The following is a 57,671-nucleotide window of genomic DNA, read 5'->3' on the forward strand; positions in this document are numbered from 1 at the left end:
GGGGGGGGGGGGGGGGGGGGGGGGGGGGGGGAAGGCCCGCCGCAGGCGCCCCGAACCGCACCCGCTTACCCAGCCGTCGACCCACCCGCACCCACCCCCACCGCCCCCCGCCCACCCCCCTCGTGCAACGCCGCACTCCCCACCGTCACCACAGCCCCGCCCAAAGCCCACGCCGAGAGCACAAGCAGCGCCCCCACCACCCCGTTCCCCCGGAAATAGGAGATCGACCGGGCGGCCCACGTGCCCGCTCCCGGCGGCAGCGCGGGCCCGATCGCCCGCCAGAACGGCGGCAGCAGCGGGTACGGGTAGGCGCCGCCCGCGCTGGGGTTGCCCAGTACCACCACGAGCGCGATGGCCAGTCCGATGCCGACGATGCCCGCGAGCCCCTGCAGGGCCAGCGTCGTCGCCCCGACCGCGAAGACCACGAGCGCGCCCAGCCCCCACAGCGGCAGCACTCCGCCGGGCAGTGCCCCGAGGACCGGGCCCGCGATGACGGTGCCGAGCAGTCCCGCGCCGATCGCGTACAGGGCGAGCGTGCCGAGCCGGATGACGGCCCGGCGCGGGTTGGCGGGCCGGGCCCCGGCGCTGATCGCGAGGATCGCCGCGCACAGATAGCCGCCCACGCACCAGCCGACGACCAGGTAGAACGAGGTCAGTCCGCGGGCGTCGCCGGCGGCGGCCGGGGCAAGGTCGGTGACGCGTACGGCGCGCTGCTCGGCGGCCTCGGCGCGGGTGACGACCGCTTCGGTGGCCTGCGCGAGCGAGGCCCCGGCGGCACCGGCCACGAGGAGGGTGTCGGTGGTGCCGCGCGGGTCGACGACGAGGGCCGCGTCCAGCTCGCGCTCCCGGATCCGGCGCACCGCGTCCGCCTGGTCGGTGACGGTCCGGGCGTCCAGCGGTCGGCCCGGCAGTGCGTTCAGCCGTGTGGCCAGTGAGCCGCTCATGCGGGCCGGGGCGACGACGCCGAGTGCGATGTCCTTCGGTTTGGGGGAGTGGAAGGCCCCCACGTAGGAGGCGATGAACGCGAGTTGCAGCAGCAGCGCGCCGATCACCAGCAGCGCGGCGCGGGCCGTCACCGCGTCCCGCAGTTCCCGGGCGAAGGAGGGGCGGTGGCGGGGTGCGTCGGTCATGCCCCGAGCCTGCGGTGCGGCGGCGGGCGGCGCAGGCGGGAGGGGCCGTTCGGGCGATGTTCGGTGATCGTTCGAGCGGACGGCCCCGCTATTCGTACGAGCGTTCGAAAGATGGTTTATGGTGGAGCACGAGATGGGCGTGCAAACCGACCATGGGGGTTCATAGCGGAGGAAAGCCGCTGATAGCGGCAGAAAACGCCGAGAAGGCGGACAGTGGAAGCAGGAGCAGGAGGTGCGATGGCCGGCTTCACGCACCTGCACACCGCGTCGGGTTTCTCGGTCCGCTACGGCGCCTCGCACCCGGAGCGCCTCGCCGAGCGCGCCGCCGAACGCGGCATGGACGCGCTCGCCCTCACCGACCGCGACAGCCTCGCCGGCGCCGTCCGCTTCGCGAAGGCGTGCGCGGCGGCCGGGGTGCGCCCGCTGTTCGGCGTGGACCTGGCCGTACGCCCGCAGGAACAGCCCGCACCGGGCCCGGCCCGCCGCCGCACCCCGGTACGGGGCGGCGCCTTCGTCGACGAGTCCACGCCCCGCGCGACCTTCCTGGCGAGGGAGGGCACGGCGGGCTGGGCGGCCCTGTGCGGGCTGGTGTCGGGGGCGCATGCCGGCTTCACGGACGGTGCGGGTGCCGGCTTCGCCGGGGGTGCGGGGCGTTCCGGGCGTACGGGCGTCGACTTCGGTGACACCGACGGGCGGCGCACCGGCCACCCGGGTTCCGGTTCTGCCGGTGATGCCGAGTACGGCCAGAGCGCAGGCACCGGCTTCGCCGGGGGCTCCGGGCGGTCCGGCCGCACGGGCATGGGGCCCGCCGACGGCTCCGGGCACCTCGCCGGCACGAGGGACGGCCTTGACGGCTCGGCGTACCCGGGCGGCCCCGGCCGCTACGGCGCCCCCGGGCACCCCGGTGCCGCCCCGGGCACCCCGTACCGTCCGTACACCCAGGGCCACACCGGCCACCCGGGCCACCCGGCGCACCCCCAACTCCCCTGGCACACCCTTGTCGCCGCCGACGAGGCGATCCGCACCCCCCTCACCGTCCTCCTCGGCCCCGACAGCGACATCGGCCGCGCGCTGGCCGCCGGCCGCCCCGACAAGGCCGCCCGCCTGCTCGCCCCGTGGCGCGAACTCTTCGGCGACGCCCTGCGGTTGGAACTCTGCTGGCACGGCCGCCCCGGCACCGGCCCCGGTTCGCTGCGCCTCGCCGCCCGTACCCTCGGCTTCGCCGCCGAGCAGGGCGTACGGGCCGTACTGAGCAACGCCGTCCGCTACGCCGACCCCGGCCTGGGCCCCGTCGCCGACGTCCTCGACTCCGCCCGCCGCCTCGTCCCCATCGACCCCCGCAGACCCGAACACCTCGACAGCGGCGAACGCTGGCTGAAGGACCCCGCCGCCATGGCCGCCGTCGCCGAACGCGTCACCGAGGCCGCCGGCGGCCGCCGTACGGAGACCCACCGGCTGCTCGCCGAGACCGAGGACACCGCCGCCGCGTGCGTCGTCGACCCCGAGGACCACATCGGCCTCGGCAGCGTCCACTTCCCCGAACCCCGCCTGGTGGGCGCCGGCCGCCGCACCGCCCAGCGCGTCCTGCGTTCACGCTGCACCGCCGCCATGGTGGCCCGCCACCACGACCGCGACCGCCGCTACCGCGACCGCCTGGAGGAGGAGCTGCGCACCATCGGCGAACGCGGCCTCGCCTCGTACTTCCTCACCGTCGCCCAGGTCGTCGACGACACCCGCGCCCTCGGTATCCGCGTCGCCGCGCGCGGCTCCGGCGCCGGCTCGCTCGTCAACCACCTGCTCGGCATCGCCCACGCCGACCCCGTCGCCAACGGCCTGCTGATGGAACGCTTCCTCTCCCGGCACCGGGCCGCCCTGCCCGACATCGACATCGACGTCGAGTCCGCGCGCCGCCTGGACGTCTACCGCGCGATCTTCGACCGCTTCGGCGCCGACCGCGTCGCGACCGTCGCCATGCCCGAGACCTACCGCGTCCGGCACGCCATCCGCGACGTCGGCGCCGCCCTCGCCATGGACCCCGCCGACATCGACCGCCTCGCCAAGGCGTTCCCGCACATCCGCGCCCGCGACGCGCGCGCCGCCCTCGCCGAACTCCCCGAACTGCGCGGCGTCGCCGCCGAGAACCACGGCCGGCTGTGGGAACTGGTCGAGGCCCTCGACGCCCTGCCCCGCGGCATGGCCATGCACCCGTGCGGAGTGCTCCTCTCCGACGCGACGCTGCGCGCCCGCACACCCGTAGTCCCCACGAGCAACGACGGTTTCCCCATGGCCCAGTTCGACAAGGACGACGTCGAGGACCTGGGCCTGCTCAAACTGGACGTGCTCGGCGTGCGCATGCAGTCCGCGATGGCGTACGCGGTCACCGAGATCGAGCGCGTCAGCGGCCGCCGCGTCGATATCGACGACCCCGCGCAGGTACGCCCCGGCGACCGCGCCACCTACGACCTCATCCGCTCCGCCGAGACCCTCGGCTGCTTCCAGATCGAGTCCCCCGGCCAGCGCGACCTCGTCGGCCGCCTCCAGCCGTCGACCTTCCACGACCTCGTCGTCGACATCTCCCTGTTCCGGCCCGGCCCGGTCGCCGCCGACATGGTCCGCCCCTTCATCGCCGCCCGCCACGGCCGCGCCCCCGCCCGCTACCCCCACCCCGACCTGGAGGACGTCCTGCGTGAGACGTACGGGGTCGTCGTCTTCCACGAGCAGATCATCGAGATCCTGCGCATCATGACCGGCTGCGACCGGCACGTCGCCGACGAGACGCGGCGCGTTCTGTCGGACCGGGAGACGCAGGGCCGCGTCAAGGAGTGGTTTACGCGGCGGGCCACCGAACGCGGCTACGCGCCCGACGTCGTCCGCCGCACCTGGGAGATCGTCGAGGCGTTCGGCAGCTACGGCTTCTGCAAGGCGCACGCCGTCGCCTTCGCCGTCCCTACCTACCAGTCCGCCTGGCTCAAGGCCCACTACCCGGCCGCCTTCTACGCGGGACTCCTCACCCACGACCCCGGCATGTACCCCAAGCGCCTGCTCCTCGCCGACGCGCGCCGGCGCGGCGTACCGATCCTGCCGCTGGACGTCAACCGCTCGGGCGTCCACTACCAGGTGGAACTCGACCCGCGCAGCCGTCACTTCGGTGTACGCCTGGCGTTGGAGGACGTCCGCGGCATCTCCGGCGCGGAGGCGGAGCGGATCGTGGACGGGCAGCCGTACGCCTCCCTGCCCGACCTGTGGCGGCGCGCCCGGCCGAGCCGCCCGGTCGCCGAACACCTCGCGGAGGTCGGCGCGTTGGACGCCTTCGGGGCGGGCCGGCGGGACCTGCTGCTGCGGATCGCCGAACTGCACGGGAAGGGTCATGGGAAGGGTCACGGGAGGGGGAGGGAGACGGCGAGCAGCCAGCCGACGCTGCTGGACGAGGTCTTCGACACGGCCCCCCTCGGCCTCCCCGACCCGACCGACGCCGAACGCCTCCGCGCCGAACTCGCCGTCCTCGGCATGGACACCTCGCGCCATCTGATGTCCGACCACCGGCAGTTCCTGGCCGAACTGGGCGCGATCCCCGCGAAGCGGCTGCGCGACGGCGGCATCCGGCACGGCGCGACCGTCCTCGTCGCGGGCGCCAAGGCCGCGATCCAGACACCGCCGATCCGCTCCGGCAAGCGCGTCATCTTCACGACGCTCGACGACGGCACGGGCCTGGTCGACTGCGCCTTCTTCGACGACTCGCACGCGGCGTGCGCGCACACGGTCTTCCACTCCTGGCTGCTGCTCGTACGGGGCACGGTTCAGCGGCGCGGCCCGCGCAGCCTGAGCGTGGTCGGCGCGGCGGCCTGGGACCTGGCGGAGCTGACGGAACTGCGGGCGCGCGGCGGGCTGGAGGCGGTGGCGAAGGTCCTGTCCCAGGAGCCGGGACCGGCTTTGGCGGGTGCGGCGGGTGCCGAGGGTGTGACGGATGCGGCGGGTCGGCGGATCCATCTGGAGACGGGTTACACCCTGCATCCCTGGTCGGACCTGCGCCCGGCGGGCGAGGGCGCGGCGACGGGGCGCAAGCTGTGGCACGCGAGCCCGGGGAGCGCGGGATGAGCGCTGTGCTGTGCGTACGAGCGGTAGGGGCCGTACGGGCCGTAGGGGCCGCCGGCTCCCCGGGCGGCCGGGAGCCGTGGCCGCTCCTGCTGGGCCTGCTGGGCGAGTTCACGCCGGTGGTGCAGGCGCTGCCGCCGGACACGGTCCTGGCGGACGTACGCGGCAGCACGCGCTACTTCCACCGCGACGCGGCAGGCATCGCCGAACTGGTCCGGGTCCGCGCACTGGCCTGGTACGGGCTGCGGTGCGCGATCGGGGTGGGGGAGAACCCCATGGTGGCGAGGATCGCGGCACGGGAGGCGGGGGAGGGCGAGGTACGGTCCGTACAGCCGTCGGAGACAACGGACTTCATGTCCGGGAAACCGGTGACGGAACTCCCCGGAATCGGCCCCAGGACAGCCCGCACGCTCGGCAGATACGGCCTGGACACGATCGGGAAACTGGCGGCCGTCCCGGAGTCCACCCTGCAACGGATCCTCGGCGCCCGGGAGGGGCGCGCCGCCCACGAACACGCCCGGGGCGTCGACCGTACGCCGGTGGCACCTGACGCGCCGACGCGCTCGGTGTGCGCGCAACACCGCTTCGTACGGTACGAACTGGACGCGGACGAACGGCGGCGGGCACTGCTGGGGCTGGCGGTGGAGGTGGGGCGCCGGTTGCGCGCGGAGCGGGAAGTGGCCCGTTCTCTGACACTGACCGTCCGCTACGCGGACCGTACGACGACGACCCGCACCCGCAGACTCCCCGAACCCACGGCCCACACCCCGGCCCTGGCGTCACTGGCGTACGAGCTGCATGACGCGCTGGGGCTGCAGCGGGCGAAGGTGGCGGCGGTGGCGCTGCGCGCGGAGGACGTGGTGGGGGAGGAGTACGCGGGCCGTCAACTCACCCTGGACGAGGGCGCGGAGCGGGCACGCCGGCTGGAACCGGTGATGGACCGGATCGCGGAGCGGTGGGGTCCGGGGACGGTGGGACCGGCGACACTCGGCAGGGCGCGCCCTGCGGACAAACCGCCGAAGGCAGCATGAGTCCGCATAAGCCCCTGTAAAATCCACCCTCTTGAAAGTGAACCGACCTCTGTCTCAAAAGAGCCGTGCGCGAGTCCTTGACCGAAGCATGTCGGCCACTCATGCTACTCGGACGTAAGTTGACGCGCTCTCAGAACACCCCCCTGTTCGGCGGTCGTCGTCCGGGACGGCGGCGACCGCTCCCATCTGCGAGGTGTGTCCATATGAAGCTGCCCTGGAGCCGCATCCGGGTGCTGCTGCCGACGGTGGTCCTGGCTCTCGTGGCCACCGTGCTCGGTGCGGCTCCGGCCACCGCGGCCCCCGCGCCGGCCGGCTACTCATCAGTTAGCAGTGGCTGGAACAACTATTCCTGCCGCCCGTCCGCCGCCCACCCCAGACCCGTCGTCCTCGTGCACGGCACGATGGGCAACGCGGTCGACAACTGGCTCGCTTTCGCCCCGTACTTGAAGAACCGCGGCTACTGCGTCTTCTCCCTCGACTACGGACAGCTGCCGGGGGTCCCGTTCTTCCACGGCCTGGGCCCGGTCGCCAAGTCCGCCGAACAGCTCTCCGCGTACGTCGACCGCGTCCTGGCCGCCACCGGCGCTCCGAAGGTCGACCTGGTCGGCCACTCCCAGGGCGGGCTGATGCCCCGCCACTACCTCAAGTACCTCGGCGGCGCGGCCAAGGTGAACGCCCTGGTCGGCATCGCCCCCGACAACCACGGCACGACACTCTCCGGTCTCACCCAGCTGATGGACGAGATTCCCGGCGCCCGCGACGTCGTCTCGAAGGCGGCCCCGGGCCTGACCGACCAGGCCGTCGGCTCCGACTTCCTGCGCCGCCTGAACGAGGGCGGGGAAACGGTCCCCGGCGTCACGTACACGGTCATCGCGACCAAGTACGACGAGGTCGTCACCCCCCACACGTCCGGCTACCTGAAGGGCCCGAACGTCCGCAACGTCCTCCTCCAGGACCTGTGCCCGCTCGACTTCTCGGAGCACCTGGCGGTGGCACTCGACCGCATCGTCTTCCACGAGGTGCTCAACGCGCTCGACCCGGGGCACGCGTCACCGACGACGTGCGTATCGGTAGTGGGCTGAAGCACTCCCGGAAGCGGACAAACCCCTTCCATACGCGGCGACTTGACGCCCCACTGGACGCCCCGCTCCGGAATGTCTCAAAGAAGATCGCGGCACTTCTTGACCGCGGAAATGATCACCCCGCATCCTACTCGCAAGTAAGTTGACGCTGCCTCAGCGCAATGGCGCAGGCGGCAGCGCAACCGTGGCCGGCGGCCGCTGCTCGGGACGGCAGCGGCCGCCCTCCTCTCTGCGAGGTATTCCTATGAGGCTGCCCTGGAGCCGTATCCGGGCCCTGTCCGCCGCTGCCGCACTGGCCCTGGCCGCCACCGTTCTGGGAGCGGCCCCCGCCACGGCGGCCCCGACGCCGACCGCTTCTTCTGCTTCGGCCGCTTCCTCCACCGTCACCAGCGGCTGGAACGACTACTCCTGCCGCCCGTCCGCCGCCCACCCCAGACCGGTGGTCCTCGTACACGGCACGATGGGCAACGCGACCGACAACTGGCTCCTCATAGCCCCCTACTTGAAGAACCGCGGCTACTGCGTCTTCTCCTTCGACTACGGCCAGGTCAAGGGCATCCCCGTGATGTACGGCCTCGCCCCGGCCGCAGAGGGAGTCGACAAGCTCAAGACCTTCGTCGACCGCGTCCTGACCGCCACCGGCACCGACAAGGTCGACCTGGTGGCCCACTCCCAGGGCAGCATGATCGCCCGCGGCTACATGAAGTTCGAGGGCGGCGCCCCCAAGGTGAACGCCCTCGTCGCCATCGCCCCCAACAACCAGGGCACAACGCTGGTCGGCCTGACGAAACTGATGGACGCGGTCCCCGGCGCCCGAGGCCTCATCACCATGACCCTCCCCGGCCTCACCGACCAGGCCATAGGCTCCGACTTCCTCAAGCGCCTGAACGAGGGCGGCGACACCCTCCCCGGCATCAAGTACACGATCATCACGACGAAGTACGACGAGATCGTCACCCCCCACAGCGGCAACTACCTCACCGGCCCCGGCGACATCCACAACGTCCAGCTCCAGGACCTGTGCCCGGTGGACGCCTCGATGCACATCACAGTGGCCTTCGACCGCCTCGCGGCCCACGAGATAGCAAACGCCCTGGACCCGGCGAACGCTTCGCGGACTACGTGCGCGTCGGTGGTCCTGGACTGACGCTGAGTTATAACGGAAGTGGCCCCGCTCCGGGGTGAGTTCCCCACGAATACCGTCACCGGCTGCGGTATGCGTGGGGACGCACCCCTGGGCGGGACCGTCCGCGCAGGGCTTCGATCTCGCCCTCTGGCCGTCACTCGGGGTCAGGGAGAATGAACCAGCAGATGTACACAAAGTCGAGAGGGTCCTCGTACGAGGCCATCTCGGCCGCTATCCGGCGCAGGATCCCTTCTCGCGGCAGATCCCACGGGATGCGCCCGCCGCTTCTGTCGCCGACGACGACCCCATGGTCGATCATGTCACCGATCAGTTCGAGAGCCGTATCCCGGGCGTCTGCCTCTGTTCGGCTCTTCTCTGCGACGATGCAGGCTTCATCCCAGACAGGTATGAAGTGCAGCATCGTCATCTCGGCGTAGTCCAGGAGATATTCCAGCTCCTCTTTGTAGGTATCGTCCTCGCGCATGCAGTTGTCCTCAGCTCTTTCGTTGCTGTACGAGGCCCGGGTCCCTGGAGTACACGCTGTAACCCGCATCATTTGTCTCCGGAGCGGCAGAGCCCCAAGTCGCGTCGGTAGATATCAAGGAGCTTGAAGAACTCCTCAACTGCCGTGGACCCGACAGGGGTTTCCCGCTCGATCTCGGTTGCCCAACCGAGCGGGCTGGAGCGGCCCAGCCGCTGCCAGAGCCACTTGCTGAACGGTCCCTCAGGCCAGAAGTCGAAACGCTCGTCGGTGGAATGCACACCGAGAGCGACCTGGTAGCCGATGAGGATGGACTCCAAGCGCTGAAGCGAGCCCTCCGGCAGCCACATGCCGGGACGGAGACGTACCTGGTTCAGGAAGTCGTACACGTCGGTGCAGTTCCCCCAAGGTTTGGGGCAGTCCTCGGGCGTCATGGTCCAGGAGCCTAGCCCAGGCGTGACCCCGGGCAGTTGGAGGACCCTCTGCAGGGTGCCGGCTGAGTGCACTGATCCGTGACGGTGCCACCTTGGCTACGGCTGTCTCATCCAATCCGGCGAGGATACTCCGTTGAAGTCGTTCCACGCCACGCAGTAGGCCCGGGACTCGGGGCCCACGTGATCCCATATGGACCGCAGATCGAAGCCCTTGTCCCACTCGTTGAGGAGAGCTTCAAAGAAGCCGGTAGCCACGGCAGTTCCGTCGTACTCGGACCCATGAGTCTGCACGCGTTCGAGGAGCCCGAGTACTTGGCGGCACTGGACCGGAGTGATTTCACCAGCCCGCTCGGCAAACACCGTCCCAAGACTTCCGAGCCGTACCGTGAGAGGGGGTACGTCGTCTTCGTCAGGGACATGGCTGCTGCCGTCCGAGTCGACACAGGGTGCCCCACGCCACCATGTGACTTCAGCACGATCTGCGGCTGCCAAAACCTCGCTGACTTGCATGAGTTCATCCCACCAGACAGGGGTGGACATCAAGAACTTCCTCGCATGTGTCGTTGAAGCACTGCCTCGGCCGATTGAGTCATCAGGAGTCCCAAGGGAGGCGTACGGCTTCGATCTGGGTATCGGTGAGCAGCGCCTCGACCAGGCTCGTGGGCCCGCAGACCTTGGTGCCCCAGAGATCCCAGTTGGTACAGGTCACCCAGGAGCGGTCTTCCGGCCAGAGGTTCGAGGCGGTCGACCCAAATTCCGGGTGGTCGTACAGCTTCCAGGCGTCGCCCAGTCGGCCTGTCAGGACGGTGTGATTGTCGAGATCCACCTCCCTGGTGAGGAGGGGGTTGTAGTAGGCGAAGCAGCGCGTATCCGGGCCGGCCGGGCTGTGCTCCACGAGCAGCTCGATCAGCCGGTTCCACGTCGGTCGGTCGAGAGCCCCTTCGGTGGGCGGCTCGATACCGACAGGCCAACTCCCGTCCAGCAGACGGCCATCAGGGGCGCTCCGGAACGAGGGAAGGTAATCCTCCTTCACAACCGGATCACCGGTGCGCTCCGCCAACTCGGCCCAACGAAGCCGTCGGTAGCCGGGCCCGGGATGCTCGGCGTGTCCTACGCTGCCGCCTGTGAGCACCCCCTGTCCCCGCAGGAAGGTCAGGTCATGACCGTCGACAATGACCGGACCTCGCTCTCCGTGCGCCTCTTCCTCGATCTGGTGCAGCTCATGATGCGAGAGCCCGCCAGGGCCGAGCTCGTGCTCGTACATGGCATTGAGCACCCAGGCGGCATCGGGGATACCAGGAGCGAGGAAACCGGTGACGCCGTAGGCGTCATCCGTCAGGTCAGCCAGCCACTTGGTTTCGTTCGGGAGGGCGGGGTCCCACAAGGCAGATATCTCAGGCACGTACTGCATCCTGCCATCGAGTAGGCGGGGCCGAGGCTCCTGCGTTCTACCAGCGACTCAATCGAGGGGTGAGTCAGGGCTCGCAGAGAATCAACATGCTGGCTTGATCTTGCTTTGGGTGGGATTGGGGGCCAGGAACGTCGCGATGTCGGCGAGTGTGCGAAATCGGGCTGTGGAGGCATTGATGTGACGGCCGTGGGCTTCCAGGAGGGGCGGGCTTCCTGGTTCGCGCGGCTTATGGTCATGGCAGTGACGCCGAGGAGTCGGCCGATGAGATCCGACTCATCAGCAGTCGACGCTGCCGCTCATCCAGGTGCGGGAACAACGCCTCGAACTTCTCCGCGAGTTGACCGCGAGTCGCTTCCGATATGCCCATGCCACACCAACGAGCCCTAGGACGGAAGGCAATACGTTGATTTTCTACGATCCCTGATAGGCAGGTAGGGCGGCTCGCGCCTGCAGCTCGGCGTGCCCCGTGAGTTGCACGACGGTGCACCGGCTCGTCACCCGTGGGCGGCAAGAGTGCGAATCTACAGCATCCTCGTGAGCGAGAGGAGGCAGCTCTCCGGTTGTAACGGCCGGAGAGCTGCCTCGATTATATAGAGACGGCCCCAGGAGTCACTGATAAATCTCGACTACGTATAGACGGTCTCACTAGAACGGCAGGATTTACCCCGAAACCCGTGGTGAATGTTACACCCCTGCCTGTGGGCGGGTTTCCAGTCGAAATTATTCACTTCGTTCTCGATTTGTCCGTCAGGTGCACGGCAACATGAGGCTGGGGACTTCTTTCACGGTAGGTTCTATCTGCCTGTGTTTGGCGCTGGCCTGATTCAGGGGCGTGGACGTGCGAAGGGGGCGAGCAGTTCCGACAGCTCACCTAGGTCGCTCACACTCTGCCGAAGAAATTTGATTGCTTCCGCCAGGTCTACGTCGCCAGAAAACTTCTCTTGAATGGTGCTGGAACCGACCGAGAATCCACCCGCTTCTTTATCCAGTCGCGCTTGAATCGAAGTGCGGGCAGAACACGTGGCTAGAGAAACTCGGATACTCGCCGTAACGTCGATTTCGTTGACTGCAGAGAAATTGGGTCCAATCGAGATTGCGAATCGATGCAGTGACTCTACTTCCATTGCTCCGTCATGGCGATTGATGAAATAATGATGACTTAGATCGACCTCGTCTCCCAGGTGTACATCCGTGAGGGCTTCGTAGGAAAAGGATCGAAGTTCCTCGTGGCAACCTTGGAAGACAGTAAGGAAGGTATAAAGATCTTGCTGTGACACGGCCTCTCCAGCATTTCGTATTGAGGGGAGGCTGGCGACTGCCAGAGGCAGTCGCCAGCCTCGGGCCTAGCTGGCCTTTATTGTGAAGACGATCCAGGTGCCCTTGTGGCCACCCGTGCCTTTGTCTACCTTTTTGATGACAAGTTCGATCGTGTAAGCGTCCTTCACATTCCCGTTTCTGTCAGCAACGCGTCCTACTGGCTCGGTAAACCTCTTTTTGACTAGCTTGGTGTCTCCGTGCACCCTGCCATTGCCATTAGCCCATTTGTTGAGCTTGTCCTTTTCTAGCATGGAATCGATGTTCTTTTGCGCGGATTCGGCATGGAGAGTGGATGCTTCTCCGCCTCGCAACGTCGGCGCCCGTCTCCGTAGATCCTCATCCGACAGTCCTACGTGATCTCGGGCATGGCCGCCGACTATGTTGTAATCCTTGTCGAGGTCACCACAATTGTGAACTAGAACTGGAGTGGCCTTACCCGCGATCGCGTAGTAGGTATGTAGGCCGCTGACTGACAGGTTGAATACCTGCTGAGTTGATACCCATGTGCGTGACGCTACAACCTTTACGGTCGAGCCGTTGGGAGTGCGCAGCGATGCACCCGGTTGAATCTCGTTGGCTTTGACCCAAGCGTGTTGATCCTGGAGCCAGAATGGGTGACCGTCAGTCGCAGTCACCGTCCCTGTCGCATCGCCATCATCGCCATCTATGTCAACGGTCAGCTGGACAAGGTGCTTCTGACCTGTGCCAGCGATCACGTCGTCAACTGGTCTGGACTCAGTTTTTCCGCTTACTGGGTCCGTCGACAATACCTGGTCTCCGATCGCGACAGCTTTGATCGGCTTCACTGTCCCATCGGCCATCTTGATCGGGGTTTCCTGGGTGAAGCTGTTCTTGCATGACGGCTTCCCACGACCGAAGAGCTTCTTAAAGAACTCGACGGTTTTTTTGCCTACCTTGGTTTCGGAGAGCTTGACAATCCACTTACCGCCGCGCACAGCGGATGCTTCATATCCGAAAAGCGGAATTGCGGCGGCACAGGACAACAGGGCATCCAGGTTTTCACCCTCCATCTTGTACCAGATGCAATTAGCGCCATTCCCCAAAACCTGGCCTATGGCAGGGAACCAGCCGATGAGATCGAGAGCAAGATGGCCTCCTTCTTCAAGGGTGCCTGCCCAGTTGAACCCTCCGTCAGGCTTCCCGGCCTCTTGGTCCCCGTCGAGTATTTCCTGGATTCGTTCGTATTCTTGCCGCCCTGCGTCGTCGTGTCGCCATATCTCACTTGATTGTTCCTGCTTTTCCAGGTAGTGCTGGAATGCTTCCTCTGCGGCCTTCTGTGCAGTTTCAGCGTCGTTGCCGGCTGCTGTAGCGGAGATATGAGCTTCAGTAGCGGCAGCGTAGGCTTCATCAGCAGATCCGCGGGCCGTCTCTGCCCACCGCTCGGCGCGTGTTGCGGAAACTTCCGCGTCGCTGGCGCTACGGAGAGCTGCCGTCTCTGCTTGGCGCGCAGTCTTGGCCGACGCTGCTGCGTCGGCAGCTGAGGCTGCTGCCTGCTTCGCTGACTGATTTGCTTGTTCTGCGTAGTCCTTGGCTTGCGCAGCTGACACACGAGCTTGTTTGGCGTATCCGTCCGCATCAGCAGCAGCTTGTTTTGCGATGGCCGCGACACGACTTGCCTCGGCAGCGTACTTCTGTGCAGTGGCCGCTGTACCAGACGCTTCAGCGATGATGCGTTTGACCTCGGCGACATGGGCGGCAGTTAGCTGGTCCTTACGAGCAGCCTTGTATTGGCCGACTTCGATAAAGTGGTGAAGTAGTGGAGGCGGCGACTCCATAGCGATCTGCGCCGCTGCCTTAGTCTCGGGTCCGCCACTGCCCATCAACTGCACGGCGCGAATGCGCTCGTCTGCTGTCCGAGCGGCGTACTGGCCTTCGTTGAGGAACTTTCTTAGTGCCGCTGCAGAACCATCGTTCAATGCTGCCCTAGCGGCGCTCCGGACTTCGTTCTGGCCACTGCTCGCGATTTGTACAGTACGTATTCGAAATTCGTTTATGGCGGCTTGGTATTGACCGGTTCGAAGGAATTCGGCGACCTTTTCGCTGTCACCCTTCAGTGCTTCATCAGCCGCGGAGCGAACGGCCTCTGATTTCGCCTCTTCTGCGAGACGTATGACCTGGGCTCGATCATCCTGCTCCGCTGCTTTTTTCCAGCCGGTCTGCAGGTAGTTGATCACCGCTTTATCGTTGCTTGAAAGAGCGATTTTGGCCGCGGTTTGGTGCCAGGGGCCTCGCGTCTTCAGAACAGAAAGAGCGAGCTTGCGTCCCTTCAGGGCAAGGTCCTTAGCGTCTACTCCTGGCTTGGCAGCTTCGACTGCAAGGCGTGCAGCCTCTTCGTCCACCTCTTTCTCTTCTTGGGCGGTGCGAGCCTCTGCAGACTTACGTTCGTCATCCGTCTGCTTGAGTTGCTTCGCCTGCTCGATACCGGAGGATGTTCTGGACTTCAACTCCTCCGCCTCAATATTGCGGTTCAGGTCCTGGACCTTATTCGCAGTGGCCACGGCATCCTGTGCTGCGCCGGCAGCCTTTCTTGCCTCCTCGGCATGGTTGAGGGACTCTTGAGCAGCTGTGGATGATTCGCCAGCATGTTTGGCGGCTTGCTCAGCAGCGTCGGCTGCTTTTTCCGCATGTACAGCAGCTGAGTTGGCCGCATTGCGTGCTTCATATGCCGCATTCGCGGCCTGCCTCGCCAGTCCCTGGGCCCTTTGGGCTGCGCGCGTCGCTTCCTTGGCATGGCTGCGGGCTGTGGTCGCCCACTGTCTAGCTCGGGCCGCTTGTGCGCCAGCCGCGTCGGCATATCCGCCAGCTTCGTCGGCAGCTGCCGCCGCTGCTTCTGCGTCCGCGCCGGCGTAGGCCGCTGCGGTTGCTGTACGTTCCGCTGCCTCTGCAGCGATAGCAGCTTTCTGAGAGGCTTCTCCTGCGTCTCTTGCCGCCTTGGCCGCAGCGCGGGCGTTTACGGCTTCTTGGCGTGCAACAGCTGCATCTCCGGCATTCGTTGCTGCGCTAGCCGCAGCGCCACGTGCCCGCGAGGCTGCTTCGGCTGCCGCGGCTGCAGCAGAAGCAGCCTGCTCGGCAGCACTGGCAGCAATCCGGGCTGCGTAGTGGGCAGCTCGGGCTGCTGCGATGGCTTCCTGGGCTGCCTCAGCGGCGCTGGCTGCCGCGTCTGCAGCACGTCCAGCAGCGTTTGCTGCACGCTTGGCATCGTTGCCCGCTGCCCTGGTTTCGTCCGCTGCGGTCTTAGCTGCATCTTTGGCGAGCTTCGACGCACTTACTGCGCGTTCAGAAGCTTCCTTAGCAGCGTCAGTTTGTCGTTGTGCCTCTTCGCTTGCTTCTCTTGCCTGTGCAGCCAGTTGCGTGATGGTGGCTCGCTCTTGGTCCCGTGCGCGTGTGATGTACTGGCCTATTTTCAGAAACTCCCGCACATCATCGATGGACCCGTTTAGCGCAACTTTGGCAGCATCTCTGGTAGCCGGACCGCCAGCGCTCATAATCTGTACGATGCGGACCCGGTCGTCGGCTTCTTGGGCCGCATACTGACCCTCGTTGAGGAAGTTGCGGATGTCGTTGACGTTCCCTTGAAGCGCAGCGTTGCCAGCTTCTCGGACTTCTGGGCCACCAGCGCTCATGACTTGGACCAGCTGGACGCGTTGGTCTTGCTCAAGGGGCTCTTCCCAGCCGTTCTTGAGGAAGTTGCGCAACTCCTCTGGAGAACCGGCAAGAGCCTTCTTTGCTGCCGAGCGTACCTCTTGTCCACCCACAGAGAGGATCTGGACCGTAGCGATCCGATCGTCGTGCAGCTCGGCTATGTCTTTCTCACTGTCGAGGAAGCGACGTACGTCCTCGTCCGAGCCCATGAGCGCGACCTCGGCCGCAGCCTTGACAGCAGGGCCACCCTCTACCCACCATTCAACAATGCGACCACGGTCGGTTTTTGGGATCGGATTGACCGTCCCATCGCCGTCACTGGGTATCTCCGCAGCGGTGCTCGGACTTGAGTCAAGAAGGCCAGCAACAAGCACGAGAGAGACGAGGCTGGTACACAAGCGGGTACCGCGCAGCCGCTGTCTTCTGACCTTCTTTGAGTAGGGCCTGTATCTAAGTCTCACTGATCAGTTCGATCTTCCTGTTCGATGGATTGCCGTGCTTCGGCGGGGTGAGCATAGCTCTATGGTGAGGGGTAGTTGGGGGGAGATGTGGCGGGAAGTGATCCCCATAACGTTCCTTACTTGCGTCTCAGGCCCGGCCTGGGCGCCGCGTTGGACATCGGAGACGTCAGGCAGGACTCTTGCTCTTGGCTGTAGTGATCCAGCCACTCCCACACAGGCATGTCTCGATGCTGCACTGGCGGACGTCGACAGCCGTATCCATCCCGGCCCCTACGTCTAGTTGGGTGCAACCCCGCATGTGTGTCAGTCCCAGAGCGGCTAGCAGGCAGGTGATACGGGTCCCGGGCACCTGGCGGTCGACATGACTGACCTGACCCACTCCCCTTGGTGGTCGCAGCCGCCCAGTGAAGGCGGGAGCATGGGTAGGCTCGTTGACTGCCCAGCTCGCTTGCCGTGCATGAACCCCATTGACACAGAGGCAGGTTGGCAAAAAAGCCTCGTTCGGCATGCCGCTGTTGGCTCCTGTGAGCACATGGCTCAGGCTTCCGGCTGACTGCTTCCTGTCGGGACCATACCCGGTGGCAGCCGCCCAACCTGCGATCTGAGGGAGTCAGTTCGAGTCGGTGATCCCACTCCCGGCTAGTCAGTAGCCAGAGTGCCGCCCTCGTTGACGTGACGGCTTCCAACTGACTGTCTCTCAAGAACCTGCGGAGACAGCATGGATGGTATGTTCTGCTTGTTCGCCTTTACCTTCCTCCGTTTGGCGAACCGCTTCTGTCATCTCTCTAGAAGGGCACACCTGTGGCACTTGGAAGGCGTAAGAAACTGTTTGCTTGCATCGTAGGAGTCGGCTGTGCAGCCGTAGGATCCTTCACTCTCAGCTCTGCTGCGGCTGCCTCAGAGACGGAGGGCGATTCTGATATGCCCTTCACTGTGGAGACCTTCAATTACCCAAACGCGGAGAAGATCCTGGGTGAAAAGAAGATAGCGCTCCGAAAAGGTGATGGGCATATCGTTCTGGCTGATTGCCGTGCCTCCACGGACATCAGGGTGTGGACCACTCAGAGTGCGGACGGGTCGTTCTGTTTCAAGGTCACCGGGGACGGCAAGAGCGGTTACCTGTCTATGGAGATACCCAAAGTCTACTACATTCAGACAGGGGATTACGCGGTAAAAGCTGACGTGGTATCTGAAGGCGTGACGAAGACTGTAAATATGGGCAAGGAAGGTGAAGCCTACGTCGGTGTGGGTGCTAATCCTCCCGGCAAAGAAGCATCCTTGATTGAGCTCCGCGTAATGGGCTGAGGGAAGAGCGGTTAACGTCAGCCTGCATAACCCATGTTCTACATCATCGCGTCCGTTAAGGGCGAAGCATGTCTGTGCTCTGGGTGCACCGTTTGAACCTATGGTGTAGAGGGGCCCAGTCAGCAAATGTTCGTGCCACGACCTCCCCAGGTGAGGCGGTGGCTAATCCCAGATGTAGGCATCGCGTAGCCGATTTGATCCGGCTGACCTGCCTGGCTCATCCATAGAGAAAGATAGATATGTCAGCTCTGCGTCTGCGAACAGCTTGGTCGGTGGGGATGCTCGCCTCCACTGTCGCAGCAAGCCTGTTGATTGCCGTCCCCGCGAACGCCGTGGTAGGGCAGAAGGTCAAGGACGGTTCGTATTCGTTCACGGCGAAGCTCGATATTGGGGGCGAACGTAGTTGCGCCGCCGCACTGGTCGATGAGCAGTGGTTGATCACTGCGGCCAGCTGCTTCGCTGAAAGCCCGGCGCAGAGCATCAAGGTTCCCGCAGGTGCGCCGAAGCTCAAGACTATGGCCACGATCGGCCGTACCGATCTCACGCGTGGCGATCAAGGGGTTGTCGCCGAGGTCGTTGAACTCGTGTCGCGTGATGACCGCGACCTGGTGATGGGTCGGTTGGACAAGCGGGTCACCGGCATTACCCCTGCAGGCGTCTCTTCTAGCACCCCGGTCAAGGGCGAGGATCTCCGGGTCACCGGCTACGGCCGTACTAAGGACGAGTGGGTTCCCGATCGTCTGCACCAGGCCGCCTTTACCATCGGCGGGGTGAAGGAATCGGTACTCGCTCTTAGCGGCAAGGACGCCGACGCGACCATCTGTGAGGGAGACGCCGGCGCTCCGGCATTCCGTGAGGTCGGCGGGCGTGTCGAGATCGTCGGCGTCAACAGCCGGTCCCGCCAGGGCGGTTGCCTGGGCACTATCGAAACCGAGACCCGCAGGGATGTCCTCGATGCCCGCGTCGACGACATCGCCGACTGGATCGAGCAGGTCAAGTCCCGCACAGCGTTGTTCCCGGCCGAGTACCGGACCTCGGGTGTGTATGCGTCGGGTGTCCGTACGTCCGAGGTCTTCCAGACCCGTAGTGACGGGCAGATCTACTACTCCTCGTACACGACGGGTGGTCCGGGCTGGAGTTCCTGGGCGCTGGTTGCCCCCGGCGTAGCGACCAGTGCGCCTACGGCGGTCTACCACGCTGACAAGAACATCGTCGAGGTCTTCACGATCGGTGCTGATCGGCAGGTCTACCACGCGTATCACACGGCTGGTTCGCGGGAGTGGAGCAGCTGGGAGCTGGTTTCACCAGGTGTGGCCAACGGTCAGCTGCAGGCCGTTTATCACGCCGACAAGAAGACGACCGAGGTTTTTGCGGTCGGTGCTGACCGGCAGATCTATCACTCGTTCTACTCCACCGGTAGTCCTGGCTGGAGCAAGTGGTACCTCGTCAATCCAGGTGAGGCTACCGCGACGACTGTCACGTATGACGCGGACCGCGCGACCACTTCGGTCTACGCGCTCGGCATTGATGGCCAGATCTACCGCTCGGCTTACACCACGGGCACGGCGGGCTGGACCGACTGGAGGCTGCTTGCTCCCGGAACGGCCAGTGCCATAGTCAGCGTCAACCACGCGGACAAGAAGGTCACCGAGGTCTTCGCGCTCGGTGCCGGCAAGCGGATCTACCACTCCTGGAGCTCGGACGGCGGAGCCAGTTGGGCGCCCTGGACCCTTGTTGCTGAAGGCCGTTTTACGGCTCTCAACGCCGCGTATCACGCGGACAAGAGGACCACAGAGGTCTTCGCGCTGGGTGCTGGACGGCAGGTCTACCACTCTTTCTACACCACTGATGGGCCGGGCTGGTCGGCTTGGACTCCGCTGGCTGCCGGACAGTTCACGAGTGTTCCCAGCCCCTTCTATCACGCGGACAAGAGGACCACCGAGGTCCTTGGTGTGGGTATCGACGGGCAGGTCTACCACTCGTACTACAGCACTGGATCGGATGGTTGGACCAGCTGGAGCAAGCTCGCCTCCTGAACTCCACCAGCCTTCAATGTGCTCAGCTCCGGAGGCCTACTGCGTGTGGCAGCGGGCCTCTGGGGCTGAGCGTCTGGCAGTGAGGGTGGCCGCGTGCTGAAGTGAGCACTGCGTAGACGTCAGTTGTTGATCAATGTTTGTGACAATGGAGCAGCCCTGTGGCGTCTGATGTCACAGAGTATGGATGGCTGCCCAGCGGCAGCCCTGAAACAGAGTCACGGACATGATTCGCAGAACCCAACGCCGTCTTCGGAGTGCTGTACGACTTGTCGTGCCCACGCTGGCCTCGGCGCTGATGATGAGCCTGGCGGCAACCGGCGCAGCCGTGGCGGATGCACCTGCTGCACACACCGTGGGGCCGGCCACCGCGGATGAGCAGAACTGGAAGGTGCCACGGCTGGCGGTGATGCCTCTGGGAGACTCGATCACCCATGGTGTCGGCAGCTCCAGTCAAGATGGATACCGCGCTGATCTGCGTGCCCAACTCGCTTCACATGCAGACGACTTGAAATTCGTGGGATCGATCCGTACCAATGACTGGTACCACGAAGGGCATTCGAGTTGGCAGATTGACGACCTGTCCGAGCGTGTCGAGCAGTGGCTCGTCGCGGCGAAGCCCAATGTCGTGTTGCTGAACATAGGAACCAACGACATAGGACGAAACAACGAGGTGGAAACGGCCCCTCGCCGACTGGGCCATCTTGTCGATCAGATCACCGCTGCGTCCCCCGATACCGTCGTTCTCGTCTCCTCGCTGGTTCCCAATGCGGATGCGCAAGGGCAGAAGCGTGTGGAGAAGTACAACGCGGAAGTTCCGCGGGTCGTCGAGGAACGACGCGCCAAGGGGCTGCGCGTTGACTACGTTGACATGGGAGCGGTCACTGTTCAGGACCTGAGCGACGAGCTTCACCCCAACGACGCCGGCTACGTCAAGATGACCAACAGCTTCTACCAGGGCATCATGCGGGCAGCTGTGAAGGGCTGGATTCGTGAGAACGTCACCGTCCAGCCGGCGCCGATTCAGTACCGGCCCTCGGGTGTGTACGCGTCGGGTGTCCGTACGTCCGAGGTCTTCCAGACCCGTGGTGACGGGCAGATCTACTACTCCTCGTACACGACGGGCGGTTCGGACTGGAGTCCGTGGGAGCTCGTTGCTCCCGGCGTGGCGATCAGCGCGCCTACGGCGGTCTATCACGCTGACAAGAACGTCGTCGAGGTCTTCGCGATTCGTGATGATCGGCAGGTTTACCACGCGTATCACACGGCTGGTACGAAGGAGTGGAGCAGCTGGCAGCGCGTTGCATCCGGTGTCGCCGCTGGTCAGCTGCAGGCTGTGTATCACGCGGACAAGAAGACCACCGAGGTCTTCGCTGTCGGTGTGGACGAGCAGATCTACCACTCGTTCTACACCACCGGCGGGTCCGGCTGGAGCGGGTGGTATGTGGTCGCTCCTGGCGAGGCCATCTCGATGAGCGTCACCTATGACGCGGACCGCGCAACCACGTCAGTGTATGCACTCGGCACCGACAGGAAGGTCTATCAGGCGGCTTACACGTCCGGCTCGGCCGGCTGGACCCGCTGGCGGCCGCTTCCTTCGGGTACCGGCAGCGCTGTGGTCAGCGTCAACCATGCGGACAAGAAGGTCACCGAGGTCTTCGCGCTCGGTGCCGGCAAGCGGATCTACCACTCCTGGAGCTCGGACGGCGGGGCGAGTTGGGCTCCCTGGACCCTTGTCGCTGACGGGGAGTTCACGGCTCTCAACGCTGTGTATCACGCGGACAGGAGGACTACGGAGGTCTTCGCGCTCAGCGAGGCGCGGCAGATTCACCATTCCTTCTACACCACAGGCGGGCCCGGCTGGTCGGACTGGACCCCGGTAGCTGCCGGGGAGTTCACCATCGTTCCCAGCTCCTTCTATCACGCGGACAAGAAGACCACCGAAGTCCTTGGCGTGGGTGTTGACAGGCAGGTGTACCACTCGTTCTACACCACTGGTAAGGGCAGTTGGAGCAGCTGGGCGAAGCTCGGCTCCTGATGTCGGGAATTTGGTATCGATCCACTCCCCTTGTGTGTAAAGGAAGAGCAGTGTCTGGCAGACCTGTGGGATCAGCCGCCAGAGTGCGGCGTCCTCATGCTCTCTTTGCCGTGTGCGGAGGGCGTACTGTCAACTCCGCCCAGGAAGATCTGGCCGTTGCTGTCGCACGAGGGGTCGGCTGGTGAGCTCCCTGAAGCTTCTGCCCGCGATGGCCAACAAGTCCTCGACGGGGACAGCAGTCAAGGCCCGGCTGGACTCGCTCACGGGCCTGCGCTGGTTCGCCGCGCTGATGATCTTCTGCTTCCACTTCGTAACCGAGGAATCGGTCTCCGGAACCGTTCGGCACCTGGAGGAGCTCAAGAAGTGGACCCTGGGCGGCCCGTCGGCAGTTTCGTTCTTCTTCATCCTGTCTGGATTCGTGCTCGCCTGGTCCGCGCGTTCCGGCGATACCGTGGTCGGGTTCTGGCGTCGTCGTTTCGCGCGGATTTATCCGAGTCACTTCGTCACGTTCCTGCTCGCATGCGTCATGCTCTTGTGGATGGGCAGAAGCCTCGACCCCTTCGTGGCCTTGGCCAACCTCACCCTGACTCAGTCCTGGGTGCCGAACCGGAGCGACATATGGTTCAGCTACAACAGTGTTTCGTGGTCGCTGAGTTGTGAGTTCCTGTTCTACTTCAGCTTCCCGTTCATCATCCCGTTGCTCCGTAAGCTGAAGAATCCTGGGCTCTGGACCGTCGTGGCGCTCGGCAATGTTTTCGTCGTGCTCTACCCGATGCTCACCGGCCGCATTGCGCAGGCGACCGGCTGGGATACGAGGTTCTTCTTCTACGTATTCCCGCCGGTTCGCTTGGTCGAGTTCGTGATCGGTGTCGCGCTTGCACTGCTGGTGAAGGGCGGAGCCTGGCGTGCCCCTGGGTTGCTCGTCAGCCTTGCGCTGGTCATGACGGCCCTGTTCTGGGGCCTGCATCAGGTACCGTCCGAGTTCCATTCGAACGCTGTCACTGTCCTCCCGTACACGCTGACCATCGCCGCCGCTGCCCGTGCGGATGTGCTGGGGAAGCCCTCAGTGTTCCGGCACAGGGTGCTCGTGTATCTCGGAGAGGTTTCCTTCGCGTTCTACCTCGTGCACGCGATGGTCATCTTCACCTTCAATACCCTGCTCGACGGGCAGCGTCCGCACCTTGCCGCCCATGCCGGCCTTGTCACGGCCGTCTCCCTCCTTGGTGCGGTTCTCTTGCACGAGTTCGTGGAGAAACCCGCTGTGAATCTGCTCAGCCCCGCACGGAAGAGGACGGGCATGGTGTGATCCCGCGAACAAAAGCGACGTCCCGCCGTTGCCCGGCGGGACGTCGCATTGCTGTCTGTAAGGTCGCCTCGGTCAAGAGCGCGCCGCTCGGCGGCCTCCATCCAGGCCCAGGCGGCCGATCCAACGCTTCAGAGCCGTGGCGACGGGGCGCTCGATCAGGCGGTGCACGAGCCAGGCTGCCACCAACATGGCAGAGACCAGCAGTACGACCAGGACCCAGGGAGGGAGGGTGTCATGAAGGCGGTGGATCACTTGCCAGCCGATCTCTTGATGCAAGAGATACAGCGGGTAGGTGAGCGCTCCCGCCGAAGTGATCCAGGTGCCAAGGCGCGGAGTGCGCCGAGCGAGAGCGATCGTGAGTACCACCGCGTAAAAGACGCTGACGATGATTAGCGCGGCGATCTGTGACTGGCGGTGTCCGATATAGCCCTGCATCCCCGCCATCAGGCCGGGCAACTGGTCCCAGGCCAGCAGCCAGGTGGCACCCAGCAACAGCCACAGCACGAGAGTGGGCCGGAAGCGGTGCATCAAGTACATGACGATGCCGGCGACGAAGAACGGGGAAGCGTCCGGCATGCCGAACATCTGGATCAGCGTGTTGTCCGTCTTGGGCGCCACGAGGGACAGCGCGAGCCAGCCGCCGCAGAAGGCCAGAACCCTTCGATAGGTGAGACCGAATGCGGTCACGATGGCGAAGAGAAGGTAGAAACGCATCTCTGCCCATAGGGTCCAGTAGACGCCGTCGACGTTGTACATCCCCATCGGGGACTGGAACATTGTCAGGTTGGCCAGGATCCTGCTCCGAGTCGGAGAATCCCAGGTGAATACTCCGGTGAGCAACAGGATGCTGGAGGTCAAGAGGACACCGAACCAATAGGCCGGATACATCCGAAGAAACCGCGATATCGCAAACTGCCGGACGGTGCGTCCCCAGCATGATCTGCATATCACGAATCCGCTGATGATGAAGAAGAGCTGGACGCCGAGCCAGCCGTAGGCGGCGATCGGCTGGGCGGCAGGGAAGACCTCGGAGGTCGGCTTGCCCCAGGCGTAGGTGAACCCGGTGCCCCCGTTGTCACGGCCGACGTAGTGGAACGCGACTACGACCAAGGCGGCGACGAGCCGCAGCCCGTCGAGAAGATACAGCCTGCCCGGCTTTGAAGTGGCCTCTGGCACGGTGGGGCGTGCCACGCCGCGTCGCACGGCTGTGAGGAAGGTCATAGTCTTCTCCGAGGAGAGTGTGGTGTGGAGGGTGGCCTCCGAGAGTCCTCCGGGGCTCGGAGCACCTCGTGACGCCGGAAGCATCGTAGAGTGCCCCGCTCGGCCGTAGTCGTGCCGTCACCTCCTCGGTCATGGGGTGCGGTCTCCACAACGATGCACACCCACGTACCGGCCGCCTGGCCGCGCCGCAGCCCTTGCAGCGTTGCGGCGTGACTGTCCGGCGAGGTCGGCCCGATCCCCCCAGCGAAGAGCTGCGGCACCCTCCCCGGCTTCCCTGGGACGAACATCACAGACTTTTCACAGCTGACGGCTCACAAACGCGAAAATTGGTACTTGCGTAGCCCGCCTGGGTCTGAATACGCCGAACCCCGCTTTCATACGGGGATATGGTCGGCGCCACCCCTCGCGGGGTTGCATTTTGCCTGGGCGGCTGAGAACGCGGACTTTATGAGGCTTGGCCTTGAGCTTCCGGTGTCGACTGCGACAGTGATCGGTACCTCTGGGGGCGGTGCATCGCTCTTCATTCAACACACGGATTCCGCTGGTTGGTTGATCAACGTCTGTGACAATGGTTGCGCTCTGTCGCGTGTGAGGCCACAGAGCGCAGAAGGCTGCCATCGGGCAGCCACGACACAGAGTCACGGACATGAATCTCAGAAAACCTTGCTGGGCACGCACCGCTGGACGGCTTGTCGTGCCCACGCTCGCCACGGTCCTGATAGCGAGCCCGTTAGCAGCTGGTACCGCTGTCGCGGACACTCCGGTCGTGCACGCTGCTGCAGCAACGGCGACCGGCCAACAGGACTGGAAGGTACCGAGGCTTGCCGTGATGCCCTTGGGGGACTCGATCACCAAGGGCATCGGCAGCTCCACCGGTGACGGTTACCGTGGCGGACTACGGGACCGACTGGCCGCGCACACTGACGACTTGAGCTTCGTGGGGTCGGTTCGGACCAACGGAGCCGATCACGAGGGGCATTCGGGCTGGCAGATCGAGGATCTCTCCGACAACGTCGAGCATTGGGTCGCTGCGGCGCATCCGAATGTCGTGCTGCTGGACATCGGCAGCAATGACATGGACCGTAACAACGATGTCGATCACGCTCCCCGTCGACTCGGGCGCCTGATCGACGAGATCACTGCGGCCGCGCCCGACGTCACCATCCTTGTCTCATCCCTCGTACCCTCGGCGGACCCCGAGGCCGAGAAGCGGGTTGAGCGTTTCAACGCGCAGGTCCCGGTCGTTGTCGCCGAGCGGCGTGCCAAGGGAGCCCACGTCGATTACGTCGACATGGGCCAGCTGACGACCAAGGATTTGAGTGACCGGCTGCACCCCAACGACGCCGGCTACACGAAGATGGCCGACGCCTTCTACCAAGGCATCGCCCGGGCAGTCCAGAGTGGTTGGATACGTCAGAAAGTCGAAGTCAAGCCCGCTCCGCCTCGTGAGGCTCCCCTTGGGGACTACCGGGTCGACATCAACGGGGACGGCAAGGCCGACTACCTCGTTGTCCGCGAGAGTGGTGCCGTTCATGCCTGGGTGAACAACGGCACGGACGTCCAGGGTGGATGGGTGGCCTACGGCCAGTTCGCCGGCGGCGCCAGCGCCACGGGCAGCAGGGTGCGTTTCGCCGACGTCAATGGTGACGGCAAGGCTGACTACCTGGTACTGGGAGAGGACGGCTCCGTTCGTGCCTATCTGAACAACGGAGGCGACGGTAACGGAGGTTGGGAGGAGTACGGCCTGATCGCGACGGGCACCGGAGCCCCGGGAAGCAAGGTGCGGTTCGCGGACATCGATGGTGACGGCAAGGCCGACTACCTCGTGGTGGAGGACGACGGATCCGTCCGTGCTTGGGTGAACCACGGAGGCGACGGCCACGGTGGGTGGTCCGACTACGGCCTGATCGCGACCGGCACCGGGGCCCCGGGCGCCAAGGTCCGCTTCGCGGACGTCGATGGTGACGGAAAGGCCGACTATCTTGTGCTGGGCGCGAACGGGTCTGTCCGCGCCTGGCGCAACAACGGGGGTGACGGCCACGGTGGTTGGAACAACCGAGGCCAGATCGTCGCCGGTACAGGAGCCGCCGATAGCGCGATTCGGTTCGCGGACATCGACGGTGACGGCAAGGCCGACTACTTGGTCGTTGCGGACAACGGCGCCATTCGTGCCCTCAGGAACAACAGCGGTGAGGGCCACGGGGGGTGGACCGACTGGGGGAGGATCGCCGCTGGCGATGGTCCCGGCTACAGCGTCCGAATCTGACGACTCTCTGAGTAGCGCCCGCGCGGTACACAGCGCCCACCAGGACCAAGTGCTGCGTGGAGCGGGTGTTCCCGCCTCGTTGACGAACACCATCATGCAGTGACCTGTGCCCGGATCGTTCTTTCCGGGCTTCTCCAAGAAGAAAGGTAGACATGTCTGCGATACGCCTGCGCGCTGCTTGGCTGGCCGGGGCTCTCGCCTCTGCCACGGCAGCAAGCTTGTTGACAGCCGCCCCGGCGAATGCCGTCGTGGGGGAGAAGGCGAAGGACGGATCATACGCGTTCACGGCCAAGCTCGACATCGGTGGCGAACGCGGCTGCTCTGCTGCTCTTGTTGAGCAGCAGTGGGTGCTCGCCGCCGCGAGCTGCTTCGCCGACACCCCTGGGGCGAAGGTCGCTCCGGGCGCTCCGAAGCTCAGAACCATGGCGACCATTGGCCGTACGGACCTTACGCGTGGCGACCAGGGCAGCGTGGCCAGCGTGGTCGAGCTGGTTCCACGGGAGGACCGCGACTTGGTGATGGCCAAGCTGGACAGGCCCATCACCAATGTCAGCCCCGCCAACCTTGCCTTCACCCGCCCGCTGCCGGGCGAAGACCTGTGGATCACCGGGTACGGTCGAACCAAGGACGAGTGGGTGCCGGACCGGCTGCACTCCGCGAAGTTCGCTGTGGAGGCGGTGAAAGACACGACGGTCACTCTCTCCGGGAAGTCGGACGGGGCTGCCGTATGCCAGGGCGACACCGGCGGACCCGCATTCCGGATCGTCGGTGGTCGGTATGAACTTGTAGGCGTCAATAGCCGGTCCTGGCAGGGTGGTTGCCTTGGCGTCGACGACAAGGAGAAGCGCACGGGGGCTGTCGATGCCCGCGTCGACGATGTCGCCGGCTGGATTCAGGCCGTCTACTCCCGCGACGTGCTGGGAGGCACGGGCCGTTGGAAGTCCGTGAAGCACATGGCTTCCGGTAATTTCACCAGCGGCCCACTGGGAAGCAAACGACGTTCGGACCTGTTCGTGGTCTGGGAGGACGGTTCTTCGAGCCTCTTCCAAGGAGCGGACCACAACGACCCGAAGTATCCCTTCTCCGCCGAGTACAAGATCACCGATAAGGGCAGCTTCTGGAAGAGCGCTGTCGCGATCACCGGCGGTCGCTTCACCGACAGTGGTACCGATGGCATTGTCGTTCGCTGGGACAACGGCAGGATGTCGCTGTACAACCACTTCGACGAGAACGGACCGCACAACGAGAAGGAGCTGTTCACTCAGGGCGGTTGGCAGGCAGCGCGGCTGATCACTGTTGGCCGCTACACGGACAACCCGCTCCGGGATGACCTGCTGGTGCTCTGGGACAATGGGGCGACCTCGCTGTTCTCTGACATCGGTGCCAATGGGGCCGACAGGGCAAAGCAGTTGATGGGCCCCAACTCCGGTTGGCAGGCAGCCACGCAGATCAGCTCCGGTGAGATCACCGGCAAGAAGACGGCTGATCTGGTCATTGTGTGGAGCGACGGAGACACGACAGTGTTCCCCGGTGTCGATGCCGACGGCTACCACGGTCGCACGCGTATCAAGGACCCGGGATCCGCCTGGAAGTTCGCCCGTGTCGTCACCACCGGCTCCTTCACCGCTGTCGGCAACGGACTCAATGACATCCTGGTCCGTTGGGAAGACGGTGTCCTGAGCTGCTACCCGGGTGTGGATGCCAACGGCCTTCACGGTGCGGTGGATCTCAACGCGTAGAGAATGGCCGGGCATACGGGTCCCTGATCGTGTGTTGCCCGCGCTCTCTCTCGACGGCTGAACAGCGCTGAAGTCCTCCTGAAGCGGCGTGCTCTCCCCTTGTGCATGTGGAGGGTGCGCCGCTGTGTGCATTCTGCGTCAGAGAACACATCCGTCACTGCCGCCTCGTTGATCAACTTCTGTGACAATGATCGTGCTCTGTTGGATTGATGCCACGGAGCACGGACGGCTGCCTTCAAGCAGCCCTGACGCAAAGTCACGGAAATGATATTGAGAACGCGATGCCGGCGTCGGCTCGCCACGCGGGCTGTCGTGCCCACGCTGGCTTCGGCACTGATGGTGGGCCTGTTGAGTGCCGGTACTTCTGTTGTGGGGGCACCCGTTGCGCATGCTGCGGGAAAGAGCGCAACGGTTGACAAGGACTGGAAAGTACCGCGGTTGGCCCTGATGCCTTTGGGGGACTCGATCACCTGGGGCGCAGGCAGTTCCGCTCTGAACGGTTACCGCCCCGAGCTGCGGGACCGGCTGGTCGCGCACGCCGGCGATGTGAATTTCGTGGGCTCGCAGGAGACCAACGGTGTGCACCACGAGGGGCATTCGGGTTGGCAGATCGATGATCTGGCGGACAACATCGATGACTGGCTCGCCGAGAGCCGGCCCAATGTCGTGCTGCTGAACATCGGCACCAACGACATAGACACCGATGACGACGTGGAGGGCGCGCCTCGTCGCCTCGATGATTTGGTCAGCCGGATCACCTCGGCCGCACCCGACATGACGGTGCTCGTTTCGTCGCTGGTGCCCAACAAGGACGCTCAGGCGCAGAAGCGTGTTCAGAGGTACAACGCGGAGATCCCGGGCATTGTTGCCAGGCAGCAGGCCAAGGGGGCCCATGTCGATTACGTCGACATGGGAGAGGTCACTGTCCAGGATCTGCACGACTGGCTTCACCCGAACGATGCCGGCTTCGTGAAGATGGCCAAGGCCTACTACGAAGGCATCACCCGTGCGGCCGGGAACGGGTGGATCCGCGAAAGTGTCGATGTCAGGCCTGCCCCGCCGCACAAGGCGCCTCTCGGTGACTACCGGGTTGACATCGATGGTGATGGCAAGGACGACTACCTCGTCGTGGGAGGGGACGGCTCTGTCAAAGCCTGGGTGAACAACGGAGGTGACGGGCGCGGTGACTGGAAGAATCGCGGAGTGATCGCCTCCGGAGGTGCTTCGGGCAGCAGGGTGCGTTTCGCTGACATCAACGGTGATGGCAAGGCCGATTACCTTGTGGTCGGCCGCAACGGCTCGGTGCGTGCCTTCGTGAACAAGGGTGGTGGCGTCCGTGACGACTGGGAGAAATACGGCCTCATCGCCACCGGTGCCGGCCCCATCGAGAAGGTGCGTTTCGCCGATGTCAATGGAGACGGCCGCGCTGACTACCTCGTGGTCGAGGACGATGGTTCGGTGCGTGCTTGGCTGAACAACGGAGCCGGCGACCATGATCGCGGCTGGACGGGCGTCGGACAGATCATCTCCGGTGTTGGTGCTCCGGGCGGCAGGGTGCGTTTCGCCGATATCAATGGTGACGGCAAGGCCGACTATCTGGTCGTCGGCGACCAGGGAGCTGTCCGTGCCCTCGTCAACAACGGAGGTGATGGCCACGGTGGTTGGATCGACCGTGGACAGATCGCCACGGGCGCGGGGCCGATCGACAAGGTGCGATTCGCTGATATCGACGGTGATCGCAAGGCGGATTACCTCGTCGTGGAAGACGACGGCTCAGTACGGGCCTGGCGGAACAACGGTGCGGATGGACGGGATGATTGGACCAATTACGGTCGCATCGCTTCCGGCGCCGGCCCCGGGTACCGAGTCAGGATCTGACCTCTGAATGTTGATGTCCCGCCGACATGTCGGCGGGACATCAACTGTTTCAGCCGAGCAGCAGTGGGTCGGCCAAGGGCCGATGCCGCGTCTGGCTGTCAGATACGGACCGTGTGGTTCGGGTTGTTGGTACCCGTGGCGATGCGGCCGTAGCCCATCCAGTCATCATGCTGGTAACGGACCTTATTGATCCAAGCGTTGATGGAGTGGTCGGCGTTGATGACGACGTAGTCGGCCTTGCCGTCGCCGTCGATGTCGGCAAAGCGGACCTGACTGCCCGAAGAGCCGGTACCGCCGGCGATCTGGCCATAGTCGGTCCAGCCGCCCTTGGCGTCACCGGCTCCGTTGTTCCTCCAGGCCCTGACGGAACCGTTGTTGCCGACCACGAGGTAGTCGGCATTACCGTCACCGTCGATATCAGCGAAACGTACGTCGTTCCCGAGCCCGCCGGTGGCGATCACGCCGTAATCGACCCAGTTGTCATGGCCGTCACCGTTCTGCACCCAGGCGTGCACCGCGCCGTTGTCCTCCACGACGAGGTAATCCGCCTTGCGGTCGCCGTTGATGTCGGCGAAACGCACCTTGCGGGCGGGGCCGCCGGTGCCACCGGCGATTGTGCCGTAGTTGATCCAGCCCAGGTGGCGGTTGTTCTCTACGCCCTTGTTGACCCAGGCCCTGACGGAGCCGTTGTCACCGATGACGAGGTAATCGGCCTTGCCGTCGCCGTTGATGTCCGCGAAGCGAACGTTCGTGCCAGGGGTGTTGGGGACGCCGTCGGCGATGCAGCCGTAACCGATCCAGTCCCCACGTCCGTCGCCGCCGTTGTTCCCCCAGGCCTCGACGGAACTGTCGTCATGCACGATCACGTAGTCGGCTTTGCCGTCACCGTTGATGTCGACCCGGTAGTCACCGAGAGGAGTGTCCGGCACGGTCTGCTTCGTGACCCAGTCGGCGATGTCGTCGGCGCGGGAGTCGATGACATCCCTGCGACTCTCCTTCTCGTTGCCGAGGCAGCCCCCCTGCCGGGAACGGCTGGTGACACCCACCAGCTCGAACTTGCCCCCCGTGGAACGGAACGCGGGAGCGCCGGAATCGCCCTGGCACATGGTCGCGTTCGGCGTCGTGCCGTTCAGGCGCATGGAGCCGGTGGGGTTGACGCCACTCACGGAGAACTCCGCATAGTGCAGCTTGTCCGGTACCCATTCGTCCGCGGTGCGGCCGAAGCCGGCGGCCCACACCTTCTCCCCGTCCAGCACCGTGTTGGTGGTGACGGCGATGGGCGCGATACCGCTGACGGGGTTCGCGAGCTTGGCCAGGACCAGGTCGCGGTCTTCCCGCGGTACGAGTTCGACGACGTCGACGACCGTACCGCGGTTGTGCACCAGGTCAGCGCTGCCGATGGTGGCTGTGGTCTTGAACTTCGGTGCTCCGGGCGCGACCTTGAAGCCCTGGGAAAGGTCGTCGGCGAAGCAACTCGCGGCGGTGATCAGCCACTGCTGGGCGACCAGCGCGGCCGAGCAGCCGCGCTCGGGCCGGCCCACGGCCTTCTCGTCGACGAGCTTGAGCTGTGCCACGAACGGGTACGAGCCGTCCTTGGCGGTCGGGCCCTGCAGAGCGTTCGCCGGGCCGGCGGTGAGCAGGCTGCCGGTCACGGCAGCCGCGAGAAACCCTATCGCGCACGCGATGCGCGGGTTCTTGGCAGGCATGGTCTTCTTTCGCGTATCACAAGCAAAGGCATGCCGCGTGTAATGTCATAGTAAACGCGGTACGTGCAACGTACCACCTGCGGTCAATTCGGAGCCGGTTGAGAGGTGGTCAGTTTTCCAGCCGGTCGCTGGCTCGTCCTGAGCTGTTGTGGCGCCCTCCCCGTGACTCTCAGAGAGGGCGCCACGGGCCGCTTCTCAGGTGGACTGGTCCGAGCGGACTTCATCTATGAATGCGGACCAAGCCGAGCCTGATGCAACGAGGGCGGAGCCGTTTCGGTGCTTTGAGTCGCGGATGGCGACACGGTCGGGGAGCGCCGTGACCGAGACGCATCCACCACCCCCGTTTTCTGTGCTGTAGGAGGACTTGAACCAGGCTGACTCTTCAGCCAGTTCGAGGGCAGTGGGGCGGGGCTCAGTGGTCATCGATCTCTCTTGCCAGTCGTCGGAGGAAGTCGGGGGTCATGGCGGGTGCCAGTGCGCCTTCTCGCATTGCATCGAACTTCCTCGTGTACTTCCAGACCTCGCGACGCCTGTCCGACACCGTCATGACAGAAGGACCTTCCTCCATGACGACGGAGTCGAGGCCGGCGTCGAAGTCCAGGATGACGAAGCTGGCGAACGCGCGGTAGGTGGGCAGGTTCTGCGGGAGGATCTGAACGGTGACGTGGTCGAGTGCTGCGGCCTTCTCGATGGCCTCGTACTGTTCGCGCATGATGTCCGGGCCGCCGACCATGCGATGGAGCGCCGACTCGTCGATGATGACGCGGAGTTCGGCGGGGGAGTCACCGAAGATGGCCTCTTGGCGCTTCATGCGGACGGCCACGCACTCTTCGACGAACTCAGTCGTCCGCTCGTCAACCGGTTTCGCGGCCATGAACTGAGCACGAGCGTAGCGCTCGGTCTGCAAGAGTCCGAGGACGACCTGAGGGATCCAGGCGCGCATCGAGGTTGCGTCGGACTCCAGCCCGACATAGAGCGTCTGCCCGGACGGCATGGCGTTCCGGTACGGGCGATACCAATCGCTGCTGAGCGAGTCACGGTGGAGGGCGAGGAGCTGCTCGCGGTCGACGCGGTCCGTGACCTTGTACAGGTCCAGGAGGTCCTCCAGGTCCCGGACGCGGGGGAGTTGGTTGTGGCCGGACTCGACCCTGTTGAGCTTGGACTCTGAGCTTTCGATGGCGGCTGCCGCGTCCTTCGTGCTGTAGCCGTACTTCTCCCGCAGCCGTCGGAGTTCCTTGCCCAGCTCTCGCCGACGGAATGTCGGACCGCGTCGTGCAGCCACTGCTGAACCCTTCCTGGTGGTGTGCGCGCCTGTGCGTCCCTGTTCCGCGTTGGCGCGATTCTGATGGCACCCGCGAGGCCCCTGTCGGTGCTCCGGGTGGTCCCGTGGTCGCAGTCTGGCACCGGTGATACCTGGTCCGAGAGCACTTACCCGGGTTTGTCATATGCCACTTTCGATGGCCTTGCCTCATGAGGTTGCTGTCTAACGAGCCTCTACGGGAACGTGGTTGGGCCGCCGCCAGTCGGATTCCGGTCGGCTTCGCCTGGGGTTCATCACCGTCAGTCAAGGAGCTTCCGCATGCCCCCGTTCCCCCTCACCGGCATGACCCGTATGCCGCTCATCCAGGTACCGCTCCGGGACGGCGAGCCGCCCATCAGGGGTGTGATCCGGCTTGCCCTGGCCATGGCCCAGCTCTTGCCCTCGCACTACCAAGTGGGCGCTGTGACGAAGGAGTTGAGGGAGTACATCGGGCGGGTCGCGCCCGATGTCGCGGAGGCGGCGCGCAGACGAGGTGACGGTGACCCCGCGTGCGTACGGGTCCTCGCCGACGTTGAGGAGGCCCAGCGCCGGGCCCGGCACGGGAGTGCCGGCGACGGGTATCTGTCCGCGATTCGGTACGCCGTGGGCCTCGCGGAGTCCGCCGAGGCGTTGCTGCGGCACCAGGAGGGGGTCGTCGACGGGGGCGACGGGTGATGATCGGGCGGGCAGGGCTTCCGCCCGTTGTTGTGCCCGACCGGGATCCGCTGCCCCGGCGGGAGAAAGGGGTAGCGCTCAAGCGATTGCAGGAGCGCTACCCGGCCGTGCGGGGTGGCGTACGGCTCAGTCCGTGTCCGTCGCCGCCAGTACCGCCAGCCTCCGGCCGTCCGGAGTGACGGCGACCAGGCCGATGTCCCACATCACGTTGTAGAACCACTTCGTGCCTGCGCCGAAGCTGTACCAGTCGCAGGCCAGGGCGGCCTGTTCGATCTCCTCCGACGACGCGTGTTCCGGTACGCCGGACAGGGCCGCGAGGGACTGCCACGCCGCCAGGCGACCGTACGCGCCCCGCAGGCCTTCGTTGTACGCACCGCCCTGCGATGCCGCTGCGAAGAGCTGTCGCCATGCGGCAGTTGCAGAGCAACGGTAGAGGGCGGGGCGGTTGCCGGCGGACGGGGCTTTGAAGGAGTCCAGGGGCAGGGAGTCCAGCGTGGCGGGGACGGCTTCGGGCGGGAGCGGTTCCGGCAGGGCGAAAGTGCGCGCCTCCACCTGGCCGTTGGATTCCATGGACCAGTTGGACACAGCTGCCGAGATGGACTTGGCCGCCGACTCCGTGGTCGTTTCCGTCGCTGTCGGGTGTGGAGATGCCGACTTCCGTACGGCTTGGGGGCCGTCTGTAGCGTCTCCGTACGGAACGGACCAGCTGCCCCCGCTCGCGCTGTAGCTCGGCAGGTCCGGGCATTCCTCGAATGCGGCCAGACTCAACGGGAGTCGGCCCAGCGGGTGATAGCGCCAGTGGGGCGAGTTCGTCCACCTTGCCATTCCGGGTTCCGCGGTCACGTTCACGCCGCGCAGCAGCAGTTCGTGTGCGAGGCATGCTCGCAGTTCCTCGGAGGCGCGGGCCTGTGATGAGCCGCCGGTGAAGACCAGGGCGAGGTCCCGGGGTGCGTGGGCATCGGCCAGCAGGGAGGCCACGTAGGCGCTGTCCCTCTTGCTCTTGCCGGCGTCGGTCAGGGCGACCAGGCGCAAGGTCTGTTCCAGGTTGGCCCTGCCCGGGGTGGTGGTCAGGAGGCGTAGCAGCTGGTCAAGGAGGCTGCGGTACTGCCATTTGCCGTCGGCTTTCGAGCCGTATCGGCGGTGCACGGCGATGGCGAGGTCGGCTGCGAAGGCGGGGTTGCCGCGCTTGAGGCGGCGTGCCGCGTTCTCCGTGACGGTGCTGAGGTCCTTGAGGCGGGGCAGGTTTGCCGCGATGGTCTCTATTTCGTCTGCCACATGCCTCAGACTATGCGTGTCCGAAACCCACCGGTGTCCTGAGGGAAGGTCGCTGTTGGTTAGATCACAGAGAAACCTTCGGTAACGCGGGCAACTGCGTTCTCTTGTCCTGAATTGTCTGGCTGGGCTGGTCGATTACTCGCTTTTCTTAACCTTTACTTCGGTCTTACGATCGCTGGTGTTCCGCCGCGTGAGCAGTTCTTCACGCGGCGGCCTCCTTGTCTCCGACCCGGAAGGGCCCAGTGAACCTTCGCCGTACTCTTGCGACCGCTGTTGTAGCCGCTGTGACCGCGCCTGCTGTCCTGCTCCTTCCTGCGAGCTCCGCTCTGGCTGATGCCAAGTCCTCGACGTCTACGCAGACGCAGCAGAAGCCGACCTACGCAGAGCTCCAGAAGGCGGCCGCCGACGCGGACAAGGCGTATAAGGACGCGGTCGCGGCCAAGGACGCCGCACAGAAGAAGCTGAAGGCCACTCTGGCCGAGATGCAGCAGGATTCCAATCCGCTCAAGGCAGCCGGCCTTGCGGCTGACAAGGCGGCCGAGGCTGCCGCGGCCGACAAGATCACTGCCGACAAGGCGGTTACAGATGCCAAGGCCAAGCTGGACGCGGCCAAGGATGACACTGAGAAGGCCGCGACACAGAAGGCGTACGAGGCAGCCGAGGCCAAGGCAAAGAAGGCCGCCGAGGCCAAGGGTGCTGCAGACGCCAAGCGCAAGGCTGCCTGGGACGCGGTGGACGACGTGCAAGTTGCGGCATTTCGGGAGTACGGGAAGGCCCAGCACGCCCCTGACAACGCCCTCAAGGCCAAGGAAGCCGCCGACAAGGCCCTCGCTTCCGCCAAGGAGTGCGTCTACCCCTCGGGTCTGACCGTCTTCGCGAACGGCCTGCCCTCGAAGACCGTCGCCGGGAGCACGGTCGACTTCTCGCTCACGGTGACCAACGGTACCGACCGCACCCTGGATGTGAGGTCGTGGGTCCTGTTCAACCTGGAGACGGAGAGCGAGGACCACTTCATCAAGATGCAGTGGTCCGACGGTTCGGGCTGGAAGGAGCTGGACCAGAAGGGCAACAACTACACCGCGCCTATCAAGGCGATGAAGCCCGGTGCGCACAGCGACGTGAAGATGCGGATGACGATCGAGGCGGGTGCCTCGGCCGGTAAGGCCCGCACCCTTTTCGCGGCCGACGCGTCGGACCAGTACAACCCGTGCGTCCTCGGCACCATGCAGCGCTACCAGGTCGAGGTGCTTCCCGCCGGCAGCAAGCCCGGCAAGGTCGACGAGGCGAAGCCCGGCAAGGTCGATGAGAAGGACCGCCCGAAGTCGAATCCGTCGGCGCAGGGTGGCAAGTCCGACAAGCCGGTACCGGGCACCAAGGACGACGCCTCCGCCAAGCCGGCGTCGACCAACGCCGACGGCAGCCTCGCCAGCACCGGTTCGTCCAATGCCATGCCGATCGCCGCTGCCAGCGGTGCCGCTGTGCTGCTCGGTGCCGGGGCGGTCTTCGCCGTGCGCCGTCGTCGGGCCAAGGGCACCAACTGACCCCACGCGTGACGAGGGCCCGTACCCAAGGAGATTCCGGAGGGTGCGGGCCTTCGCCTTGTCACGCGTTGGATGCAGCCGCGTCGTCCCAAGCATCCGGGCTGCGGTAGTGGTTCTCGTGTCCTGCCGCGAGCACGGACCGGAGTTGGGCAAGGTGCGGAGTGTCCTCGGGGAGGTCCAGTTGCATCAGGAGGGCCAGCGCGGGCTTTGGCTCCAAGTCGCCGTAGACGTCGTGGTAGGAGCCCAACAAGCCCTGGAACAGGGATCCGTGCAGTGCGGGGAGGCGCGCGGCAATCTCGTACGTGCCCTGCTTGATTGACCAGGGCACCGGGCCCGAGTTGTCCAGCACTCGGTCGGCTCGGCGGAGCAAGGCGTCCGACCTCTCCGTCACGACGCGCTCGATGTCGTTCCCGAGTACCTCGGCAAAAGCCATGGCGGCGGTGTCGCGATCCTCGAACCAGTCGACCCAGAGCGAATAGGTGACGGGTTCGGCGTCCCGCTGCGCTTCCAGTCGTCGGCGGTAGCCGTCCCACAACACGTCGGAGGGCAACGGCCTGTCCGCGTCACCGTACGCCGACCCGATCACGCATGTCACCCAGTAGTCATCGAGGAGATCGAGCAGCCCGAAGGCCAGCCACAGCTGTTCGGTCGGGGTCAGGCTCTCTTCCCTGAACACCTTGTCGACCCAGGAGTGAGCGACATCGTTGGCGGTGAGCGGCCAATCCGGCCTGTCGGCTTCGACCCACCCTTCTCCGGCCTCGACGACGCCCTGGTCGGAGAGCCATCGCCGCGCTTGTTCCATGGCTTCCATGGCCTGCGTTTCCATACGAACAGTATGACGAGTCGTGGAACCCCTACGGTCGATGAGCCATAGGCCCGGCCAGGACGTGACCGGCCTAACGTCCGCCCCGTGCCTCCCCCGTGGCAGGGTGACCCCATGACTTCGAGTGCCCTCGACCTCGTTCACGCCGTCGTCGATCCCGGCAGCTGGAGATGCTGGGACGAGCCCGTCGGGCCCGTTGACGAACTCACCGGCGACGCCGAGTATCAGGACGATCTGCGGGCCGCCCGGGAGCGGAGTGGGCTTGATGAGTCCGTTGTTACCGGGGAAGGGCGTATTCAGGGGCGTCGAGTCGCCGTCGTCGTCTGTGAGTTCCGGTTTCTTGCCGGGTCGATCGGGGTTGTCGCGGGGGAGCGGCTCGTACGGGCTGTGGAGCGAGCTACCGCTGAGCGGTTGCCGTTGTTGGCCGCGCCGGCGTCCGGGGGGACTCGGATGCAGGAGGGGACCGTTGCCTTCTTGCAGATGGTGAAGGTTGCCGCCGCTATTACGGATCACAAGGCTGCCGGGTTGCCCTATCTCGTGTATCTGCGGCATCCCACCACCGGTGGGGTTCTCGCGTCGTGGGGGTCGCTGGGGCATGTGACCGCTGCCGAGCCCGGGGCCCTGATCGGTTTTCTCGGGCCTCGGGTGCATCAGGCCCTGTACGGGGAGGAGTTCCCGGCCGGGGTGCAGGTCGCCGAGAATCTGCTCGCCAATGGGCTCGTGGATGCGGTGCTGCCCGCCGAGCGGCTGGGCGGGGTGGCCGCTCGGGCGCTTCGGGTGTTGTGTGGGGAGGGGGGTCCGCAGGGTGCGGAGGCGGGGGTTCCGCAGGGTGTCTCCCGTGTTCCCTCCGCCGAGCGCTCCATTAGGCTCTCCCGTCTTCCCCAACGCCCCGGCATCCGCGCCCTCTTGGACGCCACCGCCACCGACGTCTCACCCCTCAGCGGGACCGGCGCCGGCGAGCGTGACCCCGGGCTGTTGCTCGCGCTCGCGCGTGTCGGCGGTACGCCCTGTGTCGTCCTTGGGCACGACCGGGGGGATCACAACGACGGGCCCGGGCAGGCGCTCGGGCCCGCCGGGTTGCGGTCGGCGCGGCGCGGGATGCGGATCGCTGCTGAGCTGGGGCTGCCGTTGCTGACCGTTGTCGATACGGCCGGGGCCGCGCTGTCCCGGGACGCCGAGGAGGGCGGGCTGGCGGGGGAGATCGCCCGTTGTCTCGCGGAGTTGGTGACCCTGCCCGCGCCCACGCTGTGTCTGCTGCTCGGGCAGGGTGCGGGCGGGGCCGCACTCGCGCTGTTGTCCGCCGACCGGGTCGTGGCCGCCCGGCACGCCTGGCTGTCGCCGCTGCCGCCGGAAGGGGCCTCGGCGATTCTGTACCGGACGACGGAGCGCGCGTACGAGATCGCCGAGCGGCAAGGCGTACGGTCCGCGGATCTGCTCCGCGACGGGATCGTGGACGTGGTCGTGGAGGAGGGGGAGGACGAAGGGGGCGAAAACGGCTCCGGGTACGGGGAGTTCCTCGGGCGGCTCGGGGCTCTCCTCGGTGCCGAGCTCGCTGCCCTCGCCCGCCGCGACCCCGCCGAACGGCTCGCCGCCCGGCGGGCACGCTATCGGCGTATCGGGCTTCCTGGGTGAGCCGGTTCGCGCGGCGGTACGCATCACCTTCGTACGGCCGTCTCCAAGGCATACAACCGGCCGTTCACCGTGCTGCCCGCCGGGGCCGGCCGTACCCCTGACTCTGCCCCGCTGTCGCCGCACATGTCCCTGATGCACCCGCCGCCCACCTTCCACTTCCTGGCCCATGCCCCAGGTGTGTGCCACCTCTTGAAGTTACGGGCGGATTACGTGAGTTGCCCGCTGGCCGAATCCATAAGGTTGCGCCAGGCGATAGATGGTGCATGCATCTAAGTCGGCGTAGGGTGATCCCGCGGTCCGCCCCGCTGCCACGGCGGACCGCGACCCACGGGGGACAAGCCGTACCCGGAAACCCCGGGCGGATCACCGAAAGGGGAGACCGCGACCATGTGCGGGATCACCGGATGGATCTCCTACGACCAGGACCTCACCACCGCGCGCGGCACGCTCGACGCCATGACGCAGACCCAGGCCTGCCGCGGCCCGGACTCCGGCGGCGTCTGGCTCGACACCCATGCCGCCCTCGGCCACCGCCGCCTCGCCGTCATCGACATCGAGGGCGGCAAACAGCCCATGCTCGTCCAGCAGGACGGACGCACCCTGCTCGCCACCACCTACAGCGGCGAGGTCTACAACTACCGTGAGCTGCGCAGCGAACTCGCCGGGCGCGGCCACGTCTTCCGCACCAAGAGTGACACCGAGGTCGTACTCCACGCCTACCTGGAGTGGGGCGAGGCGTTCACCGAACGACTCAACGGGATGTACGCCTTCGCCCTGTGGGACCCGCGCAAGGAGGAGCTGCTCCTCGTCCGCGACCGCATGGGCATCAAACCGCTGTACTACTACCCGACGCCCGACGGCGTCATCTTCGGCTCGGAGCCCAAGGCCATCCTCGCGCACCCCTCCGTCCGGCCCGTCGTCGACGCCGAAGGGCTCGCCGAGGCCGTCACCTTCGTCAAGACGCCCGGCCACGCCATCTACAAGGGCATGTACGAACTGCGGCCCGGCCACACCGCGCGCGTACGCCGCAGCGGACTGACCGTCCGCAAGTACTGGGGGCTCGAAGCCCGCGAGCACACCGACGACCTCGACACGACCGTCCGCCACGTGCGCGAGCTCCTCGACGACATCGTCGGACGGCAGCTCATCGCCGACGTCCCCCTGTGCACCCTGCTCTCCGGCGGACTCGACTCCTCCGCCATCACCGCGCTCGCCGCCAAGGGACTCGCCGAACAGGGGCGGGGCGCCGTGCGCTCGTTCTCCGTCGACTTCGCCCAGCAGACCGAGAACTTCCGGCCCGACGACCTGCGGCCCACCCCCGACGGGCCCTACGCGCACGCCCTCGCCGAGCACGTGCGCTCCGAGCACCAGGACATCGTCCTCGACTCCGCCGCCCTGATGGAACCCGCCAACCGGGCCGCGATCGTCACCGCCCGCGACCTGCCCGTCGGCCTCGGCGAGGGCGACACCTCCCTGTACCTGCTGTTCAAGGCCATCCGCGAACAGTCCACCGTCGCCCTGTCCGGCGAGTCCGCCGACGAGATCTTCGGCGGCTACCGCTGGTTCCACCTGCCGGAGACCGTCAACGCCGACACCTTCCCCTGGGAGGCCTCCGGTGCCCTCGACAGCTTCGCCGGCTCCGAGAACGGCGGCCGCGTCTCGCTCCTCGACCGCCGCCTCCTCGACAAGATCGACATCACCGGCTACCAGGACGCCCGCTACCGCCAGGCACTCGCCGAAGTACCGCACATACCCGGAGTCACCGGCGTCGAGAAGCGCATGCGCGAGATCTGCTACCTGCACCTGACGCGCTTCGTGCAGTTCCTCCTCGACCGCAAGGACCGCGCCAGCATGGCCGTCGGCCTTGAGGTCCGAGTCCCCTTCTGCGACCACCGTCTCGTGGAGTACGTCTTCAACACCCCCTGGTCGATGAAGACCTTCGACGGCCGCGAGAAGTCCCTGCTGCGCGCCGCCACCCGCGACGTACTCCCGGCCAAGGTCGCCGACCGCGTCAAGAGCCCCTACCCGAGCATCCAGGACCCCGGCTACGCCGCCGCCCTGCGTACCGAGCTCGGCCGCGTCATCGCCGACAAGGACGCGCCCGTCCGCGCCCTCCTCGACACCCAGTCCGTCTCCACCGCCCTCGACCAGGGCGCCGGTGAGACGTACCGCATGGCCACCGAACTCGTCCTCGGTCTGGACGGCTGGCTGCGCGACTATGGCGTCAGCCTTGAACTCTAAGACTGAACGAACTGTAGGGATCAAACTGTAGGGCTCGCCCCCGCACGGAGCGGGACTTCCTGGCGCACAATGGACAGCACAACCACCCCGCACGACCGCCACCCAGCCAGGAGTCCCGCCGTGGCCTTGCAGCTGACCGTCGACCCCGACGCCCCCGAACCCCCCTACGAGCAGATCCGCGCCCGCATCGCCGAACGCGCCCGCTCCGGCGCCCTGCCCGTCGGCTACAAACTCCCCACCGTGCGCGGCTTCGCCGAGGAACTCGGCCTCGCCGCCAACACCGTCGCCAAGGCCTACCGCGCCCTGGAGTCCGACGGCGTCATCGAGACCCGCGGCCGCAACGGCACCTTCATCGCCGCCCCCGGCGACACTGCCGCCCGTGAGGCCGCCGCCGCGGCCCAGGCCTTCGCCCAGCGCGCCCACCGCCTCGGCCTCGACCGCGCGGCCGCCCTCGCCGCCGCCGGGGACGCCCTGCGTGCGGTGTACGGCGACGCGGACTGACGCGTACTGACGCGGGCGGACCGACACGCGTACTGGACGGGCCGTCAGCAGCCGGCGGCCCCGCCCCCCGGGTACAGGTTTTCGGCGCACACCCCGCCGTTCCCGCGAAGGCCCCGCGCCGTGAACCCCCCGCCATTAGTCTTGTCCGTGATGGGACGTCATGGTGTGGGTCGGGCGTTTTTCCGGGCAGGGCGGTGGCGGCTGACCGTGCTGCTGACCGCCGTAGGCGCCGCGATCGTGCTGCTGCTCGTGATGAGCGGAGGCTGGGGCGGAGGCAGACCCGGCAACGGACTGGGCGAAGGGCCGCGCGGCGAGAACGGCCCGTCGACCGCGACCGGGACGGCGCCCGGCTGGGGGTTCACACACACCCAGTACAGCGCCGACCACGGTGAGACCGACGCGATGAGCGCCGCCGACAAGGCCATCGGCGCCGCGCACCTCGCGCAGAACCAGCACATCATGGGCTGGGGCGTCGACAACCCCGAACCCAGCCCGGGCGTATGGAACTTCAGGGACCTGGACCGCCGCGTCGCGCTGATGCGCAGCTCGGGGTCCACGCCCGTCCTCACCCTGTGCTGCGCCCCCGACTGGATGAAAGGCGGCGGGCCGCGCACCGACTGGAGCCAGAAAACCCTGGAGAAGGCCCCCGACCCCGCCCACTACAAGGACTTCGCCGAGCTCGCCTCCGAAGTCGCCAAACGCTACCCCGAAGTACGGCACTTCGTCGTCTGGAACGAGTTCAAGGGCTTCTACGACGACAAGAAGAACCGCTGGGACTACGAGGACTACACGCGGCTGTACAACCTGGTGTACGCCGCGCTGAAGAAGGTCGACAAGGGCATTCTCGTCGGCGGGCCCTACATCGGCATGGACAGCATCGCGCCCGGCGAGACCACCAACGCGTCTTCCCTGCGGGGGCCTTGGGGATCCGTCGACCAGCGGTCGCTCGATGCCATCGACTACTGGAACACCCACAAGGCCGGGGCCGACTTCCTCACCGTCGACGGCGCCAGCTACACCCACCAGGGCAACCGGCTGCTCCCCGACGAGTTCACCGCGACACAGAAGTTCGCCGACGTCACGACGTGGCTGCGCTCGCATACCGGGCTGCCTGTGTGGTGGTCCGAGTGGTATGTCGAGCCGCCTGATGCCAATGACAGCCGGCGGCTTTGGACGGAGCAGCGGCGTATTGCGGTGCAGACTACTGCGATGATGCAACTCGCTCGTGCCGGTGCTGCCGCGGCGTTCTACTGGAATCCGGAGACGACTTCGGACGACTGTCCTGGTTGTTTGTGGCGCAGCACCGAACTCAAGGGTGGGGGGGAGGCGTTGCCGATGCTCGACTTGCTTGCTCGCTTCGCGAAGGATTTTCCGCCCGGGACGAAGTTTCGTGACCCGCAGGTCGCGCCTGATGATCCTGGGCGGGTTCGGGTTCTTGCGTCCGGCTCCGCCGTGCTGGTGGTCAATGTTCGGGATCAGGGGGTCACGGTTGCCGTTGACGGTAGGCCGGTGAGTTTGGGGCCGTATGAGATTCGGTGGGTGGATTAGGGTGCGGGTTGGGGTGGGTTTTGTTCCCCACCCCGCCCCTTCCCGAAACTGGGGCTCCGCCCCAGACCCCGGTCCTCAATCGCCGGACGGGCTTCATTTTGCGGACCGAACCGCGAAATCAAGCCTGTCCGGCGATTGAGGACGAGCGGCGGAGCCGCGACTGGGGGTCCGGGGGCGGAGCCCCCGGTGGGTAACCATTCGTTTCCGGGTGACTTGGGGGTCCCCCCTCTGGGGGAGGGTGGGCACGGCCCCTCACGAAAGCGAAGCAAACCGTTGCACCAGCACCCCCACCACAACCCCCAGCAACGGCAACGCGAACCAATACGTCCCCTGCAGCCACCGCAGTTGACGTACCCCCGGCCGCCCCGCCACCCGTACCACCTCACGCCCGGCCAACAACACCAGCAGCGCCAGCGCCGCGAGCGCCCCCGTCACCGACATCGGCGTCCACCGCACTCGCGGGCCCGGCGGGCCGGGGTGCGGTTCCGGGGTGTCCCCGGGCGGCTTGTCGCGGAGTTCGTACAGGGCCGCGTCCGGGTTGACCAGGGAGCGGGTCAGTTCCGGGCGGGTGTCGAGGGATGCGCGCAGGCGCGGATACCAGTCCGGTGCGTAGCCGGAGTCCAGTTGGAGATAGCCGGACTGGCCCCGGTCCACGATCAGGTACGCGTGGGGGCCCGCGGCGCGCAGGGCGGCGAGGATGTCGTCGACGTGGGACGGGTCGCGGGGCGCGAGCGTCGGCTGGTACTGGACGTGCTCCATGTCGCGGCTGCCCCACGGCAGCGCGGGCGTGACGTTCTTGACGGGGTCTCCGCTCATCCACAGCAGTTTCACGGTCGGCTCGTCGTGCGCGTACACGTAGTCCATCGCGGCGACCTCCCCGGGCCGTACCCGTTCGAAGGACTCGTTGCCCCAACGGGCCACCAGGAAGCCGAAGGTGAGGACCAGTCCGGCCGCCAGTGTCGCCAGCGGGAGCAGAAGCGGCCGACGGCCCGATGCCTTCGCGCCCGATGCCTTCGCGGGCGTCTCCTTCACCACCTCCGACGTCTCCTCCGCCGTCCCCGGGAACAGCGCCAGCGCCGCCAGCACGCACGCTCCCGGAACCGCGAACAGGAAGACCCGCAGCGCCATTTCGCCGCCGTACGACTGCATGCCGAAGGCCAGGAACGGCACCGCCGTCAGTACCAGCAGCGACACGTCGCCGATGCCGGCGCGGCGCCGCCGCCACCAGCCCAGCGCCGCGCAGCCCAGCAGCCCGGCCGCGAGCAGCACCCGTACGTACAGCACGAACTTGTGGGCCTGGCTGCCGCCCTCGATGCGTCCGGAGACCGACGAGGAGACATTGCCGCCGAGCGAACCCAGCCCGCCGAACAGCTCCTTGAAGTGCCCCGACCAGTACGGCTCCGCGAGATAGCTCACCCAGGCCGCGAACAGCACCGCGCCCCACAGCGGCAGTCCGCGCAGCGTGCAGCGCCGGGTCAGGACGAGCGCGGTCGCCACCCCCAGCATGATGCCGGGGGTGAGCTGGTGGCTCGCGACGGACGCGGCGAACACCACCAGCAGTACGCCCAGCAGCGCCGCCTGCGTGCCCCGGCCCACGGGGACGACCCGGGCCTCGCCCGGCACCAGCCGGCCGCGCAGCTGCCGCGGATAGCGGAACCACACCAGCAGCACGGCCACGAAGAGGAGATAGAAGAAGTAGTTCAGGGACTGCGGGGAGAAGTAGTCCTGGCCCACCCAGCCGCACAGTACGAACAGCCACGCCGCCGTCCACTTCGCCCGCCACGGCGCCCGTACCGCCTTCAGCAGCAGCATCAGCGGGGCCAGGCACAGCAGTTGCAGCACCACCGGCCACCAGCGCAGCACCTCGGCCATCCCGGAGACGTCGGTGATGCCGCAGGCGCGGGCCGCGAGCGCGGCCAGGGCGAAGAAGCCGGGCCAGCTCCAGCGTGCGTCCAGGTCCTGGGAGGCGAGGCCGGTGCGGTCGATGTAGTCCAGGAAACCCAGGTGCTGCCAGGCCGTCGCGAAACGCGGCTGCGTCTCCAGTACGGCGGGCACGGCGTGCAGGCACACCACCGTCGCCACGAGCACGGCCGCCAGCAGTCGGCGGCGCGGCCGCGGCAGCCACAGGGCGCCCGCGAAGGCGAGCGCCAGCAGGCCCGCTCCCGCGAGCGTGGCCGCCGGCAGTACGGTGATCAGGCCCAGGCCGCCCATGCGGTCGAGGTCCGCCGGGCCGACGAAGGCCAGGGGCGTCCAGTACAGGGCGAGGGCGGCGGCCAGCAGCAGGCACACACCGGTCTCGGGGCGGCGCCACCAGGGCGCGGACGCGCGTTCGCCCGGCGGCTTCGTCTCGCGCGCCGGGCGGGAGGCAGGGGCGGTGGCGGGAGCGGGGTCGGCGGGAGGAGTGGGAGGAGCAGTGGTCGAGGGGGGCGGGACGGGGGGGTGGGGCGGGGGCATCACGACCGCTTCCGGGGTGGGGCGTGGATCGGGGCGCCGCTCCGGGTGTTCGAAGTCCGGGCGTACGGTGAGCGGCACGGTGTCCGCGTCGAGCGCGGCGCGCAGCGCCCAGCGGGTGCCGTAGCGCGGGCTCGGGCTCTGTTCGCCCGAGGGGGTCTCGCCCCCGCGTATGGGGACGGCCTCCGGCCCGTCCGTACGCCGTAAGCCGCGCCCCGGGCCGCGGTGTCCGTGCTCGCGCGGCGCGTCGTGCTTGTCGCCCCGCACCGCCAGGTCCGCGAGGTCGCCGTCGGGGGCGACCTCGGGGGAGTAGGCCAGCGGGGACGCGGCCGGGGAGGCCCGCAGGACGCGGCGCAGCCGTACGGCCGCGATGGAGACGATCACCGTGAGGCTGGAGATCTCCGCGACGCCCGCGCCCGTGAGCCCCATGCGCGGCAGGAGCAGCAGCGTCAGCCCCAGCACCAGCACGCACAACAGGCCCTGGAGATAGGCCAGTCCGGCGGTGCGGCTCTGCGCGCGCAGCACCGCGAAGTACACCTCCATCACCACGCGCAGGGCCGCGCCCACCGCGAACCAGCGCAGCAGCGGCGTGGCCGCCTCCTCGTAGCCCTCGCCGAACACCCGCAGGATGTACGGCGCGAGGAAGAACATCGCCAGGCACACCGGCACCATGATGCGCGCCATGCGGCGCAGCGCCGCCCGGCAGTTGTCGGCGAGGCGCGCGGGGTCGTGCGAGCCCTCGACGGTCAGCGAGGCGCCCATGTTGATGGCGAGCAGGTTCGTGGTGCCCGCGATGGTGCTGGTGATGTAGAAGTAGGCGTTGTCGGTGGAGCTGACCTGCGAGGCCACGAGCACCGGCACGAGATAGACCACGAGCAGCGAGAAGAGCGAGCCGGTGCAGTCGCCGGCGAGGAAGCGGCCCATCTCCCGGTAGGTCACCGGCCGCGCGGTGCGCTCGGTGGCGGTCACGTGCCGGGGCACGAGCCGGCGGAAGACCAGCCAGCCCAGCGGCACGACGGACACCGCTATCGACACCACCCAGGAGAAGAACACCCCGATGGTGGGCAGCGCCACCGCGAGGGCCACCAGCAGCACCAGCTTGACCGCCGAGAAGACGGTGTTGCCCACCGGCACCCACAGGGCGCTGCGCAGTCCCGTCAGCACCCCGTCCTGCAGGGTGAGCACCGCCCACGCGGCCACGGCGGCCATGAAGCCGAGCCCGTGCCACGGTCCGTGCAGGAATCTGTAGGACGGGCCCCAGAGGTCGAGCGTGTACAGGAAGACGAGCGCGGCCAGCGCGACGAGCAGCGAACTGCCCGCGTAGGTGTGGAGGACGAGCCGGGCCGTGCGCCGCCCCGCGATCGGGATGAAGCGGGCCAGCGCCCCGGTGAGCGTCACCGCGGCGAGGCCGGCGAGGAACTTCATCGCCGCGATGGCGGCGGAGCCCTGGCCGACCGCCGACTCCGTGTAGTACCGGGCGGCGATCAGCCAGTACCCCAGTCCGAGGACGGCGCTGATGCCCGTGTTGAGCATCAGCGCGAAGGCGTTGCGGAACAGTGGACTCCCCCCGCCCCGCCCCGGCAGCCACGGCCTGCGGCCCACCGCACCCTCCGTGTGCCGTTCCTCGGTCCGGGTGGACGTGTCAGACACGAGCTTCGCTTGCCTTCCTGACGACCTGTTTGGTTCTGCGGTAGACGGCGTACGCCTTGGTCAGTGCGCGGTCCCGGAGAAAGAGCCGGCCCAGCGCGCGGCCCTCGACGAGCTGCCCGAACTCCTCGATACCCGTCGAGCGCCGCACCGTCACCCGCTCCAGGGCGTACGGCCCCTGCGGGCGCGCCGCCAGGGCGTTGCCCACGGCCAGGGACACGCCGAAGCCGGCGGCGCGCACGCAGTGGCGCACGCGCCGGTCGGAGTAGCCATAGGGGTAGGCGAAGGAGAACGGCGCCCGCCCCAGCTCGGCCGTGAGGATGTCCTTGCAGCGCCGCACCTCGAACCGCAGCCGTTCATCGGTGAGTTGGTCCAGCTGGGGGTGGGTGTGACTGTGCCCCCCGATCTCCAGTCCGGCCGCCGCCAGCTCCCGGACCTGATCCCATGTCAGCATCAGGTCCAGGGCCCCGCCGGACTCGTGGGCGCCGCGCACCCAGCCCGTCGAGGCGAACAGCGTGGCGCGGAAGCCGTGCGTGGCGAGGACGGGGAGGGCGTAGCGGTGCACGCCCTCGTAGCCGTCGTCGAAGGTGATCACCACGGGCCGGACCGGGAGCCCCGAGCCGGCCCGCCACGCCGCCGCCAGCTGACGGGTGGTCAGCGGGGTGAACTCCCGCTCCGCCAGCAGCCGCATCTGCGCGGCGAACGCCTCCGGGGAGACCGACAGCGTGTACACGGCGCGGGCCGGCGCGTACGCCACCGCGTGGTACATGAGTATGGGCACCCGCTGCGCGCTCATACCGCCGCCTCCCCGGATCTCGCGCCGTCGGCGGGCAGGGCCCCGGCCCCGGCGACCGCGAAGCGCCCGCCGCCGCGCCGGGCCCGCACCCGGCCCACGGCATAGCCTGCCGTGGTCACCGCCAGGCCCACCACGATCGCCCCCGCCCGGCCCGCGCCCCCGGGCCGGCCCAGCAGCGCGTCGCGCAGCCCGCGCGCGACGCCCGCCGGCAACACCCGGGTGGTGTACCGGCGTTCACTGGCCAGGCCCTCGCGGGCGCCCACGCTGCGGGAGACGAGCGCCTTGGACAGGCCCTCCGCCCAGGCGCGGGTGCGGAAGTAGCCGAAGCGCTCGCGGGCCGCCGGCACCCGGTGGTGGATGACCGCCCGGTCGTCGACGAGCAGCACCGCGTCCGGCACGGCCCGGCCGATCCGGATGCACAGCTCGGTCTCCTCGCAGCCCAGCGGCAGCCGGTCGCCGTCGCGCCCGATACCGCTGGCGAACCCCCCGGCCGCCTCGAAGGCCGTCCTGCGGAACGAGGCGTTGCCGCCGAGCACATTGCGCACCCGGCTGCGGCCCGGCGGCTGCCCCCGGTACGAACAGCCCACCACCCAGTCGAACTCGGCCGGGAACCAGCCGGGCCGGCGCCGGGAGGCCCACACGGGCTCGGTGCGCCCGCCCACCGCCATCACCCTCGGATCGGTGTAGGCCTCGGCGAAGCGCAGCAGCCAGTCCCGCTCGGCGACCGCGTCGTCGTCGAGGAAGGCGATCACCTCGCCGGAGGAGGCCGCGATCCCGGTGTTGCGCCCGGCGGACAGCCCGCGCGGGCCCGCGTTCGCCAGCACCCGCACCTCGGGGGCCTCCTCGCGCAGGGTCCGGGCGAGGCGCTGAAGCAGGACGGGGTTGTGGTCGACGACGACGAGCGTCTCCAGGGCCGGCAGGGACTGCGCCCGCACCGAGGCCACCGCGGCGAGCGTGTCGTCCCAGCGGTCCTCGGTGTAGGCACAGATGACGACGGAACACGCCGGCAGCGCCGTCGGCGCCGCCGCGCCGGCCCCGTGCGCGGCCGGGGAGGTGCTCAAGAGACCTCTCCACGGCTCGCCGCGGCCGCCGCGCTCGCGCCGGGCGCGACGGCCAGGCGCTGCGGACGGGTGCGGCGCCGCGCGCCGCGCTCGCGCAGGATCACCCGCAGCACGCGCAGCCCGTCACGGACGGCCCGCAGATTGCTCGTGCCGTGGATCCGCACGAACTCGTGGCTGGGGATCTCCTGGACCCGCAGCCCCGCCTTGACCACTCTGATGTTCATCAGCGTCTCGACCTCGAATCCGGCGCAGTCCAGGGCGATCTCGTCCAGACAGCGCTTCCAGAAGGCGTTGTAGCCGTAGCACAGATCGGTGTAGCGCGCGCCGAACTTGTGGTTCACGATCGAGCACAGCACCCGGTTGCCGAGCTTGCGGATCGGCGTCATGTCGTCCGTGCCGCCGCCGTTGGCGAAGCGGGAGCCCTTGGCGAAGTCCGCGCCACCGACGAGCGCGGAGACATAGGAGACGATCTCGCTGCCGTCGGCCGAGCCGTCCGCGTCGACCATCACGATGATCTCGCCCGTGCACGCGGCGAAACCGGTGATCAGCGCATCCCCCTTGCCCTTGCCGCGCTGCTCCACCACCTTCACCCCGGGCCACAGGGACTGTGCCACCCGTACCGTGTCATCGGTGGAATTGCCGTCCACGAGGACCACTTCATGAATCCACTCGGGCAATGTCTTGAAGACGTACGGAAGATTTTCCGCCTCGTTCATCGCGGGGATGACGACGGACACCGGTGGCGCTATCGCCAAATGCGAGGAGACCGGCCGGTAGCGACCGGCGATCACCGGATCTTGGTCCGCCGCGGCCTCGGCCGCGGGGCGTAGGAAAGAACTCATCGGCTTCGCTTCCCTCTCGTCCGGTGGACCGCCCGCCCGGGGCGGCCCGATGCTGGTCCGGTGCGAAAAGGGGGCTGCTCACCCCGGCCCGTAGGCGCACGAATCCCCGTACGGGCAGGGTGAGTTGACAACGATGCCGACCGCAAGCAGAGCGCGGTCAGCTGCTGTGACGTCCGAACGCGGCACCCCCCACCGCGCCCCCCGCTACGGCACCATCGCGGCGCGTGAGCCCTCCCCTTGAGCCGCCGAATGATGGGTCGTTGCGGGTGGATGTACGACGGTATTGATGCTTGCGACTGTATGGCAAGAGGTGGTGCGGTGACTCCTCCTTTGGGTGTTTTTTGCCCCCGATTCACGCATGAGGCTGACGCGAGTGCGCCGCCCACGGCGCATTCAGGTCGCAGTGCGCCTCAAACGCCCTCGCGAAAACGTCCCATCCGTTTCAGCAAGCGGTCCGCGGGCTCGAAGAGTTCCGGCCGGGAGAGCACCGCGTTGCGCAGCGCCCGCACCGGCGCGCGGCGCGCCCGGTGCCCGAGAGCGACGGGATGACGGCGCATCACCAGACCTTCGGAAACGTAGAGTTCACGCGTCTTCAGGGAGTTCTTGTACGCCTTGGTACCGCGCCCCAGGTCCAGATGGGACAGCTCCTCCCCGGCGGCGGCCTCGGCCATCCGCAGATGCAGCACCAGACCCGGCGAGTACCTCGCGAACACCGGGTCGTACGCCGGGAACCAGCACGCCAGCACCGTCCGCGACCGCAGCCCGAAGTGCGCCGCGACCGGCCGCCCGCCCGCGTAGAGCACCGAGAGCAGACCGGAGAACGACGGCGTGCGCGTGTGGAAGAGCTGGTGGACGAGACAGGCGATCCACGGGCGCGCGAACCGGTCGCTGCGCCCTGTTCTTCGGTACTGCGCCGACTTCCAGCGGATGAGCGCGCGCAGCACGGCGGGGTCGCGCTCGTCGTGCACATAGCGCACCTCGCCGACATCCCGCCCGAGCCTGCGCTCCTTGGCGAGCGTGGTGCGCGTGAACTTCGGCGACTGCTTGCGCAGCGCGGCCAGATACGCCTCGAAGCCCTGCTCCACGTCGACGACCGGCGAGCTGTACAGCCCCGACGCGCCCACCTCGAAGGGTTTTTGACCCTCCACCAGGTGGTCGAACTCCCACACCGACAGCCCGCAGGCGTGCAGCAGCTCGCGCGCGTCCCACTGGAAGCCCGGCCGGTGCACCAGCCCCTGCGCGTCCGACACGCCCAGGCCGATGGCCCGCCCCACGCCCAACGCCGTGCGCTGGTACGGGAAGAAGGCCACCGGCCCGCCGTCCTCGCGCACGACCGCGATCCGCGCGCTGCCCCGGCAGCGCCCCACGGCCAGCGTGAACTCCGGTGCGAGGAAGGGATTCCCGAGCTGCGCGGAGCCGTCGGCGACCGCCCGGGACTGCAGGGCCGTCCAGGCCGCCCGGTCGGCCGCCGTCAGCTCGCCGGGCCGGTGCACCCCGATGTCCACCTCAGGACGCCCGGCTTCGCGTCGTACGGACCCGGTGGTTGCGCGCCTGGGCCAGCAGGAACAGCAGCAGGCTCACCGCCGCGACCGCCGCCACCCCGCCGCGCACCGTCCACGCGTGCAGCGCGAGCAGCGTCTGCGCGACGAGCAGGTCGACCGCGACCGCGCCGCTGGCCGCCACCACCGAGCGGCTGAGCGGATCGAGGCCCCGCAGGGCGGCCCCCACCGCCCAGGCGGGCGCGACGATCAGGAAGAACAGGGTGAAGGGCGCGCGCAGCGGCGAGCCGATGTCCGCGAGCGCCAGCACCGCGCCGGCTCCCGCGATGGCCGCGGCCGCTCCGGCGACCACGGGCAGCGAGTCGGCTGCCGGTGCTCTCCTCGCGGCCCCGGTGCCCCCCTCCTCGCCCGGCCCGGCCACCGGGCCGGTGGAACGGCCGTGGTCCGTGGGATCAGTGAGACCGGTGGAATCCGTGAAACTTTGCATTGGCGACTTTGCCCCCCGAAGGCCCCCCGAAGCGCCGTGATGCCACTGTTCAATGTCGCGCAATCGGCGAAGGCACGTCAAGATGTGAAGGCTGTGCAAACGCACTCCGGTTGACGGGGCGGGGTGGCGGCGGAGTCTGTCGCTCGGGTGAACGTTCGGCAAAGCTGCCGGAGGGTCAGACGGCCGCCCCCGCAGGGAGGTTGGCGTACGCGTCACGCGTCCGGTGATCGACGTTACGGCTCCGTTCCCAGTTTTGACATGGACACTTCCGAATCGGGTTGTTCACTGCTACAGGAAAAAGCAGACACCCCCCAGGGAGGTTCCATGCGCAAGTCCCGCCTCGCGGGCGCCGTATCGGCCGCGGCGTCCGCGCTCGCCCTCGTGATCGCCCTCGCGACACCCGGAGCCGCGGCCGGTACGACCCCCTCCTACGTGGCGCTCGGCGACTCGTACGCGTCCGGTGTCGGCGCCGGCGACTACGACTCCTCCAGCGGCGGCTGCAAGCGCAGCCCCCACGCCTACCCCGCGCTGTGGGCCGCCGCCCACTCCTCCGCGTCCTTCGCCTTCACCGCCTGCTCCGGCGCGAGAACCGGCGACGTCGTCGGCAAACAGCTCGGCCCGCTCTCCGCCGCCACCACACTCGTCTCCCTCAGCGTCGGCGGCAACGACGCCGGCTTCAGCGACACCATGACCACCTGCGTCCTGGAGGACGACAGCGCCTGCCTGGCCCGCATCGACAAGGCCCGCGACTACGTGACGAACACCCTGCCCGGCCGGCTCGACCAGACATACTCGGCGATCGCCGCCAAGGCCCCCTCCGCGCGCGTCGTCGTCCTCGGCTACCCGCGCTTCTACCAGCTCGACGGGGACTGCCTGGCGGGCCTGAGCGAGGCCAAGAGGGCCGCCATCAACGCCGCCGCCGACCACCTCGACTCCGTCGTCGCCCAGCGCGCCGGAGCCCACGGCTTCGCCTACGGCGACGTCAACACCACCTTCGCCGGGCACGAGCTGTGCTCCGGCGACCCCTGGCTCAACAGCGTCAGCTTCCCCGTCGACGAGTCCTACCACCCCACGGCGGCCGGCCACTCCGGCGGCTATCTGCCGGTGTTCACCTCCTCCGCCTCCTGAGCGCCGTCCGCCGTCGCTTCACGGGCCGTCAGTAGCCGCGGGCGCCGCCGTACGACCCCGACCCGTACGAAGAGCCGGAGGAACCCGAGGAGTTCGGGGAGGAGCCGGCCGGAGCCGGGGTCGTGGCGGGCGCGCTCGCGGACGACGGCGGGGCCGAACGGCCCGGTCCCGACGACGACTGCTGCCGGCACTGCACCGTGAACGGCACATGAGCGGACGTCAGCCGGCCCGGACCCGTGACCTCCACGGCGATCCAGTCCCGGCCCGCGTCGGACGCCCCGCGCTCGCTCTCCGCGTGCCGCACCGTCTGCGACCGCGCCCCGGTGAACTCCACCGTCTTCTCCCCGCCGTCCGTGACGCTGCCGCTGCCCGTGACCCAGCGGTAGGTGACCGTCGCCGGGACGCTCCCCACCGTGAAGGTCGCCGTGAACGCGGGCGCCTGGTCCGCGGGCGGCGGACACGGGCCGGAATAGCGGTCGCGCACAGCACTCACGGACACCTGCACCGAGGGCGCCCCCGACGCCGACGACTGCCCCGCCCGGCCGCCGGCGGGCGTACCCGGCGAGGCCGCCGCGCCGCCGCCCGCGGGGGACGAGCCGCTCGACGCCGAACCGCCGCCCCCGCCACCGCGCGTCAGCGCCCACACCAGGCCGGCCACCGCGAGCGCGAGCACCACGGCGGCGGCCGTGAACACCACGGCCACACGCCGCCGCCGGTCGTCCCGCGGCTCCGGCGGCGTACCGGCGGCGGAGCCGGGCGCGGGCACGGGCCCGGTCACGGTCGGCGGACCGGCGGGGCCCGCCTCCGCGCCGAGGGCGCGACCGGGCCCGGTGGGGGAGTACGCCGGGACCGTCGGCGCCGTCGGTGCCGCCGACGGCGACAGCGGCATCCCCCCGGCCACCGTGCGCAGCATCCGCTCGGCCTCCTCCGCCCGCAGTCGCAGCGTCGGATCCTTGCGCAGCAACCCCTCCAGTACGGGCGTGAGCGGGCCCGCGCGGCGCGGCGGCGGCAGCTCCCGGTCCACCACGGCCCGCAGCGTGCTCAGCGGGGTGTCCGAACGGAACGGGGAGAAGCCCTCCACCGCCGCGTACAGCGTCACGCCCAGCGACCACACGTCGGACTGCGGGCCCGGCGGCTCGCCCAGCGCGCGCTCGGGAGCCAGGAACTCCGGCGAGCCGATCAGCTCCCCGGTGCGCGTCAGCGCCGAGCTCCCCTCGACCACGGCGATGCCGAAATCGCTGAGCACGACGCGCCCGTCGTCCGCAATGAGCACATTGCCCGGCTTGACATCGCGGTGCAGAACACCCACGGCGTGCGCGCCACGGAGCGCGGCGAGAACATCGGCGCCGATCTGTGCCGCGCGCGCCGGGGCAAGCGCTCCCTCGGCCTCCAGGACATCGGCCAGCGACAGGCCGCGGACCAGCTCCATCACGATCCAGGGGCGCCCGTCCTCGGTCACCACGTCGTGCACCGTGACCACATTGCGATGCGCGATACGCGCCGCCGCGCGCCCCTCGCGCTCCAAACGCTCGTACAGCTGCCGCACCTCGGGCGCCGGCAGCCCGGCCGGCGCCCGCACCTCCTTGACGGCGACCTCGCGGTCCAGCAGTTCGTCACGGGCCTGCCACACCACGCCCATACCGCCCCGCCCCAGCTGTCCCAGCAGCCGGTACCGGCCCGCCACCAGGCGGTTCGCCGGTTCCGCCGCTCCGTCCCAGGCACTCCCGCTCATCGATGGGCCCCTCCCCCAGAGCGCGATTCGGGGTGAATGTACCGCAACAGAGCGTGATCACCCGCTCTTTCGCGCTATCTCCCCAGGTTGTCCTCCCGTCAGAAACGCCTGTCAACTCCATGGCATTCGCGGCAGGTTCGCGGCAGGTTCACGCCAGGTGCGTCAACGCCCTTGACTCGATGGTGAATCCGTTTCGTGGATGCGCGGGTGACGGAAAGGGGCGGTAAGGTTACTCTGCCTGGGCCGGGTGCCTCGTTCGGGTGGGGAGTTTCAATGGATCAGATAGCTATGCGCGGCAGGCCACGAGTGCCTGCCATCAACTGCGACAGCGGTGCGACGAGCGCGCGCCTCGACCGCCACCTCGCCGTCCTCGGCGGGCCCGCCCTGCCACAGGGCGAGGTGGAAGGGGCGACGCTGCTCATGCGGGAACTGACCTCGCGTGACCGCGCGCGGGCCAAGCAGAGCCGGACCGCCAAGGTCTCCCTGCTCGCGCCGCTGCGCCGGCTGCGCCGTTCCCTCTTCGGCAGCCACGACTAGACCCCCGGTCCCGGACTCAAAGGCCCGGTGCGGCGCCGTCGGCCGTACGCCCTCCATCCCCGGGGCAGGCCGGACGGCGCCGCTGCCTTTGTCCCACGAGCCTTCGGTGTCAGTGGGCGTCCAGCGTGACCGTGAAGGAGAAACGGTCCCCCCGGTAGCGGATCCGGGCGACGTCCACGGCCCGCCCCCGCTCGTCGTAAGTGACACCCGTGTAGTGCAGGATCGGGCTCAGCAGCGGCACCTCCAGCAGCCGCGCGGTCTCCGGGTCGGCGAGCCGGGCCTCGACCGTGTCCGTGATCCGGCTGATCCGCACCCCCACCGCGTCCCGCAGCACCTTCGTCATCGGCCAGCGGGCCAGATCGGCCACGTCGATACGGTCGGCCAGCTCCGGACGGACCGTGTTCTCCGCCCAGTTCGTCGGCTCGCCCGTGCCCTCGTCGCAGCGCAGCCGCCGATAGCCGACGGCCAGCTCCAGATCCGGGAAGTACTCGGCAAGCTCGGCCGTCACCGGTGCCGGCCCGTGCCCGAGGACGGCCGTGCGCCCGCCCGACTGCTGGGCGACGATCGTGTCCACCGAGCCGAGCAGCCGCACCGGTGAGGTGCGCCGCGCATTCGGCTCGATGAACGTGCCACGCCGCCGGTGCCGCGTGATCAGCCCCTCCGCCGCGAGCTCCTTGAGCGCCTGCCGCATCGTCAGCACACTCACCCCGTAGTGCTCGGCGAGCGCCTCCTCGGTGGGCAGCCGCAGCGGATCCTCGGGCCGGCGGCCCAGTATCGACGCGCGCAGCGACTGCGACACCTGATACCACAGCGGCAGCTTGCGGTTGAGGTCGAGGGAGTCGGGGGAGAAGGTCGACGGCACGGCAACTCCGGCTTCACGGCGGTGAGGTGGGACCGCACCCGGTCCTCGGACCTGACGGGCTCAGGGCCGGAAATGACGCTCCAGACCCTGCCACACCCGGTCGTAGTCACGCTGCAGATGCTCCGCCGTCCGCGCCTGCTCGGTCACGGTGATCGGCCACCGCGTCTCGAACATGAAGGCCAGACCGTCCTCCAGCTTCTGCGGCCGCAGCTCGGCCGCGCTCGCCTTCTCGAAGGTGTCCCGGTCCGGGCCGTGCGCCGACATCATGTTGTGCAGCGAGCCGCCGCCCGGCACGAAGCCGCCCTCCCCGGCCGCCTTCGCGTCGTACGCGCCCTCGATCAGGCCCATGTACTCGCTCATCACATTGCGGTGGAAGTACGGCGGCCGGAACGTGTCCTCGCCCACCAGCCAGCGCGGCGCGAACACGACGAAGTCGACCCCCGCCAGCCCCGGCGTGTCCGACGGCGACGTGAGCACCGTGAAGATCGACGGGTCGGGGTGGTCGAAGCTGATCGAACCGATGACATTGAAACGGTGCAGGTCGTAGACGTACGGCACGTGGTTGCCGTGCCAGGCGACGACATCCAGCGGCGAGTGGTCGTACGTCGCCGACCACAGATTGCCGCAGAACTTGCCCACGACCTCCACCGGCCCCTCGACATCCTCGTACGCCGCGACCGGGGCGAGGAAGTCCCGCGCGTTCGCCAGGCCGTTGGCGCCTATCGGCCCCAGGTCGGGCAGGACGAACGGCTGCCCGTAGTTCTCGCAGACATAACCGCGCACACTCGGATCCAGCAGCTCCACCCGGAACCGCACCCCGCGCGGCAGCAGCGCCACCTGCCCCGGCCGCACCGCGAGCAGCCCGAACTCGGTACGCAGCAGCAGCCCGCCGCGCTCCGGCACGATCAGCAGCTCCCCGTCGGCGTCACTGAACACCCGCCGCGACATGGGCGAGTTGGCCGCATACAGATGCACCGCCATGCCCGCGCGCTGCGTCACGTCGCCGTTGCCGCCGACCGTCCACAGCCCGTCGACGAAGTCCGTGCCCTCGGGCGGCTCCGGCAGCGGATCCCAGCGCAGCCGGTTCGGATCCGGCACGGACTCCGTGAACGGGGCGGCCCGCAACGCGCCGTTGGCTATCCGCCGGAACGGCGGATGCGCGGCGGAGGGCCGGATCCGGTACAGCCACGAGCGGCGGTTGGCGCGGCGCGGCTCGGTGAACGCCGTACCGCTCAGCTGCTCCGCGTACAGCCCCAGCGGCGCGCGCTGTGGCGAATTGCGCCCTTGCGGCAGCGCGCCGGGGACAGCCTCGCTGCTGTGCTCATTGCCGAAGCCGGGAGAATACGACCGCTCCGACAGACCCTCGGCCGCCG

At 67.5% G+C, this 57,671-nt stretch carries 41 protein-coding genes and 1 pseudogene (1 of these 42 running past the window's edge); 19 read left to right on the plus strand and 23 right to left on the minus strand.

Translation table 11 applies throughout. The features are described 5' to 3' along the window. Nucleotides 1–65: 65 nt before the first annotated feature. Nucleotides 66–1,130, minus strand: coding sequence for a YhgE/Pip domain-containing protein (locus ACFP1Z_RS00005; RefSeq protein WP_390313533.1), 1,065 nt, complete (start codon nt 1,128–1,130; stop codon nt 66–68). 237 nt (nt 1,131–1,367) lie between these two features. On the opposite strand from ACFP1Z_RS00005, the gene ACFP1Z_RS00010 reads away from it, so the two are divergent. The 4 genes from ACFP1Z_RS00010 (at nt 1,368) to ACFP1Z_RS00025 (ending at nt 8,482) form a co-directional block, all read left to right on the plus strand. Further along, nucleotides 1,368–5,225 carry a DNA polymerase III subunit alpha gene (locus ACFP1Z_RS00010; protein ID WP_390313534.1) on the plus strand — a complete coding sequence of 1,286 codons (3,858 nt, stop codon included), beginning with the start codon at nt 1,368–1,370 and terminating at the stop codon, nt 5,223–5,225. Then, nucleotides 5,222–6,253, plus strand: coding sequence for a DNA polymerase Y family protein (locus ACFP1Z_RS00015; RefSeq protein ID WP_390313535.1), 1,032 nt, complete (start codon nt 5,222–5,224; stop codon nt 6,251–6,253). Before ACFP1Z_RS00010 ends, ACFP1Z_RS00015 begins: the two co-directional genes overlap by 4 nt. A 203-nt stretch (nt 6,254–6,456) precedes the next feature. Then, entirely contained in the window at nt 6,457–7,335 is an 879-nt protein-coding gene (locus tag ACFP1Z_RS00020) for an esterase/lipase family protein (protein ID WP_390313536.1), read from the plus strand. A gap of 244 nt (nt 7,336–7,579) precedes the next feature. Then, entirely contained in the window at nt 7,580–8,482 is a 903-nt protein-coding gene (locus tag ACFP1Z_RS00025) for an esterase/lipase family protein (protein WP_390313537.1), read from the plus strand. 133 nt (nt 8,483–8,615) lie between these two features. On the opposite strand, the gene ACFP1Z_RS00030 is transcribed toward ACFP1Z_RS00025, so the two are convergent. The 7 genes and pseudogenes from ACFP1Z_RS00030 to ACFP1Z_RS00055 form a co-directional block, all read right to left on the minus strand. Continuing rightward, nucleotides 8,616–8,945, minus strand: coding sequence for a hypothetical protein (locus ACFP1Z_RS00030; RefSeq protein WP_390313538.1), 330 nt, complete (start codon nt 8,943–8,945; stop codon nt 8,616–8,618). A gap of 68 nt (nt 8,946–9,013) precedes the next feature. Further along, complete coding sequence (locus ACFP1Z_RS00035) at nt 9,014–9,376, minus strand: hypothetical protein (protein ID WP_390313539.1); 363 nt, start codon at nt 9,374–9,376, stop codon at nt 9,014–9,016. A gap of 96 nt (nt 9,377–9,472) precedes the next feature. After that, the gene (locus tag ACFP1Z_RS00040; protein WP_390313540.1) at nt 9,473–9,916 is read right to left on the minus strand and encodes a hypothetical protein; all 444 of its coding nucleotides are present in this window, start codon (nt 9,914–9,916) and stop codon (nt 9,473–9,475) included. A 52-nt stretch (nt 9,917–9,968) separates the two neighbouring features. Further along, nucleotides 9,969–10,778: a hypothetical protein gene (locus ACFP1Z_RS00045; protein WP_390313541.1), complete on the minus strand. Its 810-nt coding sequence runs from the start codon at nt 10,776–10,778 to the stop codon at nt 9,969–9,971. A gap of 90 nt (nt 10,779–10,868) precedes the next feature. Further along, nucleotides 10,869–11,056 (minus strand): annotated as a pseudogene (locus ACFP1Z_RS33730) (ISAzo13 family transposase); the annotation flags it as partial. 555 nt (nt 11,057–11,611) lie between these two features. Further along, entirely contained in the window at nt 11,612–12,064 is a 453-nt protein-coding gene (locus ACFP1Z_RS00050; protein WP_390313542.1) for a hypothetical protein, read from the minus strand. A 66-nt stretch (nt 12,065–12,130) separates the two neighbouring features. Beyond that, nucleotides 12,131–16,141: a polymorphic toxin-type HINT domain-containing protein gene (locus ACFP1Z_RS00055; RefSeq protein WP_390313543.1), complete on the minus strand. Its 4,011-nt coding sequence runs from the start codon at nt 16,139–16,141 to the stop codon at nt 12,131–12,133. Between the two features lie 1,020 nt (nt 16,142–17,161). On the opposite strand from ACFP1Z_RS00055, the gene ACFP1Z_RS00060 reads away from it, so the two are divergent. The 4 genes from ACFP1Z_RS00060 to ACFP1Z_RS00075 all read left to right on the plus strand — a co-directional run bounded on the left by ACFP1Z_RS00060 (nt 17,162) and on the right by ACFP1Z_RS00075 (nt 22,910). After that, a complete protein-coding gene (locus ACFP1Z_RS00060) occupies nt 17,162–17,533 on the plus strand; it encodes a hypothetical protein (RefSeq protein WP_390313544.1) in 372 nt (123 codons plus the stop codon). A gap of 278 nt (nt 17,534–17,811) precedes the next feature. Next, nucleotides 17,812–19,569 (plus strand): DUF8189 domain-containing protein, encoded by a 1,758-nt coding sequence (locus tag ACFP1Z_RS00065; RefSeq protein ID WP_390314076.1) that lies wholly within the window; start codon nt 17,812–17,814, stop codon nt 19,567–19,569. A 271-nt stretch (nt 19,570–19,840) separates the two neighbouring features. Continuing rightward, nucleotides 19,841–21,604, plus strand: coding sequence for a DUF8189 domain-containing protein (locus tag ACFP1Z_RS00070; protein ID WP_390313545.1), 1,764 nt, complete (start codon nt 19,841–19,843; stop codon nt 21,602–21,604). A gap of 181 nt (nt 21,605–21,785) precedes the next feature. Then, on the plus strand, nt 21,786–22,910 hold the full coding sequence (locus ACFP1Z_RS00075; protein WP_390313546.1) for an acyltransferase family protein: 1,125 nt from the start codon (nt 21,786–21,788) through the stop codon (nt 22,908–22,910). A gap of 72 nt (nt 22,911–22,982) precedes the next feature. Here the strand turns inward: ACFP1Z_RS00075 and ACFP1Z_RS00080 are convergent, their stop codons facing one another. Next, nucleotides 22,983–24,131, minus strand: a complete 1,149-nt coding sequence (locus tag ACFP1Z_RS00080; RefSeq protein ID WP_390313547.1) for an acyltransferase family protein — start codon at nt 24,129–24,131, stop codon at nt 22,983–22,985. Nucleotides 24,132–24,897: 766 nt separating this feature from the next. On the opposite strand from ACFP1Z_RS00080, the gene ACFP1Z_RS00085 reads away from it, so the two are divergent. From ACFP1Z_RS00085 to ACFP1Z_RS00095, 3 genes are all read left to right on the plus strand, one after another. Further along, entirely contained in the window at nt 24,898–26,397 is a 1,500-nt protein-coding gene (locus tag ACFP1Z_RS00085) for an FG-GAP-like repeat-containing protein (RefSeq protein ID WP_390313548.1), read from the plus strand. Between the two features lie 152 nt (nt 26,398–26,549). After that, entirely contained in the window at nt 26,550–28,136 is a 1,587-nt protein-coding gene (locus ACFP1Z_RS00090; RefSeq protein WP_390313549.1) for a S1 family peptidase, read from the plus strand. Between the two features lie 312 nt (nt 28,137–28,448). Further along, a complete protein-coding gene (locus tag ACFP1Z_RS00095; protein WP_390313550.1) occupies nt 28,449–30,014 on the plus strand; it encodes an FG-GAP-like repeat-containing protein in 1,566 nt (521 codons plus the stop codon). A 98-nt stretch (nt 30,015–30,112) separates the two neighbouring features. Here the strand turns inward: ACFP1Z_RS00095 and ACFP1Z_RS00100 are convergent, their stop codons facing one another. The 3 genes from ACFP1Z_RS00100 to ACFP1Z_RS00110 form a co-directional block, all read right to left on the minus strand. Then, nucleotides 30,113–31,720, minus strand: a complete 1,608-nt coding sequence (locus ACFP1Z_RS00100; protein ID WP_390313551.1) for an FG-GAP-like repeat-containing protein — start codon at nt 31,718–31,720, stop codon at nt 30,113–30,115. Nucleotides 31,721–31,915: 195 nt separating this feature from the next. Beyond that, nucleotides 31,916–32,143 carry a DUF397 domain-containing protein gene (locus ACFP1Z_RS00105; protein WP_390313552.1) on the minus strand — a complete coding sequence of 76 codons (228 nt, stop codon included), beginning with the start codon at nt 32,141–32,143 and terminating at the stop codon, nt 31,916–31,918. Then, complete coding sequence (locus tag ACFP1Z_RS00110; protein WP_390313553.1) at nt 32,133–33,002, minus strand: helix-turn-helix domain-containing protein; 870 nt, start codon at nt 33,000–33,002, stop codon at nt 32,133–32,135. The genes ACFP1Z_RS00105 and ACFP1Z_RS00110 overlap by 11 nt, the downstream gene beginning before the upstream one ends. Nucleotides 33,003–33,299: 297 nt before the next feature. On the opposite strand from ACFP1Z_RS00110, the gene ACFP1Z_RS00115 reads away from it, so the two are divergent. After that, complete coding sequence (locus ACFP1Z_RS00115) at nt 33,300–33,695, plus strand: DUF6415 family natural product biosynthesis protein (RefSeq protein ID WP_390313554.1); 396 nt, start codon at nt 33,300–33,302, stop codon at nt 33,693–33,695. A 126-nt stretch (nt 33,696–33,821) separates the two neighbouring features. On the opposite strand, the gene ACFP1Z_RS00120 is transcribed toward ACFP1Z_RS00115, so the two are convergent. Next, nucleotides 33,822–34,970: a DUF6183 family protein gene (locus ACFP1Z_RS00120; protein WP_390313555.1), complete on the minus strand. Its 1,149-nt coding sequence runs from the start codon at nt 34,968–34,970 to the stop codon at nt 33,822–33,824. A gap of 284 nt (nt 34,971–35,254) precedes the next feature. On the opposite strand from ACFP1Z_RS00120, the gene ACFP1Z_RS00125 reads away from it, so the two are divergent. Further along, nucleotides 35,255–36,511, plus strand: a complete 1,257-nt coding sequence (locus ACFP1Z_RS00125; protein ID WP_390313556.1) for an LPXTG cell wall anchor domain-containing protein — start codon at nt 35,255–35,257, stop codon at nt 36,509–36,511. A 61-nt stretch (nt 36,512–36,572) separates the two neighbouring features. Here the strand turns inward: ACFP1Z_RS00125 and ACFP1Z_RS00130 are convergent, their stop codons facing one another. Beyond that, nucleotides 36,573–37,337 (minus strand): hypothetical protein, encoded by a 765-nt coding sequence (locus tag ACFP1Z_RS00130; RefSeq protein WP_390313557.1) that lies wholly within the window; start codon nt 37,335–37,337, stop codon nt 36,573–36,575. A gap of 111 nt (nt 37,338–37,448) precedes the next feature. On the opposite strand from ACFP1Z_RS00130, the gene ACFP1Z_RS00135 reads away from it, so the two are divergent. The 4 genes from ACFP1Z_RS00135 (at nt 37,449) to ACFP1Z_RS00150 (ending at nt 43,256) form a co-directional block, all read left to right on the plus strand. Continuing rightward, nucleotides 37,449–38,966 carry a carboxyl transferase domain-containing protein gene (locus tag ACFP1Z_RS00135; RefSeq protein WP_390313558.1) on the plus strand — a complete coding sequence of 506 codons (1,518 nt, stop codon included), beginning with the start codon at nt 37,449–37,451 and terminating at the stop codon, nt 38,964–38,966. 387 nt (nt 38,967–39,353) lie between these two features. After that, nucleotides 39,354–41,207, plus strand: coding sequence for an asparagine synthase (glutamine-hydrolyzing) (gene asnB / locus ACFP1Z_RS00140; RefSeq protein WP_390313559.1), 1,854 nt, complete (start codon nt 39,354–39,356; stop codon nt 41,205–41,207). 120 nt (nt 41,208–41,327) lie between these two features. Next, on the plus strand, nt 41,328–41,708 hold the full coding sequence (locus tag ACFP1Z_RS00145) for a GntR family transcriptional regulator (RefSeq protein WP_390313560.1): 381 nt from the start codon (nt 41,328–41,330) through the stop codon (nt 41,706–41,708). 150 nt (nt 41,709–41,858) lie between these two features. Beyond that, a complete protein-coding gene (locus tag ACFP1Z_RS00150; protein ID WP_390313561.1) occupies nt 41,859–43,256 on the plus strand; it encodes a GH39 family glycosyl hydrolase in 1,398 nt (465 codons plus the stop codon). A 252-nt stretch (nt 43,257–43,508) separates the two neighbouring features. Here ACFP1Z_RS00150 and ACFP1Z_RS00155 read toward each other — a convergent pair whose 3' ends face one another. The 6 genes from ACFP1Z_RS00155 to ACFP1Z_RS00180 form a co-directional block, all read right to left on the minus strand. Then, nucleotides 43,509–47,357 (minus strand): lipopolysaccharide biosynthesis protein, encoded by a 3,849-nt coding sequence (locus ACFP1Z_RS00155; RefSeq protein ID WP_390313562.1) that lies wholly within the window; start codon nt 47,355–47,357, stop codon nt 43,509–43,511. Continuing rightward, nucleotides 47,350–48,150, minus strand: coding sequence for a polysaccharide deacetylase family protein (locus ACFP1Z_RS00160; protein WP_390313563.1), 801 nt, complete (start codon nt 48,148–48,150; stop codon nt 47,350–47,352). The genes ACFP1Z_RS00155 and ACFP1Z_RS00160 overlap by 8 nt, the downstream gene beginning before the upstream one ends. Further along, nucleotides 48,147–49,211 carry a glycosyltransferase family 2 protein gene (locus ACFP1Z_RS00165; RefSeq protein ID WP_390313564.1) on the minus strand — a complete coding sequence of 355 codons (1,065 nt, stop codon included), beginning with the start codon at nt 49,209–49,211 and terminating at the stop codon, nt 48,147–48,149. The genes ACFP1Z_RS00160 and ACFP1Z_RS00165 overlap by 4 nt, the downstream gene beginning before the upstream one ends. Further along, entirely contained in the window at nt 49,208–50,053 is an 846-nt protein-coding gene (locus ACFP1Z_RS00170) for a glycosyltransferase family 2 protein (protein ID WP_390313565.1), read from the minus strand. The genes ACFP1Z_RS00165 and ACFP1Z_RS00170 overlap by 4 nt, the downstream gene beginning before the upstream one ends. A 410-nt stretch (nt 50,054–50,463) precedes the next feature. Further along, nucleotides 50,464–51,558, minus strand: coding sequence for a GNAT family N-acetyltransferase (locus ACFP1Z_RS00175; RefSeq protein WP_390313566.1), 1,095 nt, complete (start codon nt 51,556–51,558; stop codon nt 50,464–50,466). Nucleotide 51,559: 1 nt separating this feature from the next. Next, nucleotides 51,560–52,039 carry a hypothetical protein gene (locus tag ACFP1Z_RS00180; RefSeq protein WP_390313567.1) on the minus strand — a complete coding sequence of 160 codons (480 nt, stop codon included), beginning with the start codon at nt 52,037–52,039 and terminating at the stop codon, nt 51,560–51,562. Between the two features lie 324 nt (nt 52,040–52,363). On the opposite strand from ACFP1Z_RS00180, the gene ACFP1Z_RS00185 reads away from it, so the two are divergent. Beyond that, on the plus strand, nt 52,364–53,167 hold the full coding sequence (locus ACFP1Z_RS00185) for an SGNH/GDSL hydrolase family protein (protein WP_390313568.1): 804 nt from the start codon (nt 52,364–52,366) through the stop codon (nt 53,165–53,167). Between the two features lie 28 nt (nt 53,168–53,195). Here the strand turns inward: ACFP1Z_RS00185 and ACFP1Z_RS00190 are convergent, their stop codons facing one another. Continuing rightward, a complete protein-coding gene (locus tag ACFP1Z_RS00190; RefSeq protein ID WP_390313569.1) occupies nt 53,196–54,899 on the minus strand; it encodes a serine/threonine-protein kinase in 1,704 nt (567 codons plus the stop codon). Between the two features lie 273 nt (nt 54,900–55,172). Here ACFP1Z_RS00190 and ACFP1Z_RS00195 point away from each other — a divergent pair, with 273 nt between their 5' ends. Then, nucleotides 55,173–55,436 (plus strand): hypothetical protein, encoded by a 264-nt coding sequence (locus tag ACFP1Z_RS00195; protein WP_390313570.1) that lies wholly within the window; start codon nt 55,173–55,175, stop codon nt 55,434–55,436. A gap of 109 nt (nt 55,437–55,545) precedes the next feature. Here the strand turns inward: ACFP1Z_RS00195 and ACFP1Z_RS00200 are convergent, their stop codons facing one another. Next, on the minus strand, nt 55,546–56,298 hold the full coding sequence (locus ACFP1Z_RS00200) for a GntR family transcriptional regulator (RefSeq protein ID WP_390313571.1): 753 nt from the start codon (nt 56,296–56,298) through the stop codon (nt 55,546–55,548). Nucleotides 56,299–56,358: 60 nt separating this feature from the next. After that, on the minus strand, nt 56,359–57,671 hold the 3' portion of the coding sequence (gene hmgA, locus ACFP1Z_RS00205; RefSeq protein WP_390313572.1) for a homogentisate 1,2-dioxygenase. Its footprint extends 70 nt past the window's final position; the window shows 1,313 of its 1,383 coding nt (coding positions 71–1,383); its start codon lies off the right edge, out of view; the stop codon is at nt 56,359–56,361.

Source organism: Streptomyces gamaensis, assembly GCF_042656465.1.
GTDB lineage: Bacteria > Actinomycetota > Actinomycetes > Streptomycetales > Streptomycetaceae > Streptomyces > Streptomyces gamaensis.

Bases quoted from the DNA above. Each gene is read 5' to 3' on its own strand.
- ACFP1Z_RS00005 (WP_390313533.1), bottom strand. From the start codon at position 1,130: ATGACCGACGCACCCCGCCACCGCCCCTCCTTCGCCCGGGAACTGCGG.
- ACFP1Z_RS00010 (WP_390313534.1), top strand. From the start codon at position 1,368: ATGGCCGGCTTCACGCACCTGCACACCGCGTCGGGTTTCTCGGTCCGC.
- ACFP1Z_RS00015 (WP_390313535.1), top strand. From the start codon at position 5,222: ATGAGCGCTGTGCTGTGCGTACGAGCGGTAGGGGCCGTACGGGCCGTA.
- ACFP1Z_RS00020 (WP_390313536.1), top strand. From the start codon at position 6,457: ATGAAGCTGCCCTGGAGCCGCATCCGGGTGCTGCTGCCGACGGTGGTC.
- ACFP1Z_RS00025 (WP_390313537.1), top strand. From the start codon at position 7,580: ATGAGGCTGCCCTGGAGCCGTATCCGGGCCCTGTCCGCCGCTGCCGCA.
- ACFP1Z_RS00030 (WP_390313538.1), bottom strand. From the start codon at position 8,945: ATGCGCGAGGACGATACCTACAAAGAGGAGCTGGAATATCTCCTGGAC.
- ACFP1Z_RS00035 (WP_390313539.1), bottom strand. From the start codon at position 9,376: ATGACGCCCGAGGACTGCCCCAAACCTTGGGGGAACTGCACCGACGTG.
- ACFP1Z_RS00040 (WP_390313540.1), bottom strand. From the start codon at position 9,916: ATGTCCACCCCTGTCTGGTGGGATGAACTCATGCAAGTCAGCGAGGTT.
- ACFP1Z_RS00065 (WP_390314076.1), top strand. From the start codon at position 17,812: ATGCTCGCCTCCACTGTCGCAGCAAGCCTGTTGATTGCCGTCCCCGCG.
- ACFP1Z_RS00080 (WP_390313547.1), bottom strand. From the start codon at position 24,131: ATGACCTTCCTCACAGCCGTGCGACGCGGCGTGGCACGCCCCACCGTG.
- ACFP1Z_RS00090 (WP_390313549.1), top strand. From the start codon at position 26,550: ATGTCTGCGATACGCCTGCGCGCTGCTTGGCTGGCCGGGGCTCTCGCC.
- ACFP1Z_RS00100 (WP_390313551.1), bottom strand. From the start codon at position 31,720: ATGCCTGCCAAGAACCCGCGCATCGCGTGCGCGATAGGGTTTCTCGCG.
- ACFP1Z_RS00105 (WP_390313552.1), bottom strand. From the start codon at position 32,143: ATGACCACTGAGCCCCGCCCCACTGCCCTCGAACTGGCTGAAGAGTCA.
- ACFP1Z_RS00115 (WP_390313554.1), top strand. From the start codon at position 33,300: ATGCCCCCGTTCCCCCTCACCGGCATGACCCGTATGCCGCTCATCCAG.
- ACFP1Z_RS00130 (WP_390313557.1), bottom strand. From the start codon at position 37,337: ATGGAAACGCAGGCCATGGAAGCCATGGAACAAGCGCGGCGATGGCTC.
- ACFP1Z_RS00135 (WP_390313558.1), top strand. From the start codon at position 37,449: ATGACTTCGAGTGCCCTCGACCTCGTTCACGCCGTCGTCGATCCCGGC.
- asnB (WP_390313559.1), top strand. From the start codon at position 39,354: ATGTGCGGGATCACCGGATGGATCTCCTACGACCAGGACCTCACCACC.
- ACFP1Z_RS00150 (WP_390313561.1), top strand. From the start codon at position 41,859: ATGGGACGTCATGGTGTGGGTCGGGCGTTTTTCCGGGCAGGGCGGTGG.
- ACFP1Z_RS00160 (WP_390313563.1), bottom strand. From the start codon at position 48,150: ATGAGCGCGCAGCGGGTGCCCATACTCATGTACCACGCGGTGGCGTAC.
- ACFP1Z_RS00170 (WP_390313565.1), bottom strand. From the start codon at position 50,053: ATGAGTTCTTTCCTACGCCCCGCGGCCGAGGCCGCGGCGGACCAAGAT.
- ACFP1Z_RS00180 (WP_390313567.1), bottom strand. From the start codon at position 52,039: ATGCAAAGTTTCACGGATTCCACCGGTCTCACTGATCCCACGGACCAC.
- ACFP1Z_RS00185 (WP_390313568.1), top strand. From the start codon at position 52,364: ATGCGCAAGTCCCGCCTCGCGGGCGCCGTATCGGCCGCGGCGTCCGCG.
- ACFP1Z_RS00190 (WP_390313569.1), bottom strand. From the start codon at position 54,899: ATGAGCGGGAGTGCCTGGGACGGAGCGGCGGAACCGGCGAACCGCCTG.
- ACFP1Z_RS00195 (WP_390313570.1), top strand. From the start codon at position 55,173: ATGGATCAGATAGCTATGCGCGGCAGGCCACGAGTGCCTGCCATCAAC.